Consider the following 57,671-nt stretch of genomic DNA (forward strand, 5'->3'; position numbering starts at 1 on the left):
TAGTAAGATGCTTGCCGCCTAAAACAATATAGGTGCTTTACCAAAAAACATTTATTCAATTCCCAGATTATGTTATCACACCCAGTCACCCCTCCTCTGCAACAGATGGCGGACGTCGCCAACGACCAACAACTCATCGACTTGTGGCTACATGACAAAAGTAGCAAAACTCAGAGGGCTTACAGTAACGATATTGAGTGCTTCCTTGAGTTTATCGAACTCAAATCTCTGCAGACGGTAACGCTCAATGATGTCCAAGCCTTCGCCACGGCTTTATCAAAGCAGGGAAAAGCTCTTGCCACTCAAAACCGACGGCTATCGGCTCTCAAGTCCCTGTTGAGTTTTGGCTATGAATTGGGTTATCTGACTTTTAATGTGGGAAACCGGCTCAAGACGCCTAAAGTCAAAAACACTTTGGCTGAGCGAATCATGAACGAAATGGAGACCATGACGCTCATCGCTCTAGAACCAAATTTTCGTAACAAGCTACTACTGAGCTTTCTCTATTACTCTGCTGCTAGGGTCTCAGAAGTAGGGGGTTTAACTTGGCGAGATTTGAAAGCAGTTGGCTCTCGCGGCCAAGTTACCCTCCACGGCAAAGGTCAAGAAACACGAGTAGTTGGATTGCCTACAGACCTTTACCAACAACTACTCAAGCTTCGGGGGAGCGCTCGTGCTGACGAGCCAGTGTTCGTCAGCCGGAAGCAGGGCAAAGGGTTGCAAGTAAGACAGATTAGGAAAATAGTCAAAGACGCCGGGAACAGAGCTGGGATTGAAAATGTTAGTCCTCACTGGTTCCGCCACTCTCACGCTTCCCATGCTTTGAATCGTGGGGCAGCACCGCAGCTTGTACAGGTAACACTGGGGCATGCCTCCCTGGTCACAACTTCGAGGTATGCCCACGCCATACCTTCCGACAGTAGCGCTCTGTACCTACCAGGGTCTAGCTGAAATAGGTTACTTACATCTAAGCTACTAAGGGATTAACGCCCATGTCTGTAACCAGTTGGCAGACAACCGCCATCTGCTGCTCTAAGTCTAATGAGGCAAAGTGTTTCAATAGTTTTGCTGCAAAGTCCGATAGCTGATAGGCAGTTGCTACAGTAACAAACTCGCCTGTATACATCCACTCAAACAACTGATACCAAAAAACCAGCTTGGTGCTATCACTCAATATTCCGTACTGACGAGTGATAGGAGTATCCACCCCTGTCACCAGGTCGCGCATCACTCGCAACTGCTCAGTATTAGACATTTGCTTAATGCGATACAGCAACCCTTGAGTTAAAAAAAGTCTTGCTGTGCCAGTAGAAACCGAATTGATGGAGCTGCCCAAGTTTTGATGAATCATCCACAACAGACCCAGTTGCTCATCAACCGCAAGGCATTTGAATGCAGCTACGGCTTCCTGCACGGCTGGCGTTAGGTCAACTGTTGAAGTGGTAGCTTTGTCAGTGGTGAAATTCATGTTTTGTTAACCTGAACACAGTTTACAAGATGTAGAGTTTTTTAGAATGGAGGGATTTTAGTATTTTCTGTTAATGGCTTCAGGAAAATTAGCAATGTTGAGCATAGTCAGAGCTAAATATACCACCTAGTTACTCTCCTCTAACATCATGTAAGTTTTACCTCTCTTAAATAATCCACCTATTGGCCGAAATTCTAACTTAGTTGCTCGTTGTTCACACAAAATTGTACAAGCATCATTATTTATACAAGATTTATACAAGCTATAAAAAAAGGAACCAAATTTGCTCCAGTTTTACCGGATAAAGTAAGTCCAAGAGCTTCTTATTCAGGCAAGAAGCCAGCCACTGGTTGTGACTATTACTAATGCCAACATGGTTGTTTTTCCTTGAAATTACCTGAATTTAAATTAGCAAAGAAACCTCCTGACATTCAAGAGATTTTAATCAGAAAATCAAATACCTATTATTAATGCTTATACTAGGGAGTTATACTTAGGGTAAAAGAAGCCGGATTTAATTCGAATTGTTGCTTTGTAGCTTTAAGTCGCAGTTAGTGGAGGGAGTGAACCTCCCCTCAGTCCCCACTCATCACAATGGTGTAAACATTACTAGAGTGAATCTCATACTCTAATCAGCATTGGTTGGCCCCAGTCTTCCTTCGGGGCTTTTTTATGCTCAAATGCAAGTTGAGTCCAGTTTGTTGACATCCCCACGGCTAGGATATAAGGGGTTCAGTTCGTCCAGGGTTCAGGATCCTCCTGAACTGATGTGTTCTTCGTGTTGACAACCGCTGCCAAGGTTAGTGAGGGAAGATGTCTAGTTAATCGTCTCAAGCACCTCAAAGGATGATTGGCTTCGTCACTGCCCTTGGGCAATCCCATTAAAAAACCCTCAGCTGGAAGCCGAGGGCAAGAATCAGGGTGCATCTACCTTTTCCTTTTACAGCAATTCAGAGACTGCATCCGGAAAAATCGAGAATTGTCATTTTGACGTTCTCCTTTTCCCTGTGCAACGAATTGATTTCTGTTTCTCAAGTAAAAATCACCCCCTTTGGGTACTTCCTCAACCCGGAATGTTCTCAGCTGCATTTGAATACATCATCAGGACATTCAATACAGGAAGCAAACCATGCCCACAGTCAATCCAATCAAAAAGCAAACACTTCTAACTCTCGTGGGAATTGCTCTAGTGAGCGCGTCTTCATTACTCGCTCCTCAAGTGGGGGCCCTCGAAGCAACAAAGAACACTTTAAAGTTTGAAGCGGCTGAATATAAGAGTACACAAACGATTAATCAGCCATCTCGCTCGATTGCTATGGCTCAGAGCCGAAATTATTGCCGACCAACAGAAAGCTTATTTGTTGTTGCAGAAACGCAAGACTTTTGGCTCAACATCTGTGGTGGTGATTTGCCCAACACCTACGTGGGTACAAACAAACGCACCGGAGATTCAATTCGCTTGCCCCTTTACAGCTATGAAGCCGACGGCAGTGCCTTTGAAGCCAGAAATGGCAATGTGAGATACTTACTCACTCGTGGTACTACCAAAGGAGATGTTTTGGTAGTGCTTCAGGGGGGACGAGAAATCCTCAGGCAGTTCGTCACTAACTGGGAGTGACAGAGCATAACCCGCCCAGCAGTGGGTCATTTTTTCCTGGAAAAACTTCCTTTTAAAAAAAGAGGGAGTTAGATAGCATAATAACTCAACTTAATTCAAGCTAGTGATTCCGTAATTCCACTGAAGTACCTAAACTTTATTACAGGTTAACTTAGTAACGTAACCAATTAATAAATCCACCAGCAGCCTTACTATAATAGTTGCAAAGACATAATTTACCTATTCAATAAGCAGTTTTTTTAGCTACATCATGAATACAGGTAATTTAAATCGGTAAATTGTGTCTACGCCAATTGATAGTAGATAGCTGGTGGTATTTTTTTCTCTAGGTGACCTAATATCCCCAGAATTATGCCATCAAATACCCGCCTTTACTTGAGATGCTCTTGTTACTGTCAACTGCCAAAGGTTGCTGTTAACTCCTAAATGACGGTACAAGTCGTTTCGCTGGCTCTCACTGAGGGTATTTAAATGTTCACGAGTTAAAGTGTAAGTGATACCACGAATTTGGCACTGTAAAGCAATATCTCTGTCAGACAGCATTATTTTTCCCTGTCTCGCTTCCTCAACTCTGAAGCTCAGCAGCTTACTTGATGTGTAAGGAAGGGAGATAATATTCGGTTTATGGTAGATATTTTTCATGTTTTTCCTTTTCCTATGACAGAAAATGCTCAGCGATTTGGGAAAATTTTCTTATTATAGTTGCCAAAGTTTTAAGAAAAGCAAACGTCTACCAAGTAGGTAGACAAAATAGCTAAACATAAAGATGTGAGGTTTTTGTGAAGTAGGTCTCAACCTAGGCTCAGTAGTCAATTGAGGATTTTTATATTTGTTTACCTAGCTGTATTGAGCTGCGCCTATCTCCTAGAAATGTAATACTAGAAATGTAACAAATTACTAATTCATCTACGTCAAGCTTAATCAGAGAAAGTAAAAAACTTGGCAAGATCTTAGTAGTTAATTATTTTACCGATACGAAATACCTATAACTCAACGAAATGGGTAGGGTTTGAGAATTTCTAGCTCATTGACATACTTCTCTCGCTATGACGTATTACCGCGAGTTGCATAGCCAGCTTAACTCTCGCTAGAGAAAACAGTTTCTTACTCCCAAATTCTCCCAACTGCTATTTAGCGCTGGGAACTGCTGTTTTGTACTCAACCAAGTTGCTACGTTGTCCTAAAAATCTGGTGAAGTGAAACTGCATTTGACCCTGTAACTGAGGAAATTTACCCACCACACAAGACAGTGCATAAAGCCAAGCCTCTTTGGAGACAAGACCTTGCTGCCGTAAATAACTAGAGATACGATAGGTCATTAAAAGATAGCCAAGCAAAAGTAACAGACTCCAGCCTCTAGTAGGCCATGCCATTCCCAACGCCAACAGTGGTATGACTAACCCCCAAAGCCAGATACTTCGGCTCTCTTTTACCCAATGCCGTTCCGGACTGCGACCATGTAACCAGGAACCCTCAGCATAAGCATGACCAGATCTTAAAAATCGCTTCCACCACTGACCAAACTTGGTCATTTGGGCATCGTGCAGCGTCATCTCTGCATCGAGGCGTAGAATCTTCCAACTCTGCTGACGTAGTCTGACGCACAATTCTGGTTCTTCACCAGCAATCAGTGTCGGATTGAATCCCTCAACTTGCTGGAAGGCTGCTACGCGCATCATCGAGTCACCACCACAAGCTGTTGCTTCTCCGACTGGTGTATCCCACTCGATATCGCACAATTTGTTGTAGATAGATTGTTCAGGGAAGCGCTCTCGTCGGCGACCACAGACTACAGCAACGCTGGGACTGGTTGCGAGTTCCCGTTGCGCATGTTCCAGCCATCCCTCAACTACCTCGCAGTCACCGTCAACAAATTGTACAAATTCAATCTGAGCATTCGTTTGCAGCAGCTGGGCAAATCCTTCGTTCCTAGCGCGAGCTGCTGTAAAGGGTATAGATAGGTCAAGTTCAACCACCTCTACCCCCAGCGACCGAGCCATCTCTACACTGCCATCTGTTGAGCCCGAGTCTACGTATACAATATGGGCTACCTTGCCAATTACTGAAAGCAGACATTGGCGCAGGCGTTGACCTTCATTTCGTCCGATGACAACCAATCCAACTTGCTTCAAACTTTACCTCTTGAATTCAACAACTGAGAGAATTTTTCTGACTGGAATGTCTTTACTGGTTTAACAGACTCACTCTTGAATGTGACTCTGGTTGAACTTACCCACGCTCAAGCATTTTTCAGCTCAGGCATTTTTGTCAATGAAGTCTATTAAGGCATCATATCTAGGGGAACCGTCTTGCTCCACATGTTCTAATGCACCCCAACTTCCCCATTTACTGGGTTTACCGATGTCTGTGAAATGCATGAATAAAGTACGCGTTCCTTGAGAACTTTTCCAAGCCTCTAACATCTCGGTATAGATATCGTAAAGTTCTGGCTTTCTATGTAATTTTATAAAAAATTCGGTAAGTTTCTCATTATTTTCCACTCCTCCTCTACCCACAACATGGGTGCCACCTTCGTAAACTACTAATTCTAAACCTTTGTCTTGAGCTATTTTTGAATAATCTTCAAAAAGTGGTTTTAAACCTTTGACACTGTACTCTTCTTTACCAAATACACTGCCATTTTTTAGTTGGGTTATGCCTTGTTCAAATTCATCAACTTTGGGATTATTTAGCCAGGAATCTATAGCACTTTCATATTCTGGTCTACCTAGTCCTCCAGCAAAGTAGCTGGCTATTGCTAGAGCGTCAATACCGTGCTTATAGCAAGGAGATTCTTGCCATTGATCACAATTTAAAGCTTGCTGGGCTACCCAAGGGTTAACTGTCTGAGTTCCCATAACGCACTTGATTCGTTTACTTTCCTGCTCAAATACGCTTTTCCAACTGTCGCATATTTGAGCAGTTCTTACACCGTAGGATTGGTAGGGTGAAGCTTTAGAAATAAGACCGTTTTCTTTAAGCCAATGGAATTGCTTAAACTGAGGATTCCAGACTTCATTGGAGTACTCTAAGTAGATAGTTAAATTTGGATCTAACTTCTCTTTTACTAGCCGAGCAAAGTTAGTTATATATTCATCAGTTGCCCTGTGCGGTATATTAAACCAAGGGTCAACCTTGAGACGATTGGCTAGTGCCACCATAATTTCTATGGGTACGCCTTTTTCGTAACCATAGGAGGCATCTTCTACTTTTGGTCTATTTGCCCATTCACTTTGTAAAGAGTTATTTGTGTCCATCCAGTCCATGAAGCGAACAGCACTAAATTTTTTGATTTTGTCGATAAATTTAGGATTAAATATTTGGGATTGGTAACTATCTTCATTTTTGGCTAGAACAACACGAATATTGCGAAGATAATTACCAGTTTTATTCGGGTCAGTAGAGGCAATAATTAGATGTATACCATTGGGCGAGGGATTGACATTAATTACATCCCTCCCCGGCTGCGACGCTGCTTCGTCTTTTTGAGCATCAAATTTATATTCTATTGTGCCTTCTCCCTCATAGAGAACCACATACTTCCCTGAAGGATAAGGATCTACTCCTCTAAGTAGTAGTGTACCGACACGAGTGTACTCAAGAGAGTTTTCCGGAGCTGGCAAAGACTTAACCCAACCAGATTCGTCCAAGTCTAATTTGTCTTCTTCATGAGTATCCCAAGAACTATTACATCCTGGTTCTTCAGAGGCGCATTGAGTAATCCATTTTCTAGAAGATTTAAAGGCATCTAAAAATGGCATTTCTGTTGACCAGTCTCTAACACCACTTAGATTAGTGCCTAAAGCAGAAGATTTAGTATTATTAGATTGTGCTGTATTAGTATTATTCTCAGTTAATGTAGTGGCTTCTGTTTTTAAACTTGTGGATTGATTATTTGGCGATGTTGAACCACAAGCTATCAAAACTAAGGTTAAGCCGATACAGAAAAGAGTAGCTAAATTAAATAAATTTGAGCTTTTTTGATTTTTGAATTTCCAAAATCGGAGTTTCATAAACTTCATCTAATAAAGTCAATCATCTTCAGGCAAATTGATTGATATGTTTATTTATCAGTTTGATTTGGCTAGCTCTCAGATATTTTCTTAAAAATTGTTATGACAAGCTTACTTTATTTAAGATATCTTGATTTTTCTAAATAAAGTAAGCTGACCCCTCGTTAAATCGTCAGCTTAATCCTCTTGCGTCACTTTGGGGAAAAATCTGGAATCTTCGTGGGCTGTATCCTCGAAAAATCGTCAATTTATCCGAGAGTGATCAAAGAGGACTAAGGTTGTATTAACTCAATCTAAGTAATCAATATTAGCTTTTCTCTGTTGAGATCTCAAGGGAGCATCCAGTTTTGAAAGAAACATAATTGTTGGCGACGGAAAGCCAATAGTATTGTTTGTCTAAAAAAAATATATCCGCCGAAACTGGATGCTCCCGATCTCCAGCAAGTTCTTTTGGGAGTGAGAGCATTACCCATTAAGAACTAAAAACTCAAGTATTCTCCTCTAGATTTTCTTCGAGGGGATAGAGAAAGAGATAGAGTTGCTATTGGGGCTAAACTGCAAAAAACAAAAGGCTGAGAATATTTACCTCTGCTTTTTGGCACTATAACCGACTCTGTCTAGGCATTTGCGTAGACTTTATTGTAGTAAGCTTGATACTCATCCGATAGCAAGGGTTGCCACCAATCACGGTGAGTCAAATACCACTCAATTGTACGACGGAGTCCTCCTTCTACCGTTTCTGCTGGAACCCAACCCAGTTCAGTTCTGATTTTGGTAGCATCAATAGCATAGCGGCGGTCATGTCCAGGTCGGTCTTTGACAAAAGTAATTAGTTCTTCAGCCGGACGCACAGGTAAATCCGGTGCTAACTCATTCATTAGTTCGCAAATTTGGTGCACGAGGTCGATATTTTTGACTTCGTTATTGCCACCAATGTTGTAGGTTTCGCCTGGTTGGCCTTTGTTAATCACTACATCTAGAGCATGGCAATGATCTCCAACATACAGCCAATCCCGAATGTTTTGTCCATCCCCATATACTGGTAGTGGTTTGCCCAGCAAGATGTTGATACACATCAGGGGAATCAATTTTTCCGGGAAGTGGTATGGCCCGTAGTTATTAGAGCAATTAGTGATTATGGTAGGCAAGCCATAGGTATGATAGTAAGCTCGTGCTAGATGATCGCTGCCAGCTTTAGAAGCCGAGTAAGGACTATTAGGAGCGTAGGGCGTAGTTTCGGTAAAGGGGTGATCAAGAGAGCTAAGACTACCATAGACTTCATCTGTGGAAACATGGAGAAAGCGATAATTGGAACGATTTTCCGAGGAGTTATCGCCATCTAGTTGCCCCTGATTCTCCCAGTGATGCCGAAAGCTATCCAAGAGTGTGAAGGTACCGACAACATTGGTACTGATGAACGCATCAGGTCCCAAAATCGAGCGGTCAACGTGGGATTCCGCAGCAAAGTGAGCCACTGTGTTAATCGCTTCTTCCCGGAGTAAAGCATCTATCAAGGGACGATTGCAGATATCTCCCTGGACAAACCGGAAATTTTCTCGTTCTGCTAAATCTGCCAAATTTTGACGGTTACCGGCATAGGTGAGAGCATCGAGTACGACTACGCGGTCATCAGGGTAGTTTTCACACCAGTGATGGACAAAATTTGAGCCAATAAATCCGGCACCACCCGTAATCAGTAAACGGCGCGGTTCTCTTGATATTTGCTGTTCTTGTTGAGAAAATGTCATGTTTTTACCGCTAAAACTAGTTCAATTTAATAGTTGACATCAAAAATTTTCCTAAGCCAAGAGTCAATAAACTGAGTTTAGTGGACTAATGAACTAGATCATTTGCCTGTACCTTATCTAAACAACCCTTAATTTTTTCTGCCAGGAATTGCACATGGGGTGCTTGTAAGATGCCCAGGTGGTCACCTGGAATATCAAAGACATCTAATCCTCCAACAGCTAATCTCTCCCAGCCCAATTTAGGATCAAGAAATTTGTAATAGTTTAAATTGTCAGGATGGTCTAGAGACCTGAAAATACTCAGTCTGCCTGAATAGGGTTGCACGACATAGTTTCTCTTTGCCTCTTGGTTTTCCTTTAAAATTTCTAAGCGACGTTGGTCGTTAGATGAGAGGGAATGATTCTCTAAGTTAGACTTACCGTAATTCGCTTCGAGTATTTTTTGAGGATTATGGGCAGGATTTTTTAGCTTATCAAGAAAGTAGGAAGGTCCCCGAAATAAAAAGTTAATTAAGTGACCAAAAAACCGTTCGGGGATTGATAATGATTTGCTAAAATCTGGTCCTGGTGTATCAAATAAGCACAGGAGAGCAACTTTGTGACCTTGCGCTGAGAGCTGCTGAGCCATCTCATAGGCTACTAAACCCCCAAAAGATACGCCAGCTAGACAATAAGGACCTTCAGGTTTGAAGCTGCGCATGTCTTTGATGTATTGAGCCGCCATATCCTCAATTCGATTGAAGAAAGGCTGTGTTAATCCCATGCTCTGTGATGCTAGTCCGTAGACAGGTTGCTCTGGACCTAAATGACTGATCAGGGGTCGGTAGAAGTGAAAGCCATCGCCAAGCACATGGACGGCGAACAGAGGCACTCTGGAACCGCCTCGTTGAATCTGCAACAGAGTAGAGGCTGGTGCTAAATCTTCTTCCTGAGCTAGGAGGCTGGCTAATTGACTAATCGTTGGTGCTTGTGAGAGGGCAGCCAGAGACAATTTTTTGCCAGATATTTGCTCAACTTCACTGAAAAGTTGCGCGGCTAGGAGAGAGTGTCCTCCTAATTCAAAGAAATTGTCTTGGACGCTAACGGAATGCATGCCTAAGAGCTTTTCCCAAATCTGCGTCAATTGAACTTCCAAACCGTCCTGGGGAGCTACAGATGCTCGCTTTTCCTCAGAATGTTTCTGGTGAGGTTCTGGTAAAGAGAGGCGATCTAATTTACCATTCGGCGTTAGGGGTAAGGTATCCAGGAGCACGAAGGCAGAAGGTATCATGTAGTCTGGCAGCTTCTCGGCTAGGAAGTTGCGAAGTTTCTTAGATAATGTGGTTTGCTTGATTTCATCGGAAGGTAACCGAGGCACTAGATAAGCTACAAGGCGCTTCTCCCCAGGTATGCTCTCTCTGGCTGTGACGACAGCTTGCTTAACACTGGGGTATTGTTCTAGAAAAGACTCGATTTCCCCAAGTTCAACTCGCATCCCCCGGATCTTTACTTGGAAGTCAACACGACTGAGGATTTCTAGGCTGCCATCTGGCAAGTAACGAGCTAAGTCGCCAGTTTTGAAGAGTCGTTGAGTTGACTCGGATTCAAGAGAGCCTTCCTCGATAAAAGGATTGGCAATAAACTTTTCGGCATTGAGTTCAGGAAGGTTGAGATAGCCACGAGCCAGACAACCACCCGTCATATGCAGTTCCCCTACTTCTCCTGCTGGTACTGGTTGGAGATGCTCGTCGAGAATATAGGCTTGGTTATGGGGATAGGGATAGCCTACGGGTAGATATCCCTTTTCCTGGTTAAACTCTTCTGGCACAGCATAGGCACAGTTGCCAATGGTTTCTGTTTGACCGTAGACATTAAAAAAGCGCACTTTGCCTTGAAACAGGTGGCGCAGTTTTTGGTGCAGTTGACAGGGTGTGATTTCACCAGACAAAACGATAAATCGCAGTTTCGACTGGAGTAGAGCATCGGTACGTGCTTTATCCAAATTGTCTAAAGCTTGAAGTCCATAGCGCCAAACTGAAGAAACCCCATCAGAAACAGTGACCCCCTGAGTTTGGATCTGCTCGAACAGACTCAGGGGATTTTTGGTTTGTTCGCTACTGGCAATCAGTACTTGCGCTCCCCGGGACAGAGGCAGCATTAACTGCCTCACTGAGGAAGAAAATGAGAAAGAAGCTGTGTGGAGATAGACATCATCAGCCTGAATTGGTAAAACTTGGCTGAGTGCCTCAATATAGCACTTGACATTGGCACGGGGCATTTGCACCCCTTTTGGTCTGCCGGTCGAACCAGAGGTATACATTACGTAGGCGAGGTTGTCTGGTCTCACTTCGCTTTTGGGGGGTTCTTCGCTCTCTTGAGCAATAGTTTCCCAATCTGTATCTAGGCAGAGTAGGGGTATCTCCTGTTGGGGAAGTTCTTTGACAAGATGGCTCTGAGTTAACAGGAGTGGTACTTGGGTTTCTTCGAGAATGTAAGCAAGACGCTCTTGGGGATAGGTTGGATCTAGGGGAACGTAGGCTCCACCTGCCTTGAGGATGCCCAAAATTCCCACCACCATCTCTAGGGAGCGTTCGGCGCAGATTCCTATCAATACCTCAGAGTCTACGCCGCGCTTTTTGAGATAGTTAGCTAGCTGGTTCGCCTTAGCGTTGAGTTTTTGATAAGTTAACTGCTGATTTTCAAATACTAATGCGACCGCGTCTGGGGTAACCTCGGCCTGCAACTCAAAAAGCTGATGCATATAGGCAATATCCAATAGGAAATTCTGAATATTTTTGGTAGATCCATCGTTTTTAATTGTTTCTGTAGATCTGTTATCCTGAGCAAAAACTAGTAAATCGGTCACGCCAGCTCAATTTGCGAATCATCACCGATGAGGAAACGTAAAGCTTTAGGACGTTGGGGAGCTACTTTCAGCTCAGCACGTTGTCCCACCACGCTGTCAACAATTCGCTGCTGAATGCCGATAATTTTTGCACCTTGTAAAATCACACTATGCTCAAGGTCGGCATCAATTAGAGTTACTTGGTTCGCCACGCTACTGTAAGGACCAATAAAGCAGTTTTCTAGGTAGCAGTCGTTGCCAATAGTGACTGGACCTCGAATTGTACAATTGACAATCCGAGACCCAGGACCAATTTGTACCCGTCCAATTACCTGACTTTTAGAGTCAACTTCACCCTCAACTGCGGCTGCTAGACGAGTATCTAGAATAATCCGGTTGGCTTCTAAAAGGTCGTCTTTTTTACCAGTGTCTAACCACCAACCTTCGAGTTGACGAGCTTCAACTTTTTTGGGTTGATCAATTAGGAACTGAATCGCATCAGTAATTTCTAGTTCGCCTCGAGGAGAAGGTTGAATATTAGCAATGGCGTGATGGACATGATTAGAAAATAGGTAAATTCCCACTAGTGCCAGATTAGAAGGGGGAATTTTGGGTTTTTCTAATAGCTGCAATACTCGCCCATCTTCGTCAATCTTAGCAACTCCAAAAGCACTGGGATTGGGAACTGCGCACAGTAGTGTCAAGGCATCTAGGGAGCGTTCTTTAAATTGTTCGATAAATAGACGCAGGTCACTCTCAACCAGGTTATCTCCCAGATACATCAAAAACGGTGCATCTTCCAGAAATGGCTGAGCCACTTTTACTGCGTGAGCTAGTCCTGCTGGTTTGTCTTGAAGAATGTAGGTGATTTTGGCACCAAAGCGATCGCCGTTGCCGGTTTTGGCTTTGATTTCTTCCCCAGTTTCTGGACTGATGATAATACCGATATCTGTGATGCCAGCGGCAACAATTGCTTCAATTCCGTACCAGAGAATTGGCTTGTTGGCAACAGGAACCAATTGCTTGGCACCCGTATAGGTCAAGGGTCGCAGACGTGTTCCTTTGCCACCCGAGAGGATAAGTGCTTTCATAATTATTTTTGAGAGTAAAGTTGTCTAAGCATTTGCCGGAGTCCGGAACGCCAATGGGGAGGATGGTTTCCCAAAGCTGTTGATATCTTCTGGCGCGAGAGTACTGAATAGGCTGGACGTGGTGCTGGTGTGGGATATTCAAGCGTCGTAATTGGTACAACACGGCGCACTTTCAAAGGGAAGCCTAGTTGTTGGGCTTCCTCAAAGATAGCCACGGCGAAATCATACCAACTAATTGCGCCACTATTGGTAAAGTGATAGATACCTCTCAGAGGCAATCTCCCCGGTTCTGGGTTGATTTGGGGCAACAGTTGGATGATCGCTTGGGCCAGATCTCCAGTCCAGGAAGGGGTTCCCACCTGGTCAACCACGACACGCAGCTCTTCGCGCTCAGCTCCAACGCGCAGCATGGTTTTGACGAAGTTACCCTTACCGTAAACGCCATAAACCCAGGCAGTTCTAAGAATCAGGTGGCGCTCACAGCTTCTCTGAATCCCCTCCTCTCCTAGTAGCTTGGATTGGCCATAGGTATTAATTGGATTGGGGGTATCTTCCTCTGTGTAGGGGGTGTTTTTCTGACCATCAAATACATAGTCTGTGGAAATATGTATCAAGGCAGCTCCCAGCCGCTGAGTTTCTTCTGCCATGATCGTGGGAGCTGTGGCGTTAATTGATTTTGCCAGTTCAGTTTCCGTTTCTGCTTTGTCAACCGCTGTATAAGCAGCCGCATTAACTATTAGATCTGGTTTGACTTCGCCGATGACTTGACGAATTTTGTCGGGTTGGGCTAAATCTAAAGTCCGGCGGTCAACACTAGTTACCTCCCCCAGAGGAGTTAGAGTTTCTTGCAGTTCCTGACCTAGTTGTCCAGCAGCACCAGTTAGTAAGATGCGCTTCATGAGTAGACCTCAGCTGTCTTGAGTGACTGAGCAGCTTGATCTTTAGTAGACAATATGGGCTCTGTGGTCAGGGGCCAAGCGATCGCTAAATCTGGGTCATTCCAGAGTAAGCTTCGCTCATGCTGGGGAGCATAGTAATCGGTGGCTTTGTAAAGTACTTCTGCCACTTCCGAAACAACTAAAAAGCCGTGGGCAAATCCTGGTGGTACCCAAAACATTCGCTTATTCTCAGCACTGAGGAGGCAGCCAACTGATTGACCAAAGGTGGGAGAACTTTTTCTGATGTCTACAGCAACATCAAATACAGTCCCAACAATTGCCCGTACTAACTTACCTTGAGGTTGCTGAATCTGATAATGCAAACCCCGCAGGACATTTTGCACTGAACGGGAGTGATTATCTTGGACAAAATCATTAGCTACACCGGCTTTTTCAGTAAAAGCTTTTTGGTTGTAGCTTTCGTAGAAAAAACCACGGTCATCCCCAAAAACTCGGGGTTCAATAATCAAAACTTCAGGAATTTCACTCTGAATAATATTCATTAGACTCTCTCATTTACCACCGCTCATGCTAAGAAATATATTTATCTAGTTAGTCAGGCTCTAAAACTTTACAAACTAGCGGCAATGTAAAAATTTAGTAAAGATGCCAAAGTTTTGCTGCTTTCCTAAAAAGATAGAAATAACTGCGTGTTATGTTAAATAACACCCATTAATAAATAATGAATAGCATCGTAGATCTACTGATGATTTTTTGTTCATCAGAAGATAAATATATACGATCAAGATGCATTGGATTAGAAAGAAACATACTACTAAATAGCCAAAGCATCATGAGCCTCAGCAATGCCCCTGATTGGGTTGTAGGTTATTTCTCCAAAGTTAACACTAAAAAGATATAAATGAAAACTCCTGTTATTGCAATTGGACTGGATGCAGCTGAGCCATCTGTACTCGAAAAATGGATGTCTCAAGGATACCTAAAAAATATGTGCCGCCTGCGTGAGCAGGGAACTTATGGACGCCTGAAAAACTTTGAAGCTTTCAGTGCAGAAACACCCTGGACAACGTTTGCCACTGGCTGCCAACCGCAAAAAACTGGTTATTGGTCACCACTAAAGTTGCGCGAAGGTTCTTATCAGGTTGAAACGCGTGCCGCCTATGAGTACGCTGAATACCCTCCGTTTTATGCGCTGGGTGAAGGGTATCGGGTGGCAGCTTTTGACCTACCTCAAGTTCGACTCACCCCAAAAGTAAATGGGCCGCAGGTTGCGGCTTGGGGAGCTCATTCTCCACAAGTTCCCAGCGAATCTTTACCAGCCTCTCTCTTTCAAGAACTAGTTGACAAGCATGGAGTACATCCAGGTCTACACAAGGACTATGCAGTGTGCCTGGATTTGAAAACAACCTGTCACCTACAGCAAGTTCTGGAAACAGGTATCTCCCGTCGTTCTGCCATCTGTCAAGATCTACTAACAAGGGAGCCATGGGACTTATTTTTGACGGTATTTGGTGAAGCCCATGCAGCTGGTCACAACTTTTGGCAATTGAGTCAGGCAGATCATCCTCTTTATGAGATGTTAAGTCCTCAGGTCTCAAGTGATCCAATGCTGGCAGTCTTCCAAGCAATTGATCAAGCTATTGGTGAGATTTTGGCGAAGGCACCAAAGGATGCCCGTGTTGTCATCTTTTCGGCTCACGGTATGGGGCCAAACACCATGGATTTGCCTAGTACTACCTTCCTACCTGAATTTCTTTACCGTCTTAGTTTTCCAGGAAAATTTGGACTGGCTAATGGTGAGTTGGGAACTCCCCTGGAACCGCCAATAACCAAAATGAAATGGAACTACTGGGAGCGACATCTTTGGGGTACTAAGTATGACCCTAATCCCATCAGAAGATTTTTAAGACGAGAAACTCCTACTAGACTTTTCCAACTAATAGAGCCATTTTTAGAGTCCTCCCAAAAACCTGATTTAATCTCTCCCTTTAAACTAAGCAAGCAAACAGATGTGGTGCCTTTTCAGCCAGCTAATTGGTACACACCGCTTTGGCCCTACATGAAAGCATTTGCTCTACCTTCTTTTGCGGAAGGTTATATCCGGATTAATCTCCAGGGACGAGAACCTCAAGGAATTGTGCCGCAATCTGAATACAATGCCTTTTGTGATGAGCTGATTGAGAAGCTTCGCGCTCTTAAAGATGCACGCACAGGTATACCTATGGCTAAGGACATCATACGGACACGGCAGTTCCCAACTGATAATGATCCCAAGCTGCCTGATGCAGACTTAGTCATTGTCTGGCAAGAAGAGTATGCGACAGATGTAGTTGAAAGTCCAGAGTTAGGACGTATTGGTCCTGTACCCCATTATCGTTCCGGGAGCCATCGTCCTGAAGGATTTCTCATCGCCTCAGGTTTAGGTGTTGCCAGCAATGTCAACTTACCCACGGGTCATGCTCTTGATATTCCGCCCACGATTTTGAAATTGATGGATGTACCAATTCCTAAACACTTAGAGGGTAAACCACTGCGAATTTTAGAGACAGAGCTTGCACATCTTTGATTTCTATTCAACAACTCCAGAAAGCAGGGAACTGCAAACTTTGTAATCGGTTAGATTCTCTTCCGGATACCCCACCAGAACGAAGACTCCGGTGGGGTTAACTAACTCGTCTAGATAAGTGAACCAAAGTTTAGCTGTAGATCTGTAAGATTGCTGGAGCTGCTATCAGTTAAACATGCTGATCATGACTTGGTGTAAGCTTTTTGCCCACTTATTCCAGTTGAGACGTGTCTCGTATTCCTCTCTAGAAGAGAGTATTAATTGTTGATAAGAGGTTTGATCATATAAGTTTTTTACTATTAAACTAGCATAATCATCGCCTGAAGCAGACATGGGTAACATATAGCCATTTTTTCCGTTATTAATAATTGTAGGAATTCCACCTGTTTCAGTTGCGATGACAGGTAAACCAAAAGCATTCGCTTCACAAATTGCAATGGGAGAACAATCAGCACGAGTGGGGAATAAGAGAAAATGCGACTGTAAAAATGACTTATTTAGCTCATCTTGTTGCTGAGGAATATTCTTATTTAAAAAAGGAATAACTGTTAATCTCTCATGTTTAATCTCATCTGGTGGTACACAGCCTACTACAAATAATTCAGCATCAATTCCTTGGTTGAGTAGAGAAATAAGCGTTTCCAAGGCAATAATTCCACCTTTGCGATGCCAATCTACACCAACAAACAGTAAACGACAGTGAGACTCATTAAATTTTGAGGATATCTCATCAATCAAAGGAACACTGTCTAAGTTAGCTCCGAAGGGAATTACTTCAATTTTGTCCGGTTCTGCTTGATAGTCATGAATAGCAGAATTAGCTGCCCAGTTTGAGGAATAAACTAATTTTTGGGCTTTTTTTATAGCGGTCAATTCCTGTTTCTTATGAATAGCAAATTCTTCTGAATCAGAGTAATTTTTGTAACACTCATTGATTAAGCTAGGAGTGGCATCTGATAGATAAACAATAGGAATGTTGGTTTCTAGGAAACTCAATTCCCCTGAAGCCACAGGGGCAAAAATTACATCACAAGTTGTTTTTTTAAGTTGTTTTTGTACTTGCTCAGCAAAAGTTTTATATTTTTCAGTAGGACTTGGTGATTTGAATCCTAATGAAGAAATTTTTGACTGAGCTTTCTTGGAAATCTTTTGTAAAAGAGAAGGTTTCTTGGGAAATCCGAGATTAATTAACTGAATATCCCTTGATTGCAAAGCTTTGTGCATGTAATAGGGAGTGCCAGAAAATGCGGTTTTATCTAAATAGTTATGAAAAGAGAAAAATCCAATGCGTAAACCCTGCATATATTTTCTTCTCAGGTAAAGTTGGTAGTGCTCTTATGCTGGTTCAGAAATGTCTAAAAATGCGCAAATAGCGATTCTCGACAAAATTAACCGATAGGTTCACTATTAGCTAACTAAATTGTAGATGCCTGATGTCAAAATTCATTCAAGTTACGGCAGCTCAGTAGAAGAGCTGCTTCACTGGCAATACTTCTGAATCGATGTGTTATCGCTTTACCAGCACTTAAAAAGACACCAGGTAATTTTAACCTTTATCTGTTATTTTTGATACCCACAAAGAAAATAGACATCTCCGAAAAAGAACCTGAGACTCTTGTGCTACTTGAGCTAAGATCTAATTTATGGAGAGGTCTAATGGATCACTGAACACTTTTTCCAACCAGCAGCAATACCTCTCACGGTGTTAGATAAGAGTCGTAAGAGGCAAGCATGAAACAATTATTAATTTAATTAAGATTTGTCTTGAGAATTTTTTGACTCAATAATCTTAGCGGGAATGCCAACAGCAGTTTTACCAGGAGGAATATCTGATAGAACTACAGCATTAGCACCAATGTTTGCGTCGTCTCCAATGGAGATATTGCCGAAAATTTTCGCCCCAGCACCAACATTGACACGGGAACCCAATTTAGGAGCATCGAACGGACGTTCTAGATAACGATTGCCCAGCGTCACACCTTGACGAATAATACTATCATCGCCAATTAAGCAATTGCCATGAATAACGATCGCTCCTTGGTGTTCAATAACCACGCGGCGACCAAGCTCAACCGTGTAAGGTAATTCAATTCCGTAGGTATTACGGATTTTTCGGTACAGTGACCGGTAGAGTATGCTGAAAGGAGCCCGCAGTAATTTGGGTTCAACCTTCATTCTCCAGACCCCAAAGCGATGAACTGCGACTGCCCGAAATCCAGGCTTAGTCCAATCACGCCCGTGAGCAGTCCAGTCTTCTTTAATCTGTTGCCAGAGTCCTAAAGTAGTAGACTCTGATCTATTGGCATCTAATGCTAGATCTGGCTGTGTGACCATAATTTCTCTATTACGGCTTCAATATTTTTGCTAAGAATATCAAGTCTCTTGTCCAGTTTTAGCTTGATTAAGAGACTTTATGAGTTTTTAAGGCAGTGCCTTTGAGAAAAAAGCTGTTACGGAGAAAATCAGCAAATAATTTGGGCGGATCATTACTAGACTTGCCTTGAATCACTCGGCGTAAACTCCACAAAGCAAAAGCAGAAGCCCAAGCATGATCTGCTAAAGCTGCATACAACCAACCATAGTTTTTGAGAAAGTACCTTCGCCTTGAATCAAAAACATATTGTGGTCGGCGTTTTGGTTGCTGCTTGGTGTTGGTTACACCGGAACTTTGCCCAACTAAGTGAACAACCCGACTTTGAGGTACATACCAACAACTCCAACCAGCCCGCTTAGCTTGTAGGCAAAAGTCCATTTCTTCGTAATACATGAAATAGGCTTCGTCCATCAAGCCAGCAGTCTCAAATACCTCGCGGCGAACAATCATGCTGGCCCCAGCCACCCAATCGGTTTGACAGATTTCTTCAGAAATTGGCGGCGCGATTACCCATCTGGTCAATAACTTGGATACTATGCCAAGACGCAAACCAGAATCGAACTCACTCAACATTGTATGGAAACGAAAAGCGGAATACTGCGGCGTGGCATCAGGATCTTCGAGGCGGCTGCCAGCAATTCCGGCTTTTGGGTTTTCGTTCATAAAGTCCACCAGTAGCTTTAAGGCACCAGGGCGAACAATTGTGTCTGGGTTGAGCAAGAGAATATAGGGAGGTGGATTGGTAGAGTTCAGTGCCGGACGGATCACAGCGTTGTTACCGAAAGCAAAACCACCGTTGCACTCTAGGGGCATGACTGAAGCCCAGTCACTCCAGCCCTCAGTATCAATCGCGCTTTTAATTTTTTCAACTGACTGATCACCGGAATCATTGTCAGAAACTACTACACGAGTGCCGGGTAAAGATTGCACTTCAGGCACTAAAGAGTGCAGGCAGTCGATTGTCAGACCAGGTGTTCGGTAGTTAACAATTACTACCAGCAAGAGAGTTGGGTTATCTGACTCAACTGTATTAGACATAAGGCTAGTTCTATTTTTGATAATAAGATAGATACCATTTAACAAACTGAGCAATGCCCGTCTCAATTGAGGTTGTGGGTTTAAAACCAGTTTCTAATTCCAGCTCAGTAATATCGGCATAGGTAATAGGTACATCCCCTGGCTGCATCGGTAATAGGTTCTTTTGAGCCTCTTTACCAAGGCATTTCTCTAAGACTTCGATAAATTCCAGCAAAGGCACTGGCTGATTATTACCGATGTTGTAAATTTTGTAAGGAGCTTTGGTGGTGTTAGAGTTAGCTTCCGGTGAGTTGGGAGGCGAGTCGGGATTGGAAGTAGGAATACGGTCTAGCACCCGCACCACACCCTCAACAATGTCGTCAATATAAGTAAAGTCACGCTGCATCTTACCGTGGTTGAAGACCTGAATTGGCTGGCCTGCTAGAATTGCCCGCGTAAATAAAAAATATGCCATATCAGGTCTCCCCCAAGGTCCGTAGACCGTAAAGAAACGTAGACCTGTTGTTGGCAGGTTGTACAAATGGCTGTAGGCATGAGCCATTAGTTCATTCGCCTTCTTTGTGGCAGCGTACAGACTGACTGGGTGATCTACAAAATCTTCTACCGAGAAGGGAATTTTGGTATTTGCCCCGTAGACAGAGCTGGAAGAGGCAAACACTAAATGTTTGACTCCGGAATGACGACAACCTTCTAAAATATTAACAAAACCTATCAAGTTGCTGTCAGAGTAGGCGTAGGGGTTTTTGAGCGAGTACCGTACACCTGCCTGGGCTGCCAAGTGAGCTACTTTTTCTGGTTGATGCTCGGCAAATAAAGATGCCATCCCGTCGCGATTTGCCAGGTCTAGCTTCGCGAACTCAAAATTAGACTGGTTTTCTAGTTGGGCTAACCGTGCTTGCTTTAGATTCACGTCGTAATAGTCGTTCAGGTTATCGATACCAACGACTGATTCTCCTCTAGCCAAAAGTTTTTGGCATAGATGAAACCCGATAAAACCCGCTGCTCCCGTAACTAAAATAATTCCCATGTCTAAACCATGATGCCTTATTTTACTATTTCACTCGCTCTTAACTTTAAGCTAAAATCCCTCTCCCATCAGCTTAAAAATGCAGTTGCACTCAATCCCAGGGCTATCTTTTAACAAGAATCCTCAAGGAAAACACTGCTTGTCTCAGTGGCAAATGCTGGGTTTTTTCGAGATAGCCACGAGGAGCGATTCGGACTTGACTGGTGTTAACTTTTTGCACTCTGTGAAAGGCTTTTGTTGCTCTGGATAAAAAAACAAATGCCGAGCCTTCTTTTCTATAGTGTTCGTCCTTTAACTCAAAGGCTTTGTTACTAAGGCTCGGCATTTTTATAGAACTGAGTTTCCCGCCCATAGAGATACACACCTTACTGTAGATGGTATCTCTGGCATAAAAAGGTTCCTTGAAGTTGCACTAGCTAACGGAGACTGGCATTTCCACCAGCGGTTTGCCTTCAAAGTGTTCAGGGATTGGTGCCCCCATTAAATTGAGAATTGTGGGTGCTAAATCTAGTGAATGACCAGCAGGCAAGTCAGACCCAGCCTCAATATTGGGACCACTAGCTAGAATGAATCCATCAGAACGATGGCTTCCTGTCCGCAGAAAAGGAATAGGGCCGATACGCCCCATATCAGGACTATCAACAATGTCAGTAACGCATTGCTCTTGCCAAGTAACTACTAAATCTGCATCGGGTAGCTTGGGGTCACGGTCGGTTGCTTCTTGGCGCATCCGAATAATATCCTTAACCATGGGCTGACCTGTGCGAGCATCTTTGAGACGATAGAGCTTTTCAATCAGTTCGTCGCAAACAGCGTTGTATTCAGAAGGAGGGACAATTCCCTGTGACTCTCGTCCTTGCAGATTGATGCGAATATATCCTTCTGAAAAGCTTGGTAGGGCAAACGCTTTCATCTGCGGCCACAGATGCTTATACCAAACTGCTGGTTGGAAGCATTCTGGCTGCGACTGCTCATAGAGCTTGAAAGGAGACATCAGGTCGGGTTGTGGAGAACTACCCAAAAATGGCTCTAGGCGATCAAAATATCTCGGTGGGAGATGACGGCGCAAAAATCCTTTAATCGGATTTGATTCGTGCTTTGAGTTCCAAAGTGCTCTAACCCAACCCAGTTTTTTGGTAAGTTCCACTAAGGGTGGCTTGAGAGTGCTACCCAATTTATGGGGGGCTAATCCCAATTTGTCTGGGAAACTAAATCGGTAGAGAAACTCCGGTAAGAACACCATGCTAGGAATGTCCATAACATTGGTGCCCATACCATGAGCAGCAAAAACTATAACATGAGCATTTTCTGGGGCTTTAGTCAGAATTCCACCAATGGCTTGGTCTATTGCCTCGAAAACTTCTAAAAGAGGATCGGCAGATAAATTTTTGCCCATTGATTCGTACAGGGGATGATCTGGCTGACTCAGGTGCCAGAAGTAATGACCTGCGGAATGGGTTTCTCCAAAAATTGTCAAGAACAAATCCCACGGCTCTTGCTGCAAGAGATCTTGACAAATAGTCGAGCGGCGCGAGATACCAGTCTCAAGCTTTTTCTGAAGACGTTCCATAGACTCCAGATTGAGAATATTGGCACCGTCGTTGCGCAAAGCTGGATGCTCGCCGTGCTTATTAACTATTTCTTGAAATAGGGATGCGGGCTGAGAATGACTAGGAGTTTGAGGAGAATGAGCTCCCCAAGCTAGGACTTGCAAACCCTTTACTTGGTCAGAGAGCGGAGCCTGAGGCATATCAAATACTGCTACTCTACGCTCCTCACCTAGAGCATAAAACGGTTGATGCTCAGCAAAATTGTAGGCTTCAACTACTTCTATAGAATAGTTATTTTCATAATATTTTATCGGTGACCAGTACCCTGTTTTTTGAGGTGAGCAACCAGTCAGGAAAGTTGTCCATGGTGTCTCTGCCCGGTAAGCCTCAAAGGTTTTCAGGCGTCCGTAAGCTCCTTGCTCTCGCAAGCGGCGCAAATTTTTCAGATGTCCTTGAGACATCCATTTTTCAATTAAGGCGGGGTCAGCTGCATCTAGCCCAATCGCAATGACGGGGTTTTTCATCTCTCTTATTTAGTCCTTACTCTGATGGTTATAATAAATTTTGTAGAGATTAGAAATAGCCTAAAATAAAGTCATTCTCTTCTAAGCTGATCAAGGTACTTAATTTAGCAGAATTTATTTTGTCTTCTTCTGGTTAATAGATTTTCCTAAATCCAGATTAACATTTCCCTTAGTCAAGTAGGTAAAAAGCTGTTAAAGCTACGTAAAACTATCATAAAATTTTGCTCACTTTTCATGATAATTATCCAAAACTAGAGTTTATACTGTATGACTTGTTGAACCTAAATAACCTGATTTCGATTGGGGTAATCTTTTCTTCGTCCGATTAGATTCTGGTTCTTTGAGAATAACCCCTGCAATTGCTCCATTAGCAACGACGTAAATCGGGTTGACCATCGCATTTAAGAGACAGTCAATCATGAATAAAATTAAAACCATTGCCAGTACAGCTGCTGGTGCAACTTTGCGATTAGACCACAAACTGGCTGGATAGCGAAACCAAAACAAGCTCACTACAGGAAGTAACATTGAGGCTGTTAAGCTGGCTATTCCAACAGTGCCATGGTGACCAAAAGCAATAATCCACAAGCTATCTTGGATGGTTAGCTGTTTGCCATCTTCGTCGAAGATGAGAGCTCTTCCCCATCCCCCCCAGCCAAACATTTTTCTCTCCCGCGCTTTATCTGTGAGTAGCTCTTCATTGTTAAACCTAAATTCTAAGGATTGGACACGTTCTTCAGGCATTCCAGCTCCCTTTAAAGAAGTGATAATTTGATCAGTAAAATAGGTTTCGGTTTCTGCGTTGATATATAAATAGGAACAAATAGATAAAACGACAAGAAATGCTGGGATAGCAGTGCGAAAATACTTGCCAATAAATAAGATGACTAGTCCTAATCCTAGATAGATATACGCACCTGTAGATTTGCACAAGACAAATGTAACTAACAGTGCTGCTACTAACCAAGTAACGGGAATGTTCCAGATTTGCTTAACGACCCCAGTTCTCCATAACCAAATACCAATCAGCGTAGCTGTCATCATCCACATGCCCACTGCTAGACCGTGCCGCATAAACACTGTCGGTCTAAATCCCCCTAAACGGATTGACATGCCAAAACCACTAGGATGACCGCCGTAAAGTATATTGTGGAGCTGCGGACTCAGACGGATTTCATACAAGCACAAAGGAACATAAACTAGCCCACCAACAAAAATACCAACCGCCAGTTTGCGTAGTCCGGCTAAGTCATTGAGATAGATCCGACCCAAAAAATAGGGCACTCCCCAGCTCATAGTTTGCGTAACAGCAGTTGTTACTCCATCGTACAAACCCAGACCGTTGGTCATTGATGAAGCAATAGGACATAGACACCAAATCAGCATTGGTATGTCAATCCAACCAAAGCGAAATAAACTAAAACGCCCAAAATCAAAGATAAAAGTAGCTAGTAGAACACCATAGGAAGTTGCCGACGCCTTGTCGTAGTCTGGGAGTGCCGGTAGTTCCAAGCCTGCTTCTGGCAGGAATAGCCATGCCCCAATAAAACTGATAACTATTGCCCGTTGAGCCGGAAACCTCATAAATATATAGAGGACGACCGGAATCCAGGCAAACATGACAAGGGGTACTAGTAAACTTGGAGGGGAAAATGGGTTACTGAGAAACTTAAATCCCATGGTTGTCTGACTTGAACCTCTTGCTAAGCAATAGCAGTGACTTTAAATAGAAGTCGGCTATTGGCTGACATTTTTTGATAGATTGGCGCTGGAAAAATCACCCCTTTGTGTACGCTCAACGGTGGTGTGTAATGCTGCCTCGAACAGGTCGGTGGCATCATCCCAGGTATAGCGAGTAGCTGTAGCATATGCTGCATTGGACATTGCTTGCCACTCAGCATCACTAAGACTCAACACTTTAACTAAGTGCTTGGCGAGGGCATTGTGATCTTCAATAGGCACGAGATAGCCGTTAACACCATTTTCAATAATATCTACAGGACCACCAACCTGGGTTGACAATACAGGGCAGCGACAAGCCATCGCTTCTAAAGGTGGCAAGTGAAACCCTTCGCTGCGACTACCACATAACCAAACATCACAACTGGCGTAAATATCTTTGATACGGTTTTGTTGGGGCTGTTGGACATACTCCGTACCCTTGGGCAGTGGTAAATCTGGTGATGGGCTATTATTGCCAAATGCTACCAAGCGTAAATTGGGAATTTCCTGTGCAGCTAGGGCAAAAGCTTTAAGACTGATGTCGCATCCTTTCCAATAAATGGGAGAATACAACATGCCAACAGTAGGCATAGATTGTTTGCCACGGGGTGGTGCGTAAAACTGCTTGGTATCTACACTGTTTGGGATCAAGGAAACATGACTATCGCCATATCTATTTTGCATCAAATCAAGCAACCACTTTGAGATGGTGATTTTGTGCAAGGGCAGAGAATAAGTAGCCTCTACTCTGTCTTTAGGCAAGTAGTCGAAAACTTCGTGATGCTGAATGAAATAAGCTTTTGCTCCCTTAGCCTCCGATAGACTCGCTACCCACTCGGCAGTTGTCCACCAGGTTGCTACAACTAGATCAGCATCAGGTAGATCATTCTCAACTACTGGCGGTAGGTGATCAATAATTTTATGGGGGACATCTACATTATCCAGATGTGAAGGGCCTGGTTTGGGATCAGTCGGCCAACCATTGCCTTTAAGCAATGATTTGAACTTCTCTTTAACCTTCAAAGGTGTACGAGGTGTTGAAACTACGCAAACTTCATGACCACGGCGCTTCAAGTGTTCTGCATAAATAGCCACGACACGAACACCTCCAGCCATGCTAGCGTGTGGAAGAACGAATGTGATTTTCACGGATTTAAAAACCTGCTTTTTGAACTAGAGTTACCGCACATAGCAAAGGCAAGCACTTTCCAAGATTCCAGAGAGATCGGGTTTTTCTTGACTGCCAACAGAGCGTGCTTTCTGGCGGTTGCTAGGTAACCAGCATTTAATGACCACCAAGCCCATTTCCGATGGAGTGCGTCTATCGGGTACTGCTGTTGTTCGTTACTATTCAGAGTGGTTGGTAGTGCAATAGCTCTGCGGCAATGAGCTTCTTGGACGGCTAAATCCCTGGTTTGCGTTTGCTCAAGGCGATGACTGTTACCAATACTATTCGGATGCATCCTGTACTGCAACAGTATGTCTGAAAGATTGGCGAGTCTGCCAATTTCTGCTAATCGTAGAAATAGATCAAGATCTTCGGAGTGTTTCATCTGTTGACGATAACCACCAATGTTTTTTAACGCATCACGGCGTAGCATAACTGCCGGATGACAAATGGCTCCTCCCTTACCCTTCATATGAGCATCATCAATTTCTTCATGACTGGTTTGTTGGGAAAATAGACTAATTGGCCAACCTTCTGGATCAATTAATAAAACCTGCGAACCAACTGCTACATAGTCAGGATTTTCTTCAAGGAAAGCAACTTGTTTAGCAAATCTTTCTGGCAAGGCAATATCATCAGCATCCATGCGAGCAATATAGCGCTCATTTGCATAATCAAGCCCTTCATTAAGCGTGGCTATCAATCCTTTATTACTGCGGCTGATAATTTTAATACGCTTATCCTGCTTCTGAAACTCTTGCAATATCGCTTCAGATTGATCGGTAGAGCCATCATTGATAATGAGAAATTTAAAGTCACTGAAAGTTTGGTTCAGAATACTTTCAACAGCTTCACGAAGGTAAATCTCCGCATTATAGACGGGCATCAATACCGATATACAGGACATTTTATTATCTTTTCCTCTCTTGTTTTTTAATTAACTGGGTTGTTGGAACATAAAAGTCACTTTTTACAAAACATGATTGTATTTAACCCTACTATCAAAAATCTTGAAATATCATCCAGCAAACATATTCATTAGCCACAGACCGCCTGCAATAACAGCTACTGAACCCAGAACTCCTAGAGCATCTAATTCTGGTATCCAGAGGGAATATCTTCTGTAAACTAAGACTTGAAATGGGTATAAAAGGACTTGGGAAAAAGCAATACCACAAATTAATCCCGTATTGCCAGCAAGAGTACCACCAACAATCATTCCACCCAATAGTAAAGTGGATCTGATAGCTAGTATTTGCATCATCAAAAATGAATTTCCATATGCCAGATAAAAAGGACCAATGTCCGTAGCCATGGGAACAATCCATCCTGCTGCAAGAATCTGGAGCATCCAACCCGCATCTTTATATCGGGGATCAAAGAGAAAATCAATAATATTTGGACCAAGAATAACTAAAAACCAGAGTATCGGAAGTAAAGCAGCCATCAGAGTGAGCCTGACTTTTTTGACTCTACCCCGTAATTCTTTAGGATGAAGATAATTTAGCTTTGAGTAGATAGGGAAAAGTACCTGTTGTTTAATTCTTTGGTAAATTTGTTCAACAACTTGTGCAATTTGGTAAGCATAGCTATAGACACCAAGAGTGCTTAGACTCATAAATTTACCAAGGATCAGTCGATCTGACTGGTTTATGAAAAAAGTCATCATGGTGCTGATGAAGATCCATCTACCAAAGCGAAACAGAGACTGTGCCGATTTTTGATCCCAAGTTAAGCGGTGTTTGATGCCAGTAAGCCAGAAGTGACTCGACAACATCTTGATCGAAGAAGCAGTCATGCCACCTGCAACGAGTGCCCAAACACTTGGGGTAATCAACGCCCAAGTCACCATAACTGTGGTACTTCCTGTTTGTGCTGCTATTTCGATTACTGTCAGCCGTCCGAGTTCTAGGTTACGGTTAGCAGTGAATAGGGAAGTAGAGTTAAACCCTGCTACAACAGCACTTAAGCTGGCTACGGGAATTACCCAAACTAACTTGGGTTCATTATAAAACTGAGCGAATGGCCAGGCAGCAATACATGCACATAGCCATAGGGTGATACCTCGAAATACCTGGATTGTCCAGGCAGTGTTGAGAAAAGTGGGGTCGTCTCCGCGCTTACTTTGAATAATACTTGGTCCGATGCCGATGTCCGAGAATAAGGCAAGACCAATAATCAAGACATTGATTAAGGCCATAAGACCAAAATACTCTGGGACGAGCAAGCGACTCAGGACTAAATTACTTCCGAATCGGATGACCTGACTCGCCCCATAGCCAAGAAAAGACCAAGCTGCACCACGGATGGCAAGTTTTTTAAGTGATGACATGATTGCTTTTGCGAGTGGAAAAACCAGATACAGGGAAAATCACTTGATATTTGAGCATTAGCTATTCCTAGTAAGGGGAATACTGGCAGAGTTTGCACCTGGAAGTGGTGCGTTGACTACGAATTGACCTGGCAATGACTGATTAATCTCAGACCGGAATAGTACTGCCAACTTACTGGCTTCTACAGCTACATCATGCTGCCTTACGACTCGCTCAGCACCAACTTTTCCCATTTGCTCTAGTACTTCCACTGGTGAGAGCAATACGGCACGCATTGCTGCCGTTAAAGCTTCAACTGAGCCTGCTGGCACGAGCCAACCACAAGTGCCAGGATCCACCAGTTCTGGTATACCAGCCACATAGGTACTGATGACTGGACGGCCCAAAGCTAAGGATTCCATAATCACTACGGGCAAACCTTCAGCAAAACTGGGCTGCACCATTGCCCGTGCCGCCAAAATCTGTTCTTGAACCTCGTTACCACTTGCCCAGCCAGTAATTTCAATATGGTCTTGCAGACCAAGCCGTGCCATCTGGGCTTCAATCTGGGATCTTAGAGGTCCATCACCAACGAATACCAACTTAAACTGCAAACCTTCAGCGGCTAGTTGACCAGCAGCTTCAATTAACAGCAAGTGACCTTTTTGTTCACTCAACCGACCAACACAAACCAAGCGTGGTTGTTCCGGTATGGGGGTGTAATCTTCAGTTAAAAACATCTTATCCACCCCACAACGTATCACATGAATTTTTGACCACTGTTGGTGGTCGCACCAGCGATAAAGTTGACTCTTGCCATAGGAACTAATTGCCACAACAAAAGCAGCCCACTTAATTTTCTCTTCTAAGGCAAGAGTTTGACATTTATCAAACTCTTCCGGGCCGTGGACAGTGAAGCTGTAGGGGGGACCGCCCAGCAGATGACACAACATTGCTACAGTTGTTGAGTTTGTCCCGAAGTGGGCATGAACTTGTGTTATGTCCACTTCTGAAAACCAACCCAGAAGAACGCAGGCTTCAGCTAAGTAGGCTAGATGATTGACAACACCTCGATCTGAACCCCAGCCAATTTTGAGCGTTAACCACAAAACTCTCAGAAAACGTACAGGTCTGGTTAGGAAAACACGGAGCAGACTAAGTAACAAGCCTACTATCCCAATTTCTAAAACAAATCGAGTTTTCTCCTGCTCTAACTTGTCGGCTTCGTCAACTAGCTCAGCAGCACAAGAACGGAGTGAAAAACGGACAACTGTAACACCACAGGCTTCTAGGCTGGCAATTTCTCGCCGGATAAAGCTGTGACTTACTTTAGGATATTGATTAACTAAATAAGCAATTTTCATTCTCAACTCAGAGAAACAATATTTATTTGAGTTGGATATAGAAATCTGGATAACCAGACAGTATAGAACACACACCCTTGGATAAACATAAATAGGATAGCTAAAGATTTTTATCCTGATGCTGAACCCATTTTTTCGTATTCTTTGACTTCTTTGCTTATTTTCCTCGCCTGAGGTGAGGTAGTAAGCGATGAAGGTTTGACACGATTGGCAACTACACCAAGAATTGGCAAACCAAAAGTATTTAATTGTTCTAGGGTTTTCTGGACTAAAGATTGCTTGGTTTTGTGAATTGCCACAACCATTAATATCCCGTCTATATGATCTGCTAAAAAGCTAGCGTCTGTATAGTCAAGAAAATTGGGTGTGTCATAGATAACCAAGTCAAACTTTTCTTGAAATTTCTCCTTTAAATACTGCATCTTGTCAGATGCCAGAAGTTTGGGAGAATCTGGTAAGTATTGACCAGAGGTTAACACAAAAAGATTATCTGTATGGGGAGATCGCTCAATGAGATCGTTGAGAGCTAGTTTGTTGTCCAGAAGGTCGCTTAGTCCCTCAAAGTTTTGTAAGTCTAACCTGGTGTGGAGCTGAGGTGAACGCAAGTTGGCGTCCACTAGTAGGACTCGTTGACCCATAGCTGCTGCTGTTTTAGCCAAGTGCAAAGCTACAGTAGACTTACCATCCTCAGGTGTAGGTGAGCCAACAACTAAGGAACGAATTGGTGAAGTTGAAAAACGAAAACGGATATTGGTATAAAGAGAGTCGAAGGCTTCCAGAAACAGAGGGCTTTTCTGAGGTGGAATCATCCCCAGCAAAGGCAATTTGGTGGCATCTTCTAGATCTTCGGTACTGTAGAAGATATTGCGAGACTTCTCATAGACTAAAGCTACTCCCATACCCAAAAATAGACCCCCCATTACGCCCATCAACAGCAGCTTACTAGCACTACCAGCTTGTGGTATCGGATTACCTGTAGCATCGCGGGAGATACTGGGATCGGAGACTAGTTCCCAAGGTACTTCGGTTTGAGCTGCCTCAACCCGTAAGCTTTCTCGTTGAGTTAACAAGTCATTGAGTGTCTTGGTAGCAAGATCGAGCTGCCGCTGTAACCTATTGTACTGATTAGCAATCGCCGGGAATTGATTGGCTTGTTGCTCAAAAGCATTTTTGGCCTTGGCAAGCTCTTGATTGCGAACTTCTAGTACCTCAATTTGGTTTCTGGTATCAACCAGTCTCTGAATCAGGGTGATGCGAGTCGGATTTTGGAAAGATAGCACTTGGGGATTAGTCGTTGCTGTTAGATTCTGCCCTAAAATCCGCTGTGATTCCTTGCTTAGTAAATTTTGTAAGTTCTGTCTTTGCTCCTGTAGAGCCTGAATTTCCGGGCTACCAGGCTGGAAGCGAGCAGACTCTGCCGCAATCTGACTTTCTACATCCTTAAGCTTTGCTAATAGGTTATTATAGCTAGGATCTTCACTCAAAGCTGAAGCGGCAATTGCTTCCTCAGGACTTAGGCTTAATTGTTTTTGTAAGTTGACGTATAGTGTCTTTTGCTCTTGTAGCTCTCTTTGGGTAGCTAACTGTTCGTTAGTGATTTCACGAACTCGGGTGTACAAATCTTCACCCTGCACTGTTGGGTCAATCAAGTTGTACTGCTGTTGTACTTTTTGGAGATCTGCTTGCAGCCCATCTACTCGTTTTTGTCTCTCAGGTAGTTGCTCTTCAATGAACTCAATACCTTGACCAATGCTGGTCTTGCGCTCCTCAAGACTGTACTTTAAATATTTATCGGCAGTTTTCTCTATAACCAACTGAACTAAGTCTGGGTCTAAACCTTCATAGCTCACTTGCATGATCTTGGTTTTTCCGCCAAACTTTGCTGAATCAAGGCGTTCGACTGTTAATAAACCCGTGAGCTGACCTATATTAAAATCGGGATACTGAGTTTGAACTTCCTTGACTATGTCAGATAAAGTTCCAGGACCCGTTAAGATTTCAAATGTGGTAGAGTAATCTAGTTCAAAAGCTCGATCATCGACTCTTCCTTGATTACGAGCTAGTGTACTTGGGTCGGCTAGTTTTTGTTCAGATGTTACCGGTTCGGCGAGAAGCTGAAAGCTCCCTTTATATGAAGACGGGGATCTCGAACTCATCAACGCCGCTGCTGCGGTAGCTAGTGCTGTAATCCCAGCAATCAAGAGGACTCTCCTCTGGACTATCCTTAATAACGGGGCCAGATTTAGTCCCTTTTGAGGCGGGGCGCTTAACTCAACTTCATCATCTAATGGTAGTTGCTGCTGCAACTGTCTGCCCTGTTTGCTAATTGATAAGATTTGAGAGTCTTGTTCTTGGTTCATTTTGGCATACACCATTTTAGCTAAATCGCGGAATCCCCCGTGATCTGAACGCGGTTAATAACAAACATATTGTTGTGCTTGTGGCTGCAAGCTCTCGTGATTTAATGAGGAGTTGCAACCACTATAACCTTTTAAGATTGACCACTCAGAGTTGTCAAATTTTGTATAGTTCGTTCCCTTGCACCTTCTAAAAAAATATGCTAGTCATTAGCAGCCATACTTTTATCTAGCCAAAACCTTTGACTAGATAAAATGTTCAAGTTTCCGGGACACAAAAAAACATCTCCTTAAAGTTTGCTCCTCAACTAACCACAAAGATAAACCTTATAATCAATATTCTGCCTTACAAGTGTTACACCCGGATAGTTTACCTGGCTATTTAGCTAATAACTTTACTATATCTATAATTAGTCAGTAAAAAACGCACAGTATAGTATAGAAAAATATTAATTTTAGACTGCTGTATTTATTCCAAAAAATTATTTCTCCCCTAGCTAACTGAAAAATATTCGGTAATATCTCGGCTGACGTAGTTCGAGTTGCCTTAGTTTCTGGGTAACTAAGTGAAGTAAGATAACCAATAAGTTACTCGGGAGAAGTCAAGATTGAAAAAAGTCTAGCTTCAATTTAACTGAACAGCTTGCTCAGTTAAATTGATTGATAGCCACAGACTTAAACTTGCTGACATTTTCACAGCCGCTAAATCTTCACGATATCTTCAAAAATTTCTCAGCTACAGAACTCTACAAAATTGACCTAGTTTCAGATTTTACCGGGCTTCCCAATTGGTGAGCGACGATTCCCCCTCTAGACAGTTATGACTTTTACTACCGAATGATAAATCACTGGTAACTCGAAACAACATTCGAGGATTTCTGATTATTTTTTCGAGTTAAGTAGGACAGTAAGACATTTTCTAGATTGAATACATCTGTCATTTATCCTCGATCTGCCTCAACAGTTAAGTTGTTACAGTAATTTAGCTGATAACCCTAGAACAATTGCACGGTATTTTCTGAGCAGAGAACTACTACCTAGGTTATTGACAAAGCTTGCAGTCAGCTTATCTGAAGGACGCAATATATCCTTTAACTTTGTTAAGGCTAATCCACAGACAGTTTTGTTTGACTGCAGTACTTTGGCTAAAACTCGTACTTACCAGTGTTAAACTAACATATGTTAGTTGCTTATTTAAAAATTCTTAACATTTAGTATGCTGCGCTAATAAGAATAAGCCTTAATATGACTTAAGGTATCTTGGTAGGATAAAGAGAGATGGCAAAAGTGGTTATCTCAGTGTTTATAGAGGAAGAAGTCAGAAAAGGATTGAGGCAATTAGCCGAGTCCGAAGAAAGATCCCTATCCCAGAAAGCTGCAATGATCCTCAAGGAAGCAGTAGAAAGGGCAAGAGAAAAAGGGAAGCTTCCATCGGAAGAGTCTTGAAGCATTCTTGTTCAGGGTGATAGCTTAACTATGAGAGGAAGAAAAAGCGTCTCCCAGCAGAGCCACAGAAAAGGTCAACTCCCCATCTTCATCGAATCTCTTCTCTGATCGGTAACCATTAACGATGAGGAGAGAATTGTTATTCAAAGTTAAAAAATAGAAAACCACCTTAGGAAACATAGGTGAAAAAACCCGCATTCTTTAATTGCGTGGTAAGTAACAGCTCTTTCAATGTGCCATGTCTCATAAGGAACTTTAAGTGTAAGTAAAGACTGTACTATAACAGCAATGCAGTAAGTAATGCAGTACTGCTATAGTGCAGTAAGTAATGCAGTATTTAGAACTGAGAGAAATGGAAGATATCTATCGAGTTCATGTGATCTTGTCTTTCTTAAGTCAAGTCTTTTGACGTTACTAATCTTACAAGACAACCCATATCACTGAATTTTTAGTGGAAACCTTGATTGCTACTGAATAAATTTGATTCAAAGGTCGGGGATCTCCGGAAAATCATAGCCTTATCAACAACACCACTTTTTCAGCCAAGACGAGTCAAAACAATTCTTTGCGCTAGAGAGGGTTTCTTTAACCGTGGGTAAGATTATTGGATTTATCAATCAAAAGGGAGGCTGTGGTAAATCAACTACGGCAGTACATTTCGCTTACTGGCTAGCCATCAACAAGAAAAAGAAAGCACTACTAGTAGACGCCGATGCCCAGTGCTCAAGTTCAGAGTGGTTGTCAGGTATGGAATTGTCAATTATCTATCAGGTAGTGCAGACACCAGATGATCTGCTTGATCAAATACCAGAGCTAGCTTCCCAGTGTGACTTACTGGTAGTTGATGGTCCTGCCAGTTTAGCGGAAGCAACTAGAGCTATTTTATTTCGTGCTGACTTAGCCATAGTTCCAGTACAGCCTACCGGAGTGGATTTGCGCTCGGCTTCTGATGCAGTGAGATTAATTAAACAAGCACAGTCGGTTAGAAGTGGTTCCCCGAAGGCAGCAGTGTTTGTCAGTCGAGCGGTAAAAGGCACCAAGCTCAAAGATGAAGCGTACGCACTCCTGAGCAAAACTCCAGAAGTAACTTTGCTCAAGACAGTGATTCATCAAAGGCAAGCGATCGCAGACACTTCTGGTCAGTCAGCAACAGTTTGGGATTTGCCTAGTCGCCCAGCTAAGGAGTCAGCGCAGGAATACGAGCGATTATTTAAAGAAATCTTGGCTTTATTATGAATCCCCGAAAAAATCGAAAGTCTCTAGATGATGCTCTGGCACGACAGTTTATTTATGGAGAGCAAGAGCATCAGACAACAGGCAAAGCAGCACCAGAGGAAAAAGTAGCCGACGAACTGCGACCAATGCCTGCACTTGCTGATACCGTTAGTGAAGTGAATGCACCTAACACTGAAGATAAACCAAAAACACAACGCATCACAAAAAAAACATCAACAACGTCAAAGCTGATGGATAAATTCCAAACCCCACCTAAAGAAGCCACAGTGCGTTTTACGGTAGATTTGTCAGTGTCAATGCATCAGAAGTTATCTATTTTGGCTGCAAAAACAGGTAAAAAGAAGGCGCAAATCGTCAGAGTTTTGTTAGATGAAACTTTAAAGGATGTAGAAGTTTAATTATAAAAATCACTCATTTTTTATTAGTCAAATTACTTCTTAATTTTGGGATTTGTGTTTTCGTTGAAGTATTTGCAAGCATCAGCAAATACTTAGAGAGTAGCCTGTATTTTGACAACTTGTTTAGGGGTATGTTGGAGTTTTACAACTATCCCTCATTTGTCACTTAGGGAGATAAGATGAGGAAAAAGTAACCCCACGCCCTTACGCCTTGGGAAATTGTTCCTTCAACTACTGCCCTTGTGTTGTAGATTTTTTTCCAATCGTCTGTTTCTTGTTGAACTCTGATGGATTGAAGCAGTTTATGCTCTTGTTTTGGGCGCAGAGTTAGTCTTCTAGGTTGAGAATCTGAGCGAGTACAGAGAGAACGACTGGGACAAAGTTGACACTTCCGTCTAGGAAACGCAACACGAATTACCTGATTGCCCGACTGATCCTGATAAGGAGTCCATTTTTTGGTACTCTTTTTGCCCATTGGACAGGTGACGCGCTTGGTGTTCCAATTGACCTTGAACTGGCTAATGTCGTAACCTCCTGGAATTTTAGACTGCCAACTGACATTGGGACGTACTGAACCGACCACTGCTACGCCATACTGCTTGCGACTGGTCACGAGTAGAGTGGCATCAACATAGCCAGCATCTACGATATGGTCGTCCGGGAGCAAAGCAATGGAAGCCAAAGACTCATGAATTGGTTCGGTCTGGTCTACATCGCTGAGGTGTGCTTGAGTGGTCTCGACATTATTAATCAGATGAACTTCATGATAAAAACCTCACAGTGGGAAACTAAGTACTTTAGTGCTGAGAAGAACACAAGTTAGCGGTTTTAACCGCCGACAAACTGATATAATTGCTATTAGCAATGAACCAATCACTGCGCCGTTAACCAGTCGGTAGGCACTTGGGCGTGAGATACTTCGCCATAAGGTTTGCAGTAACGTCAGGGGTCTGAAATGAACGCCAACTGGGGAGCTATAAAACGAACCTAGACAAAGAAATAGAAGTAAGGGGTTCCAGTCTTGAATCCTAGACTGGGTAAAACTTCTATGGTGTGTGTGAATATAGGTAAGCTCAAGGGAGTAATCCGGAGAGTCTAGAGGCAATTGACACCGTCTTGATGCAGAAAGCTCTCGTCTAACTGTTGATATCGGGATGAAGTATTGCATAAACACTTAACGAATTGAATGGTGAAAATAATGAGGGTGAGTACGGTTCAAGAACTGACTATAGAGTCTTTTCTTCTTCTTAAGAATCTGCGCGTTTTTAGACCGCAGAGTGTCAACGACAGTCCGACTATGTCGCTCAAACCACTCCGGGGGAACCCAGGAGCGTAACCATTCTGGGGCAACCGTAGCAATGGCATTGAGCGCAGCTCACAGCGTTTCCCCATTGCCTTCGAGTCGATTCAGGGTACGAATCGCCGCTAAAATATGGGTTGAATCGGTTTGCTGTTTACCCCTCTTCTTCAACCACCCACGCTCTTTGAATTGCTTGAGGAGAAGCTCTAAAAGTTGTTGCTCCGCTTTACCTGTAATCAGCCGTGTTCTGAATTCAGACAGCACACTGAAGTCAAAGCCAGGGTCAGTCAACTCTAACGATAAAGCATATTTCCAGTCGATGCGACTGCGAAGCGCCTCGGTCGCTTGTCGGTCTGACAACCCTTCGATAGATTGCATCACACAAATTAATGCTAATCGCCAAGGACAAATAGCAGGTTGACCATCCATCCGAAACAGAGTGGCAAAGTCCCAGTCACTGTAGAGTGTGCCAATTTCGTCCCGCATCGTTAGATATAAGTTCCCTTTGGGAAAAGCAGCTTGAGCAACTTGGCGGGTTGTGAGGGGAACTGGCTTGATGGGACACGGATGTAGAGACATAGCTGCCCTCCAAGGACAAAACTTGGGAGAAGAGGTTTTATTGCTATTGTCAGCATAGCTTTCTCCATGTATTACTCGGTAAATCAAGCTAAGGTTAAACCATGTATCACATGGAAGGCTCCAGTTGTGAAGCGAGACATTCAGGGAAAATTTACTCTCAAAAATGATGACTATCGTCAAGTTCGCACGCTCAGACTAACAGATGCCACATGGATGGCGTTAGGCATGGCAGCAGAATGCCTCGGTATAACCAGGGCTGATTTACTTGAACAGGTAGTCAGGGAGAATAATTTGACATTTCCTGTTGTGACAGGTCGAAACCCTTCTGTTTCTTCAAGTCAAAGCGTTAAACAATTGACAGCTTTAGCCGAACAGGTTCTAAGAGAGCTAAGACTTGGCAAACAAGCTCCAAGCTATAAGTCGGCTCAAAAAGCTTTAAGACGATTAATCGAATTGGCTACTACTACAACTACAGCAACAACCTCTTCCGAGTAATACAGGGATAACTCCCCTTACCCATGTATTACTTGGGTAAGGATTTTTTGTGAGCGAAGTCAATGCTTGTTTCATTCCCTTGCGCTGCTCATCGGAGGCAGTCAATTGTGAAGTTCGCCAACAGTATCAGTTGCTACTCAAACCACTACACCTAACGTCCTAACCGCCCTTGCGGTTGCTATAAAATATTTTCCCCAAGTCAGACCAGATGTTTCCGGATCTAGTACCCACATGACTGTAGAAGGGAATGGTAGATGCACCCTGATTCTTAACCTTCGGCTTCTCGCTGAGGGTTTTTTTTTGCACTTTCACCGTGCAAAAATGATTAAAGTTTGGGGTTGTTCTCTAAACTAGTCTAGAAGTTTGCGTTTCGCGCACGCTTCGTTAACGAAAATGTTGTCTTGTGCAATAGAACTAGGGTTACCCTCGGAAATGGATCTAAAGCCCCGTCCCTTCACTTCATTCGAGGGCAAGCCTTGCAAGAGGTCTATTGTCTTTGAATCAACTCAAGTTATGGAAAGTGCGAAGCACCTTCGACAACGAACGGTGCAGGGCGATCACACAATTCGAGTAAGTTTGTATTTGATAGGCAGTATCTTGGGTTATTGTACCGGAGAATGTAAAGATACCAAATGGGTTCTATAGGGTTTGTGCAACCAGGTGCAGCCTAGTACGACGTCACAAAAGTCAACCCCATTTGTGCCCTTCATTGATAAGTAATACAAATGATAACTTTGCCAAGTTTGTCTCCTTTTAGGCAAAGTATGATGGAAATATATACGCCAGAATGAGGTGTTGACCCATGCTTCCCTCAACTACTCCAAGTCCAAAATCGGCAAAGTTTTTTAATTCTCCTCCCATCAAGCACGCTTATTCGGGAGAAAGGGAGTAAGTAAATGGGTCTAATTAAACGTTAAAAATACGATCACATTATTTCTCGATATTTAGAGAAGTTGAGTTAAGATTAACTTGCTGAAGATGACAACCTACTTTCTCACTTCTGTTGTTAAGACTTTCCTTAACTGCCAAGGCAAGCTCATACTCATCTTCAAACATTCTGCCCGATATTTCATGGGCTTTAATTTGATTCCATTCTCCCTCTATTAGATTCAGTTCTGGGCTATAAGTTGGCAGAAAAAATAAATACAAACCTTTGTCTTGCCACTCTTTTTCTTTAGCTTTAACTTGATGGCTTTTGTGGACTGAGTAATTATGTGCGATTCGTTTAGCGGCAAATAAATAACCGCTACAACTCTTTCCCCACAAGGGGTTAGCAGTTGAACTCTTGGTCGGATGGAGGTGTAAGTCCTCCTCATCAGACTCAGATGTGACTCCCAATCTGCCCACAGTGACCAAGCTCGATTCTTGGAGGCTGAAGCTGGGAACAGGGCGCAATCAGATATTCGGTATGGAATGACACTGGCGCTAATGGGGGTTCTCACGGAGAAACAGAGCCTAGAAAAGCGACTTACACAGACGCAGGGCATATCACTCAACCCTGACGTTACCGGAGCTAATTCCCGCCACATTTTATGATTGATAGTGGCAAGAGTCTAGGGAATTCGGTAGTTGAGCGCGACCTGAACTGGTCGCTTAGTACGGGAAGCCCACTTCCCTAGAGGATTCACACCCTCTACCCCTACGTAAAAGACTCTTCTGGAGTCCGGTCACGTACCAAGTAAGCAATGAAAGGACGGAGTGCAGACCACGAAAGTAGCCGAAGCTGGCAGCCCAAAATGGTTAGGAGCAAAGGGGAGTTCTCGAATGGTAAACGAAAGTGAACTATCACTTAAACTGCGTTACCGGATAAGAAGCCAAATAAGGCTGACAGGCTTTGACCAAAAAGGTAAGTGAGTAGATTTATGATTTCGACTTTCATGAATCGTGTGAATATAACCCTCACCGCAGAATAGATAGTACCTAAACGAGAACAGACAACTAAGCGATACAACAGGGTAAACCCTACTAAGTCTATTGGAGGTCGATACCGATAGTAAGCCAAGGGCAACCGAAGCAGAACTCTTAGGAGGGTAGAGGATGGAAGAAAAAGCGAACGCTGGCTTGTAATGAGCCAGATAGGGTTGAAACATTATTCCTGACCGAAAGGAAAGCTGACTTCTTCTGGGTCTTATACGAAAGTAAAAACCCGACAAAGGAATCAAATCTGAGGACAAGTTAGATGGTGTCATCACTGACAACAAACGGACTAAAGAGACAGCTTGAAGACTGGAATCAGGTCAACTGGAAGAAGGTTAACAAGCTCGTTAGAAACCTACGTCAGAGAATCTTTCGTGCGAGAAGACTTGGCGATTTTCGTAAGCTAAGAAGCTTGCAGAAGTTGATGTTACGAAGCCACGCAAATTTACTGTTGTCTGTTCGACGTATCACTCAGACCAATCAAGGTAAAGCAACGGCAGGAATTGACAAAGAAGTTATCAATACCCCGTCGCAACGGGTGACTCTGGTAAACAACTGGAATGGGGGAAACCTCAAACCGACTCGGAGGGTGGAGATACCGAAGCCTAACGGGAAGAAACGACCGCTCGGTATCCCGACTGTGCGCGACAGAATCGAACAAGCAATAGTGAAGAATTCACTAGAACCAGAATGGGAAGCCATATTCGAGCAACACTCTTATGGTTTTCGACCGGGAAGAAGTTGTCAAGATGCCATAGAACAAAGCTTCATACGAACTTGTATGAGCAAAACAGGCAGAGACACTTGGGTTCTAGAAGCTGACATCAAGGGATTCTTTGACAATATTGCCCATGAATCCATCCTGTCCATGATGAGTAATTTTCCAAAAAGAGAACTTGTCAAAGGGTGGTTAAAAGCGGGTTTTGTGTTCCAAGGGAAACTAAATCCTACGGAGCAAGGCACACCACAAGGCGGGGTTATTTCACCCCTCTTAGCCAATATTGGATTGCATGGCTTAGAAACTTACATAAAAGCCACCAACTCAAAACTTGGTGTGGTGCGATATGCCGATGACTTTATTAGACCTCTTGCAAAAGTAGCGGCAGCTAACTAATTTGAGTTCAAACGAAGTTCGTAATTATAGATGCCTGCAATTAAATTAAAGCGTAAACCAAACCTTTTTCTTCTGTTGCGATATCGCTCGGATAAAATTCTAAATATTTTGAGGCGACGGTAAACATGTTCAATCACTATCCTCTCTGAAGCTAATTTATGATTCTCTTTTTTTGTTCTTTTGATAGTTTGCTCTTCTTGGGTTTTTTATGGGGTATCCGACTTTGTTTGTGGATTTTCGCTATTCCCTGATATCCTCGATCTCCGAGACACTGTATCTCTGTCTTTAGATTGGTTTTACTCCGTTTAAACAACTTAAAGTCGTGTTCTTTACCCTTGCCGCATGCAATACAGATAATCTCTTTGCTGTTTTTTTCAACGATAAGTTGAGATTTTAAAGTGTGCTTTTTCTTCTTGCCACTGTAGAACTTTTTCTGTTTTTTTGAGGACGCTCCAGGGGAGTTTCAGTTACATCGATAACTGCTATCTCTATTGGGTTTCCCGATTTCAATAGTTGTTTCTTTCCCGGAATCCTTAATTCCTTTGACTTGATTAAAATATCTTCTGTTTTACGAATTATTCGATATACTGTTGATTCATTAAGTCCCCAATGTTGACCGATATGAAAGTAAGTTCTGTACTCTCGTAAGTATTCGAGCGTCATCAATACTTGATTTTCTGGACTTAATTTGGACGGTCTTCCGGTTTTTATCTTCTGTTTTTCATTTGTTTCCACTAACTCAACCATCTTAGCAAACGTCTCTTTTCTAACTCCACAAAGGCGTTTGAACTCTTGGGGTTTTAGGTCTTTCACCTTTTCATAGGTCATTATTTTCCCTCATACTGACCTATTTATCTCTTTTTTACTGGACTTTTGCAAGAGGTCTATAAAACTATCTTTCCTAAAAGTTCCCAAAGCTAAGGCATAATTGAAACTTTTGTTGGCTTCGTATATTCCCAGAATATTCAGCCGCTTTCCTCGCTTTTTACTCTGAGGAATTGATTTCTGTTTTCCCACTTTTATATAACTGTAACCTACGGGACTCCAAAGGCTAAAACCTGCTTCATCTAGATATTTCAGCCGTAAAGCACCTCTCGCTTCTTCATGACGTAACATTTCTAAATCCGCTTTCTTGGCTGCTTTATGCTTGGGGTTCGGGTGAAGTCTTGGACTTACTTTTGTTCGTTTCCATTTTCTGCCCTTTTTTTGAGAATCTTGCGGATTCTCTCAGGACTCAATTCTACTTGACGCTCATTTTTAAGAATTACAGATAATTGCTTGCTGTTATAAGTTATTGGTTGGTTATCACAACAATCTTCGAGATATTCTATATCCTCTTGTGTCCAAGTTTTTTTTCTTCCTGAGCGCCGAATATCTTCTAACCCTTGATAACCTTGAAATATCCACCTTTGAATTGTTCTCCTGACTGTATTCGGTGCACAATCTATCCATGAAGCAATTTGATTGACACTCCAACCTTTGGCATTTAAGCGTACTACTTCTGCCCTTTTTCGAGTTCTTTCTGGGATGTTGGGATTGTGAGTTAACTTTGAGAGTTCTTCCTCTTCCGGCTCAGTTAGCCGGATTTTTAAGCGAGCTGGCATAAAGTGATCACACCTAAATAGCTACTTTTTTATTTTACACTTAATTAAGTCTACCTACTTACTTCAGGACAGGATACAAGAGCAGTTCAGGATTATTTGGGACATCGGAATATTCAGCATACCGTTCGTTACACTCAGCTAGATCCCTCTAGATTTGAGAGTTTCTGGACTGATTAACGTGAGTATTCAAGGTAAAAAACTGAATCCTGAAACCTAGGCAGAGCAATGGTTTAGGAGATATCTTGCACTATTTTACACGTATCTCGGCTCAACGTCTTCATCCTCTTTTTCTGAGAGAGTTTTCTCGTTCCTTGAGGGAGCATAGGTGAAAAGGTGATCGTGCTGGTCAGAAATTTAGCAAAAACTCAGATTTGGCAGTTTTTGTCAAACACTCCTAACTAAATAAATTGGTAAAACTTATTAATCACTCAAAACAGTGGTTGGAAGAGAAGTGTTCGGAGGCTAGAAGCTATATATAAAATTGATTTCAGCGATAGGTTACACTTGGTTACACGAACCCTATACTTCTGCCAAAGACTGGTTTAAGTCTCATAGCTGTCGGATTAACGCTTGCCCCCTCCGGTCTGATACATCATCCCAGCCGAAGCTAAGCGATTTATCACAGGTACTGAAACAGACTCTGAAGCGTCTAGAGATTGCTTTTGTCAGTATGTGGGAGCAGTCTCACGGCTTCCCCAGATTCAAGAAAGGGGGTCAAATACGCTCATTTGTCTTTCCTTGGTTAGGAGTAAGTCCCGTCAGACAAGGTGGCGTTAAGCTACCTAACATTGGTTGGGTGAAGTTCAGGCTGTCGCGCCCAATTTTTGATGATGCCAAGGTCAACCAGGCTCGTAATGGTGAAGGTATCGATATTGATGTGCCAATTAAACACTTTGCCGCACCTCCGGTTAACTGTTTTGCAAAAAGTTCGGTATAATATGGCACATGACAGAACCCGCTTACCGATACCGTTTTTACCATACCGCCGAACAAGAAAATCTCTTGCGACGGACACTCGGTTGTGTGCGCCTTGTCTACAACAAAGCTCTGGGAATTAGAACCGAGGCTTGGTATGAACGACAGGAGAGAATAGATTGCAAGCAAAGTTCGGCACTCCTAACTGAATGGAAAAAACAGGAAGACCTAGACTTTCTCAACCAAGTTAGCTGTGTGCCATTGCAACAGTGTCTGAGACATTTACAAAAAACATTTGCCAACTTCTGGGGTAAACTTACCAAGTATCCAAGGTTCAAGGAAAAGCGTAATGGTGGCTCTGCTGAGTTCACTAAGTCTGCTTTCAAGTGGAAAGATGGTGAACTGTATTTAGCTAAAAGTCCTGAGCCGTTACCTATTCGTTACAGTCGAGCCCTGCCTCTTGGGGCAACATCTTCGACTGTAACAGTTAGGCTAGATGCTTCAGGAAGATGGTTTGTCTCCTTATTGGTAGATGACCAAACCATTGAGGTACTGCCACCAACAGACAAACAAGTTGGCATTGATGTTGGCGTTTCCAGCCTGATTAGTACTAGTGATGGAGATAAAGTAAGCAATCCCAAACATTTCCATCGGCTGTACAAAAAGCTACGTAGAGTACAAAAGGCATTGAGCCGGAAAACCAAAGGCTCGAACAACCGATATAAAGCATCTCTTAAGGTAGCTAGGGTACATGCCAAAATCCAAGATGCTCGTACGACTTTTTACCAAAATAATGGGTCTAAAGCCCCGTGCTTTTAGCGCGGCTTTGTTTAACTGCGCTATACTTACCCTAAGTAAGTCAGCGTAATCATGTGGGTATTTGAAGCAAAACTTCAGGGAACAAACGGGCAGTATGAGCGGCTTAATCAAGCCATTCGTACTGCTAGGTTTGTTGGTAACAGTTGCCTCAGATACTGGATGGACAACAAGGGAATTGGGAAATACGAGTTGAGTGCTTATTGCGCTGTTCTCGCCAAAGAGTTTCCCTTCGCTTTTCAGCTCAACTCTCAAGCTAGACAAGCCTCCGCTCAAAGAGCTTGGTCTGCTATCACCCGCTTCTACAACAATTGCCAAAAAGGCAAGCCAGGAAAAAAGGGTTTTCCACGCTTCAAAAAGCACCAAACTCACGGTTCTGTTGAGTACAAAACAACGGGATGGAAGCTGTCGGAAGATAGAAGAACCATCACCTTCACCGATGGTTTCAAAGCTGGAAGCTTCAAGCTGTGGGGAACCCGTGACTTGCATTTCTATCAGTTGAGTCAAATCAAGCGGGTTCGAGTTGTTCGTCGTGCTGATGGGTACTACGTTCAGTTTTGTCTTGATGTTGAGCGGGTTGAGAAACGAGAACCGACTGGTAAGACCATTGGGTTAGATGTTGGCTTGACTCACTTTTATACCGATTCCGATGGACAGACTGTTGAGAATCCCAGACATCTGAGGAAGTCCGAGAAAGCTCTTAAGCGATTGAGTAAGAAGCTTTCTCGCACCCAAAAAGGCTCGAAAAATAGAGCCAAAGCTCGAAACCGTTTGAGCAGAAAACACCTCAAGGTAAGTAGGCAGCGTCAAGATTTTGCCGTGAAGTTGGCAAGATGCGTAGTCCAGTCTAACGACTTGGTTGCTTATGAAGACTTGATGGTACGAAATATGGTCAAGAATAGAAAGCTCTCTAAGTCGATATCGGATGCTGCTTGGTCGACTTTCCGTAACTGGTTGGAATATTTCGGCAAGGTGTTTGGTGTAGCTACGGTGGCTGTGCCACCTTACTACACCAGCCAAAATTGCTCTAACTGTCGGAAAGTCGTCAAAAAGTCTTTGAGTCAAAGAACACATCGCTGTCACCATTGTGGGTTTGTTTTAGACCGAGACTGGAATGCATCCCGGAACATTTTGGAACTAGCACTACGTACCGTGGGGCACACGGGAACGCCAGCCCTGAGCTTTGTCGAAGGGTTAAACGCCTCTGGAGACATCGACCTCTGCATTGGTGGGGAAACTCCTCAATGTAAGCCGAGTCGTGGAAAGAGGAAACCCAAAGAGTGATCTTTGGAATCCTCGTACCTAAAGGTCGAGGAGGATGTCAAAAATCGCCAATAGAAACTTGGCACACTTCTCTAACTATCTATTTACAAACAGAAGATTACTATGACCGCTGCATTTGCTAGGATTACCGAGCTTCATGACGAACAGCTCTGGCTGACTAACCCTTGTGCCAGAATGATCTATCGCTGGTTACTACGTCGTTGCCCAGCCGGCAAAGAACAAGAATTTGAACTGAAAGATTTCCAAGATTGGTCAGAATTCAACCGTCGCCGTCCCCGTCCATACTGCCTACCATGGATCTGGCAAGGACTAAATGAACTGGTTCAAATTGGTTTACTTTCCATCACAAAAAGATACTCGCGTCGCTGTGTCAAATTAGTGGCTTACCACCCAGATGCTTATCAAGAAAAACAAAATAAAACTTTTAAAAACAAAAATAAGACTTTTGAAAAATTGAGTAAAAGTTTCAAAAAAGAGACCCCTAAGCCTTATTCTATAAGGCACTCTTATAGAGAAAATAGAGAACAAACAGACACAAATAAAAAAAAGACCCACCCAACCCACCCTGTTGTTGTAAAAAAAAGTGAATGTAATCAAGAAGAAGAGGATACTAGTAAAATAAAGAAATTAGGAGAAAGCGCTAAAACAAATGAAAAAACAATAAAAGGTAATGACTACTCAAATAAAGAAAATATATTAAATTTAAGCGGAGTTGATAATTATTCTCAAGAAGCTCAAGGAATTCTTAAAGAAGCGAAGGGTACTGGAATCCACCTGCATCCTAAGCTGGAACAGTTTATACTTCAGTCAACTCTCGATGTAGTCAAAGACGCAATCGCTGTAGTTAACGAAGCTAAAGCCAGAGGAAGTCTGAAAAATCCAGCCGGTTTGCTTATTGAAGCTATTAAGAACCAATGGAAGCCATCTGCGGTAGTAGAACAGGATTTATCAGACAATTACCTACCTGTATTCCTTAAGTGGTATGAAGAAGCGATCGCTTCAGGCCTTGTTGAAGATATGCCAGTTAGCTACCTTAGCAAAGACCATCACGGTGATTTTCTTGTGCGCTTGCGTAAGCCAGGTGCGTTTGGAGCACCTTACACATTGGTGCCATGGCGAGAGTTATTGTAAAAACTCTGAAGGTGAAAGTGGAGCATCGGTGCGACGTTCACTTGGCTGTTTAAGCCGGTTAATATTCGGTGGTTCTGGTAAAAGTAGATATCGAGGTCCCCAGCCGCCATTGATATCTTCTGGTCGTTGTTGAGGAGGTGTAGTTTGACCGGTTGGTAAAGGAATAGGCAAAATTTGGCTTGCCTGAATGTACCTTTGTCCATCAGGTGTATTGTAAACAAGGTTACTTTCTACCTTAATTCCCTGCTTTTTTAATTGCTGTTCTATTCCTGCTAAGGGATCGGTCGGAGCAAAGGTAGCAAGGAAAGTGACCTCATTTACTGGATCCAGTGAGAGTCCAAGCTTAGCCTCATCTAGCTGCCAGCTTTCTTGAAACTGACCGTTTGGTGCAATTTTCCAGAGGTTGAGTTGAATTTCCCATTGCCCCTTATTTACCTTGACATCTTTATAGTCCAAAATTGAATAAGTAGGCTCAGAGCTAAGGCTAGGAGATAGCTCATTGGTAGGGCGCAGATACCGAACTGCCGCTACAGTAATGCGGCTTTTATCTGGCAGATTAGTTTTTCCTTCCAATATGTATCTACCTTTATTGTTTGACGGTTTGACGTTGACCTGAAACTTTGCTTGGGAAAATATACCTGGCAATAGAGAAGGTAATTGCTGTATTGGTGACTGCAGCTGAGAGCATCCAGTACTCAAAATTAGTAGTAAGATGAGACTAAATAAACTTTTTAGAGTAGATAAAGTTTGCTTATTTAGTAATTTTTGCTTAGAAAAATAACAAGACATAGTAAACATAGAAAATAGCTGAATTATTTGACAAATTGAGCAACAATCGGTGTATCAGGACTACCTAAAAACTTGGAGCAAGTATTTGAATACTTTTATTTGCTCCTTAAGCGTCCTGTTAAGGTAGCATTCAATCCCTAATAACCATAAACAGAAAAAATTCAAAAATAGTTTTAGTGTCCTGCTTGATCGAACAGTTAACTCTTCCGTATTTCTTAGCACTGACATCATAGTTGAAACTAGTTTTTGGCTTCCATGTTCAACTTAGGAGACAAAGAAGCTTTTGTTTATCTTATCTACTATACTCTGACATTTTTACTGAATCTATGCCGCTACTACACCCAAAATTTTATGATTAACTTCTAGTAGTGTATGAGGTGAATAACTCCAGTTGTTCTTCGTCGTCTAATTATTCATGATTCATGTGGCTTACAGTGATCGCTTTGGGTAGTGGTCTTAATAGTAGATCTATCAGCAAATATAAATTTTCCATTTTAATTAATAAAAATCTTTAAAGAGAAACAAAAATATCTGAAACACGTCTTCCTTAAAAGGTTAAGCTCTTGATACACGGTGAAATGTGTATTTATATTTACCTGCTCAGTGTATCTAATAAAAATATTCTTTGTAGATAAATAACACTCTACTCAGATTTGGCTAAACAAATTTAGATACTTGTTTTAATTTTAATGGGTTTGAATGAGTATCAAAAATCATAAAAATTTCCGGAGAGACTTTTCAGCCTTCGGAAAGGGAATAATTGACACTTTTATTAATCAAATATGCCGAGTGGCGGCGTGTTCCTCATGAGAGATGTAAATCAAAAATCTAGTAGTACTGACCAGCAAATAAGGTTTACCTTGCTGCAATCTGATTGGCTGAGTTATCTGCTATCGATTGGTTCTACTTCAGCGGTAGTTTTATCAATCTTTACAGTAGCTGCCATTTTAGATACAGAACCAGTTCAAGCTAACTCTTCAGAACCATCTGCTGCTGTTCTGGATAAGACAGCCGAAGAAGAACAAATTAGTCAAACCATCGCTAAGTCTACTGAGCAATTATGCTTAGTAGACTTCTCTCAAGATTTGATTAATGAAGAATTTTTTCAAGGGGGAGAGGTAGATGTACCAAATATTGTAGATATTAGTTATGACAAGCAGCAGTCAAATGCACTGAACTTCAAAGAAGTTTCAGATACATCAGCGGTTTTGGCTGCTAACACTGTTGATTCTTCAGTTGTCAAGCAAACACAATCAGAATGTACAGCAGCGATTAATCCTATCTCTCAAGAGGAATTGCTCTCTGAAGACGAACTAGCTTCCATCCAATCTCGATTGGAATTACAGCTGCCTACTGTCGCAGTAAAGTCTAACTCAGCTGAGCAAAACCTCCCAGAGCAATCGACTTTGCCAGAAGAGGTAACTACACTTAATCCTTTTGACTCAATTGAGTACAATCCACCAGAACAATTAGAAATAATAGAGGAACCAGCGGTGGCTCAGTTGGCAACAGACGTACCTGTGCCTACTGTCGGACAACAGCTACAGGCTCAATCTTCCGTGGAGGAGGAAGCAGAGGAACCTTTAATTCCACAGAACTCTCTGCCAAAAAATGATGCATTGTCTCCCACACTTACTTTACAGGGAGTTTTCCTGAATCAGGAAGACTCGTCAGCGCGGGCGCGGTTAACTGGAGTCTATCCAATTTCCCCCAATGCTTTATTTGGTGCCACTGTTGACTTAACAACAGGAGATGACTTTGCTGATTCGCGCTCTGAAGGGCTAAATATTAACGAACTCTACTTTACAGGTTCTCTTCCTGAACTCCCAGAACTTCGCTTGACAGTCGGTCTCATGGATTTAACTTCTTATTTTGACCGCAATAGCTTTGCTAAAGACGGGGCGACTCATTTCTTCAATCCTGTATTTCAAACTAATCCAGCTCTAGCCGCGACGGGGATTGGTTCTCGTCCAGGAGCGCTCTTGAACTGGAATGTAACAGACAATATAGAGGCTAAAGCTGCCGTTTTTTCTTCAGACCGGAGTTTGGGAGACTTTAATTTAGATGCTTTTGCGGGTGAGATTGGTTTTCGAGCTGGCACGGCAATTCTTCGGGGTACTTTTGCTTCAGATCGAGATACTGGAAGGGATGGAATCGAAGGATTTCCGATTGCTCTAGAACCTTTTTTTGTGTCAGGAACTGAGCCAGGTGACCGCGAGAATGCTTTTGGTATCAATGTGGAAGTCTTTATTCCAGAGATCAGCATGGGATTGTTTGCTCGCTATGGTTGGCACAAAAATCTTGAGCTGGATGAAAACTCAAATACCTTTAGCTTAGGTATCAGTTTCTTGGATCTATTTATGGAGGATGACCGGTTAGGACTTGGTTACGGTCAAAATTTATCAAATGAAGAACGACGCCGCTCTAATGATCAAAAGATCCCCGATGTCTGGGAGTTGTTCTATGACTTCCGAATTTCGTCTAACCTGCGAGCGGGTGTCACCTTTCAAGGACGAGATGAGTTTTCCGAGAAAATTCTTGGTGTCCGGGTTAAAACTGAATTTGATTTGATTGGTCCACGGCGTTGAGCGCATGGGCTTTGTATATACTCGCTCACCGTTTCTTTGGCAATTTGATCAACTATGAAAAATACTAAAACGGAAATTCAGGTTTTATTCTCTCCTGCTAACAATTCTGGCAGAGGCAAGTTCCCTTGGTCACGTTGGTTGACTAGTTTCCTATTCTTAGGTTTAGTAGGGGGACTAACTCTAAGTCCGATTGATTTCTTAGTACCGGCAGTGCAAGCGCAAGTCCCAGCTACAGTACGCCGGGGCTATACTCTTTTAGAGAAAGGATGGGTTGATGATGCGATCGCTGCCTTTCAACAAGCTTTGCGCAGTAACCCTCAATCTTTAGAAGCGAAGTTAGGGTTAGCTATTGCTTATCAGCGAGCAGGTCGTAATGCTGAGGCTTGGACTGCTTATAACCAAGTCCTTGACAAGGAACCCAACAATCAAACTGCCCTCAAAGCTGTTGGAGAGATGGGTGTTTACCGTTCTGAGTGGCAAACTCGCGGTATTGAAGCGTTAACTACTCTATTAGAACTGACTCCAAACGATAACCAAGCTCGTTCTCAGCGAGCTTTGCTTTTGGGTTACCAAGGGCGTTTCACCGAGTCATTAGCAGATTACCAAATTCTTTTGCCAGGTAATCCTACACCAGAGACACTCCTGGGTGCTGCCCAAATTTATACTTATAGTGGTGACTACCAGCAAGGGCTAGAACTATTTGAGCGCTACCAAGCCACGGGTAAATCTATTCCTAACAATGTAGTCACGGCTTATGCCCAGGCGCTGGTCGAAACTGGCAATTCTGCACGGGCAATTCAAATACTAGAGACTGAGCTGCGGCAAGCTCAGAAATTAGATGCTCAGGCAATTCAGATGCGGGCAGAACTGGCTAAAGCCTATCAAGCTTCAGGGCAACTGGAGCAAGCTTTGGCTGTACTAGAGCCACTCAGAGGCAGAGAAGATGCAGCTTTAGCCTTAGCGCGAAGTCTTTCGTCAATTGGTCGCCTGGAGCGCCGAGCTGACCTTTACCGGGAAGCTACGGCTCTGTATCGCCAGGTACTTAACTCAATGCCTGAGCCATCATTGCCTTTGGTTAGAGAAGTAGCTGATGTTCTTAGTGAGTTGCCTTCTGAATGGTCAACGGCGCTTGAGCTTTATCAACAGCTAAGGCAGCAACAGCCGAACAACCTTAGCCTTTTGGTAAGGCAGTTAATTTTAGAAGGTCAACTGGGTCGCTTATCCCAAACTGAACGACAGCAGCGTTTGCTAGAGGCACTCCAACCACTACCAACAGAACCTGCTGAACTGAGAGCGATCGCTAAAGCTTTAGTACCTCTAGACCCTCCAGATCCAGCTCTGCTGCCGATTTACCAGAATCTGCTCTCAACTGGTGTGGATGAGCCATTTTTGTATTTTCGTTTAGCTCAGATCTTAATTCAAGAGAATCAGCTAACACAAGCCAAAGAGGCGATTGCTGCCTACCGCGCTACTTCTGCTGGAGCATCTGACCTCACACCGGAATTATTACTAGCAGAGATTGACCGTCGTGAGGGCAACTACGAAGCTAGTGCACAGCGCTATCAGGCACTTACTAACCAAACCTCTAACCAAGACCTAGTCACTAGTGCTCTGCGTGGTTTAGCAGGAATCCGTCTGGCTCAAGGTCGTCCCGATGAGGCTCTTGACCTTTACGACCAGTTGCTGCGTAGCAATCCTGATGATTTGCTAGTGCAGTTAGGGCGTGCTAGCATTGCCTACCAAACTGACCGCATTTCCGAAGCTGAGGCTGAAGCTGTCCTCAATCGGTGGCTACAGAGCCAACCTGCAACTGATGCTCCACCGGAGTTATTTAGTATTGTTGGCGCTTTGCCTCCCACCGCAGAACGGGAAACACTCTACAATACCCTGTTGAGTGTTAACCCAGATAACATTCCCATACAACTGAGACGGCTTCAAGTAATTGCCGAGCGAGACCCAGAATTGGCAAAGTCAGAAGTAGAGAAGTTGATTGAGCGCGATCCAGATAACCTGGGAGCCTACTTTGTGCAAGGAGAATTAGCTCTAGCTTTGGATGATTTAAAATTAGCTAGCCAAGCTTACCAGGAAGTTTTGGCACGGGATCCCGATAATATCGGTGCCTTATTAGCTATGGGAGGAATCCGTTTTACTCAAAGGCAGTTGGCGGCAGCGACTAAGTTTTATGAGCAAGTACTTGCCATTAATCCCCGACATCCGCAAGCACGCCGTAATTTGGCAGAATTAAGTGTTGCTAAAGACCAACCCTTTACGGCACTAGACCAGTTTCAAGCTTTGAACTCAGAACAAGAAGTGGAAACGGGAACTCCTAACCCTGAGTTGGTTAACCGGATACAGCGACTAGAAGTAGACATCCTGAAACGTCGAGGCTTTCAACCTTACTGGGAGCGTTACTAAGGTCAACTTGCGACTGACACCAGTAAATATTTACCTCCGATAATTTCCGAACCCCCGTGAAACGTTATCAGCGCTAACGGGGGTTTTTTCAACTTGTTAAGATAAAGTTTCTAAATCTTCTTTACGTCGATTATCTTTCCAGGCTAGTTTGCCCATTTCCGAGAGATTAGTCGGATTCTCGATATCATTAATGTGCTGACCACCCCCATTTTTACTGGTTGTTAGGTCATTATCATCTCCACCCCACCAGGCCCAGGCAACACGACCAATTTCTCTGGGGGCAACCACCTCAAACATATCGCGGGTCGCGCTGGTCCATGCGTTGCCGCCACCATACTCACCGACAATAATCGCTTGGTCTTTAGCCAAGACTCGGTCGAAGTAGTCTTCCATTTTGCCCTTGCCGTATTTCCAATTGTTGTACAAATGGACATCGAAAATTATGTTTTCGTAAGTTTTGCCATCAAATTGCTCTAGCTCGTCGCCGTACTCAAGAATTGAACTTTCTTTTTCTTTGACTGGGCCAGAACCCCATTCAATGCCATCTTGTCCCCAATGAATAGCATTCACAACGATAGGATTACTAGCTCCTACTTCATCACGAATCACTTTAATAATTTCTTGGTGCTGGTTGACCCACTTATCAAACGATAGGTCACCATTACCACCGGGCTCATTTATGCTGAACCAGACGTAGGGATTATCTTTGTAGCGTTCTGCTAAGTCTTTAAATTTAGCTTTAAGTTTCTCTAAATCTCCTTTGGGCCAGAAGCCTCCTAAGTGGTCGTGAGCTTCCACTAAAACTACCGCGCTGCGGTCTGTGTATTCTTCGATGATGGCATCTATGTTGTTGTTGTTGTCAAATTGGGGATACTTGGCTTTGGTGAAGAAATAGTTGTTTAAACGAACGAAATTAAATCCCCAATGCTCTGTGATTAAGTCAGCGTCTCCTATGGTGTCCGCAGGCCAGGTATATCTGTAACCGGGAACATTAACTCCTTTAGCAATGAATTCTACTCCCTTTGGATCGTAGATTTTGCTGCCTATTGGGACTTAGACAGATTTCAAGCCCAAACAAAGCCCAAAGCAGCTTTGTGAGCAAAGAATACGTCCCGATTGTGGTTCAACCACTCCATAAAACGGAAAGACATCGCTGTCCGAAACGCCTCTAATGCTTCAGTAAAGGTGTTTAAAGGTTTCGATGCCCAACGCCGTCTTAATCCTCCGGTTAAAGTGTGCCATAAAATAAATGTATAGGCACAAAACACAAGCATGAAATGTCTTATCAGGCTTCTATAATCTCTGACTTGATATTCAGATAAACCCAACCAGCCTTTGGCTTCCCGATAGAAAACTTCTACCCAATTTCTTTGAGAGTAGGTAGTTACTATCCAATCGGCTGTGGCTTTTGTTGATTCAACATTGGTAATAAAATAGTCAACATCACTAGCTTGGTCGAAGGTTGAGGCATTCATGACGATAGCAATTGTTCTCTTTCCTTCAAGCTGTGAGAGTTCAACTTCTACAGGAGCCACCCAAACGGTTTTCAGTTTATCTAGATTGATTTGAACAGGGGTAAAATCTTTTGGCGACAAGGATTCGGCTAACTTATCTAGGCGAATCTCTTCTCGTTGACTTATCCCTATTTCAATTATCACCTTACGGTTTTTGGCTAATCCTCCTATATACTTGAGTTTCCTTTTTTCCAGTTCCAGCAAAAACGTTGTGTTATTTCCATACCCAGCATCAATTAATACGATACCCGGTCGATATCCTCTGTTCATGCTGCGGTCAATTAATGCTAAGCCTAACTCCGGCTTTTTCTGGAATTCAATATCTTTTTTTCCTTCAGCTAAAGAACTAGCGTGTTGAGATAACTCTATATCTAACGGTAGGCTTTTTTTCCCATCATATAGATGAGTTGTTACCACTACTATTCCGTTGTCTGTCTTCCCGATTTCTCCAATGTACTGTCGTCCTACTCCCGCCGTGAAATTGCCACTTTTCCTATGTCCTGAGTCATCTACAATTAACGTGAATCCTCTACTTATTCGGGTTGGGCTACACTGATTCATCACCAGTAGACGCCGCTCATTTACCTGTTGAGCATTCCAGGGGGCTTCCGTTAAAAAATGATGTAATCGGTGGTAAGTCACTCCCACCGCGTTATCCGCCATTTGAGACAGGTTTTTTCCTTCACTTTCCCCTAATAATCCCCCAATATAGTTCCTAAACTCCCTTTTTTGCGCTTGATGTCTCCAGACATCATCAAAGCGTTTGCACCATCTATCGAAGCAAGGAGGCATGGCGGCGGGGGTTGTCTCTTTCATGTCTTACACTCTAATGTCAAATGGCTGCCATGCCTAAATTATACTTTTATTAACTCTTTATTTTCGTTTAAGTCCCGTTAGTTCACCCACAAGATTTTCAGTGCTGTCAGTACCTGTGAGAATGTCTGTTGTCTTGTTTGACGGCTCTTTTGTAGCCATTCCGTTATTTTTAGTACCGAAAAGAGAAAGTTCAGCAGGTAAATTAATGCCGCTCAAATTATCTAAAGTTTCTCCACTTTCAAGCAGAGCGGGCAGAGAGTAAGCTTCTTGAGTACTTAATCCGCTGTCTGTTTTAATTTTTTCTCCCTCAAGTTCCAGGTTTAGATAAGGTGATTCAAGTGCTGAAGATAGGATGGATTGTTGTAAGTTTCCTTCAATAATTTCCACAGTAGTTTCTCTCCAAAAAGAACGAATGATGAAGACAGCACTCTGATTTTTGGTGAATTATATCTAGAGAAATGCAAGTTAAAAATTAACTATTAACTAACTATTGAGTAATTTTAATTACCCGCATTAGCTAAAGTTTTGCTGACTCTTATAGTTATTTAATAACTATAATAAATTTAGATTATGTAACAGGATTATCAATCTTTATAATCTTTCTATTTTGCATAAATGCTCTTCAGTAATTAACTAGAAAGTATTAACAAAGAGTTATTTTACTAACTGCTAAGAAATAACTAAATTGACAAAACTGATGCAAAATCAATGTCAGCGCTTTTGGGGAAGATTTTTCTAGAAAATTGTCACTACGAGCTTTTTCAGTTGGCTTAAGATCAGGCAAAATCCAAAAAGATAAATGATTTTATGGATTTGCTTTTTTGCTTATTTGTAAACTAATTGACTATTAGTAGATGCTGAATTCTAGAGGTTTTTAACGATTGCCTTTACTGAATTCTCACTGAAGCTTTATTGATTAATTGCAATCATCAGTTTTAATGTAGCCGGAAAATGTAAAAAAGTCGATATCTTTTCTTGATTAACTTATGTGCTGCGAAGGTAAATTTTATTTGAAAATTAATTCTTAATTTAGGTATTTGTAAACTTATTGAAAATGATGAAATATTTAATAGGCTTCTTACAAAATTTTACTTTCTAATCCGTTAAATTCTCGTTTTATCTAAGTCCTGACAATCATAATACTAAACCAGCCAAACTTTGATAACTAGGTAGTTTTATCGTGACTCCACAAAAAGTCTAATGATGAATAATAAAAAAATGTTTACCATTATCAAACTTTTGTGGCAAACATTTTTAGGTTTTGTAAATTATGATTTTGGCTTCTAGACTGCTAAAAAGTTGATGCAGAATAAAAAAATAATGCGTAATATTTACACACGCAGATAATTTTTTTCCATGTGTTCTAGCACTTGTAACTGCCTTGAGGTAAAGCAAGTGTGCCTTCGTAAAAAATCAAAAGTGGCTTTGTCAATTGGGTCTAATTCACACTTACTTAGTCTGGCTAAGCGAGAGTTGATAGCTTTGATATCACTCCAGCGTTCGGGTTCGACTGCTTCTAAGAACTGCGGTTTCACTACTCGGTTTTTATCTAATGCAACACTTACAGTGTATTCATTGACAGCAACAACTACCGCCCAGTTACCATCAAATTTTTTTAATTCTGTTTCGCATTTTGAGCGAATTATGACCACATCTCCAGTTGAGTAGGAAATACTGCTAATTGGGGTAGAGTCTTTTTTCTGGAGCCGTTGTACAATACTTTTAACAAGACGACCGGATGGGACTTTACCTCCAGCTTTTTCTACTGCTTCTTCCCAGACAAAACGCTGTTGTAAAGGTTCGAGGTAAGTTAGATCTCGTACTTGGCGTTCGCTGGTAGGTAAGATTTGGGAACCATTGGTTCCCAGGCGTAAGTTATCTACTACTTGGGAACCGGCAATTAAGTAATTAACATGGCGACGAGTAAAGTTAAAGCGATCCTGACAGTAATCTTCAAAAGTTTTATGGGTATTACGATATAAACGGCGATCACGTAGTTTTCCCAAGGCGTGTCCAGCTTCATAGAACGCTCGTTCTATTTTTAGCTCTAGTAAGTGACGCTCTGATGCCTCTTCTTCCGTGAGTTTTTGAGATTTAACTATAGCTGATGAGGTAATCTGTGTTGGTATTTGTAATGACAAATTAGTCTGCTGTTTTTGTGCAGTAACACTTTGGCAATCACTGCTAAAAAAGCTGATATTCATTTCCTGCCCTTTAGATAAATAATTGAGTAAGCGGCATTAAGCTAAGAAAATTCTTGCTTTTAGAGGTGTTTGTGCCGTTTCTGGATATTTGGTTGATTCAAGCCAAGAAACTAATTAATCAAAAAAGTTGTTTTGTTGGAACTGGCAGTTTTTCTTAGGTGTAGCCAGCTAAGTTGAAGATAGATAAGAAATAGGTAGTCAATGATTGCTAATAACTGCAAGAATTTAATATTCTTTGGGCAGTGAAAATTAAGAATAGCTAGGGCAGCTAAAAATGTACTTTTTCTGTCAATCCAGTTGGGGATCATAATCTTGTTGTTTTGGTTTCAGCGGCAGTTTTATATACTCTGAACTTTTGAGTTAGTTCATTTAAAGTTACACACCATGACCAACGTTCAAGGAACTGGAATATCTGTCCAAGACAGCTAATAATTCATTTCCAATTCTTCACATACTCCAACAGACTGATGAATTTTTCATGAATTTTACTGTGAACTCAAGACATATCTTATGTGTATTTGCTAATAAACTTCTCTATCTAAATTGGTATTTCTTCGGTATGTTGCAATTATTTTCTTTTACGAGACGAAGCCTATTAGTTTGTTTATAATGACCTTTTGTTTGAGTAAATAATTATCTCTTTAGAGATATTAAGAATTTTTTTAAGAGAATGTTTGAAAAGTCACAAGGACGCCTCCGACTCTTTCTCCTCAGTTACCTCTGCGAGAGTAGTTTGGGTTGAGTGCTAATTAAGCTTTAGGAGTCTGTGCCAGAGTTGAAGCTAATTGGAAGACAGCCAGCTTGAAATGTAAACTCGTTGAAGGATTCAAGCCCACCGGTGCCGACTATGACGCCAGAATCTTCTCTTTCCCAGAGAAAGATCGGAAGGTTAACCTGACTATATCCACATTCAAGTTAAAAACGATAATGCTCTTGATTCCATCAAGACTAAAAATGTTATCAGTTTCGATTTTGGAAGGCCCGACATTTTTATAGCCAGTGATTGTGATAGCTGGGATGGTTCTGGAATAACCCAAGCTAGAGAGAAGTTTTTTTGGTCAGGGCTTCTCTCCAATCCCAAGTATTGAAAGGCACAAGAACAACTCGGAGAAGAGTTAGAAATATCTGGAAACGGCTGTCGGAACGAGAGAGAAGATATCAAATGTGGTTGAAAGCCCCTTGCCTGTAAACCGGGGAAGTTTACTCAAAGGAACAAGCTCTATATAAGGAACAAGCTCTATATATAGAGTAATTACTCTGTGATTAGGCAAACTTATCAAGAGCATCAGAAAATCTGACCTTCATATTACTTTACAAACTTTTACAAATACCTTAATGTAGTTGTTATAGATAAATTTTCGACTTCACAAGTCAACCGCAATTATTCCAACCATGACAACTACACTGCAACAGCGCGAAAGCGCCTCTCTGTGGCAGCAATTCTGCA

At 42.6% G+C, this 57,671-nt stretch carries 44 protein-coding genes and 4 pseudogenes (1 of these 48 running past the window's edge); 16 read left to right on the forward strand and 32 right to left on the reverse strand.

What is annotated here, in order from left to right:
* Positions 1-69: 69 nt before the first annotated feature.
* The gene (locus ACT7WV_RS25425; protein ID WP_445105744.1) at positions 70-951 is read left to right on the forward strand and encodes a tyrosine-type recombinase/integrase; all 882 of its coding nucleotides are present in this window, start codon (positions 70-72) and stop codon (positions 949-951) included.
* 16 nt (positions 952-967) lie between these two features.
* Here ACT7WV_RS25425 and ACT7WV_RS25430 read toward each other — a convergent pair whose 3' ends face one another.
* Together ACT7WV_RS25430 and ACT7WV_RS25435 are read right to left on the reverse strand one after the other, a co-directional pair.
* Positions 968-1,468, reverse strand: coding sequence for an orange carotenoid protein N-terminal domain-containing protein (locus tag ACT7WV_RS25430; RefSeq protein ID WP_445105745.1), 501 nt, complete (start codon positions 1,466-1,468; stop codon positions 968-970).
* 732 nt (positions 1,469-2,200) lie between these two features.
* Positions 2,201-2,350, reverse strand: coding sequence for a hypothetical protein (locus ACT7WV_RS25435; RefSeq protein WP_445105746.1), 150 nt, complete (start codon positions 2,348-2,350; stop codon positions 2,201-2,203).
* Positions 2,351-2,597: 247 nt separating this feature from the next.
* Here ACT7WV_RS25435 and ACT7WV_RS25440 point away from each other — a divergent pair, with 247 nt between their 5' ends.
* A complete protein-coding gene (locus ACT7WV_RS25440) occupies positions 2,598-3,086 on the forward strand; it encodes a hypothetical protein (protein WP_445105747.1) in 489 nt (162 codons plus the stop codon).
* Between the two features lie 357 nt (positions 3,087-3,443).
* Here ACT7WV_RS25440 and ACT7WV_RS25445 read toward each other — a convergent pair whose 3' ends face one another.
* The 8 genes from ACT7WV_RS25445 to rfbC form a co-directional block, all read right to left on the reverse strand.
* Positions 3,444-3,728, reverse strand: a complete 285-nt coding sequence (locus tag ACT7WV_RS25445; RefSeq protein WP_445105748.1) for a hypothetical protein — start codon at positions 3,726-3,728, stop codon at positions 3,444-3,446.
* A gap of 485 nt (positions 3,729-4,213) precedes the next feature.
* Entirely contained in the window at positions 4,214-5,218 is a 1,005-nt protein-coding gene (locus tag ACT7WV_RS25450; protein ID WP_445105749.1) for a glycosyltransferase family 2 protein, read from the reverse strand.
* 123 nt (positions 5,219-5,341) lie between these two features.
* Entirely contained in the window at positions 5,342-7,099 is a 1,758-nt protein-coding gene (locus tag ACT7WV_RS25455) for a cellulose-binding protein (protein WP_445105750.1), read from the reverse strand.
* A 617-nt stretch (positions 7,100-7,716) separates the two neighbouring features.
* Positions 7,717-8,847, reverse strand: coding sequence for a dTDP-glucose 4,6-dehydratase (rfbB, locus tag ACT7WV_RS25460; RefSeq protein WP_445105751.1), 1,131 nt, complete (start codon positions 8,845-8,847; stop codon positions 7,717-7,719).
* 85 nt (positions 8,848-8,932) lie between these two features.
* Positions 8,933-11,692, reverse strand: a complete 2,760-nt coding sequence (locus ACT7WV_RS25465) for a non-ribosomal peptide synthetase (protein WP_445105752.1) — start codon at positions 11,690-11,692, stop codon at positions 8,933-8,935.
* The gene (locus ACT7WV_RS25470) at positions 11,689-12,762 is read right to left on the reverse strand and encodes a glucose-1-phosphate thymidylyltransferase (protein ID WP_445105753.1); all 1,074 of its coding nucleotides are present in this window, start codon (positions 12,760-12,762) and stop codon (positions 11,689-11,691) included. Before ACT7WV_RS25470 ends, ACT7WV_RS25465 begins: the two co-directional genes overlap by 4 nt.
* Before the next feature lie 2 nt (positions 12,763-12,764).
* Entirely contained in the window at positions 12,765-13,661 is an 897-nt protein-coding gene (gene rfbD / locus ACT7WV_RS25475; RefSeq protein WP_445105754.1) for a dTDP-4-dehydrorhamnose reductase, read from the reverse strand.
* Positions 13,658-14,203 carry a dTDP-4-dehydrorhamnose 3,5-epimerase gene (gene rfbC / locus ACT7WV_RS25480; RefSeq protein WP_445105755.1) on the reverse strand — a complete coding sequence of 182 codons (546 nt, stop codon included), beginning with the start codon at positions 14,201-14,203 and terminating at the stop codon, positions 13,658-13,660. Before rfbC ends, rfbD begins: the two co-directional genes overlap by 4 nt.
* A 359-nt stretch (positions 14,204-14,562) precedes the next feature.
* On the opposite strand from rfbC, the gene ACT7WV_RS25485 reads away from it, so the two are divergent.
* Entirely contained in the window at positions 14,563-16,227 is a 1,665-nt protein-coding gene (locus ACT7WV_RS25485) for an alkaline phosphatase family protein (RefSeq protein WP_445105756.1), read from the forward strand.
* A 165-nt stretch (positions 16,228-16,392) separates the two neighbouring features.
* Here ACT7WV_RS25485 and ACT7WV_RS25490 read toward each other — a convergent pair whose 3' ends face one another.
* From ACT7WV_RS25490 to ACT7WV_RS25540, 11 genes are all read right to left on the reverse strand, one after another.
* Positions 16,393-17,529, reverse strand: coding sequence for a glycosyltransferase family 4 protein (locus ACT7WV_RS25490; protein WP_445105757.1), 1,137 nt, complete (start codon positions 17,527-17,529; stop codon positions 16,393-16,395).
* 450 nt (positions 17,530-17,979) lie between these two features.
* Positions 17,980-18,561, reverse strand: a complete 582-nt coding sequence (locus ACT7WV_RS25495; RefSeq protein WP_445105758.1) for a serine O-acetyltransferase — start codon at positions 18,559-18,561, stop codon at positions 17,980-17,982.
* A gap of 67 nt (positions 18,562-18,628) precedes the next feature.
* Positions 18,629-19,639 (reverse strand): glycosyltransferase family 2 protein, encoded by a 1,011-nt coding sequence (locus ACT7WV_RS25500; RefSeq protein ID WP_445105759.1) that lies wholly within the window; start codon positions 19,637-19,639, stop codon positions 18,629-18,631.
* Positions 19,640-19,649: 10 nt separating this feature from the next.
* Positions 19,650-20,666 (reverse strand): NAD-dependent epimerase, encoded by a 1,017-nt coding sequence (locus ACT7WV_RS25505; protein ID WP_445105760.1) that lies wholly within the window; start codon positions 20,664-20,666, stop codon positions 19,650-19,652.
* 412 nt (positions 20,667-21,078) lie between these two features.
* Positions 21,079-22,740, reverse strand: a complete 1,662-nt coding sequence (locus ACT7WV_RS25510) for an alkaline phosphatase family protein (protein WP_445105761.1) — start codon at positions 22,738-22,740, stop codon at positions 21,079-21,081.
* A gap of 258 nt (positions 22,741-22,998) precedes the next feature.
* Entirely contained in the window at positions 22,999-24,420 is a 1,422-nt protein-coding gene (locus ACT7WV_RS25515; protein WP_445105762.1) for an O-antigen ligase domain-containing protein, read from the reverse strand.
* Positions 24,421-24,477: 57 nt separating this feature from the next.
* Positions 24,478-25,611 (reverse strand): glycosyltransferase family 4 protein, encoded by a 1,134-nt coding sequence (locus tag ACT7WV_RS25520; protein ID WP_445105763.1) that lies wholly within the window; start codon positions 25,609-25,611, stop codon positions 24,478-24,480.
* Positions 25,608-26,537 carry a glycosyltransferase gene (locus ACT7WV_RS25525; RefSeq protein WP_445105764.1) on the reverse strand — a complete coding sequence of 310 codons (930 nt, stop codon included), beginning with the start codon at positions 26,535-26,537 and terminating at the stop codon, positions 25,608-25,610. The genes ACT7WV_RS25520 and ACT7WV_RS25525 overlap by 4 nt, the downstream gene beginning before the upstream one ends.
* Before the next feature lie 111 nt (positions 26,538-26,648).
* Entirely contained in the window at positions 26,649-27,962 is a 1,314-nt protein-coding gene (locus tag ACT7WV_RS25530; protein WP_445105765.1) for an oligosaccharide flippase family protein, read from the reverse strand.
* 57 nt (positions 27,963-28,019) lie between these two features.
* On the reverse strand, positions 28,020-29,306 hold the full coding sequence (locus tag ACT7WV_RS25535; RefSeq protein ID WP_445105766.1) for a glycosyltransferase family 4 protein: 1,287 nt from the start codon (positions 29,304-29,306) through the stop codon (positions 28,020-28,022).
* 110 nt (positions 29,307-29,416) lie between these two features.
* Positions 29,417-31,681 (reverse strand): GumC family protein, encoded by a 2,265-nt coding sequence (locus ACT7WV_RS25540; protein WP_445105767.1) that lies wholly within the window; start codon positions 31,679-31,681, stop codon positions 29,417-29,419.
* 1,260 nt (positions 31,682-32,941) lie between these two features.
* On the opposite strand from ACT7WV_RS25540, the gene ACT7WV_RS25545 reads away from it, so the two are divergent.
* The 3 genes from ACT7WV_RS25545 to ACT7WV_RS25555 all read left to right on the forward strand — a co-directional run bounded on the left by ACT7WV_RS25545 (position 32,942) and on the right by ACT7WV_RS25555 (position 34,743).
* Positions 32,942-33,109, forward strand: a complete 168-nt coding sequence (locus tag ACT7WV_RS25545; RefSeq protein ID WP_445105768.1) for a ribbon-helix-helix domain-containing protein — start codon at positions 32,942-32,944, stop codon at positions 33,107-33,109.
* 591 nt (positions 33,110-33,700) lie between these two features.
* Complete coding sequence (locus tag ACT7WV_RS25550; protein ID WP_445105769.1) at positions 33,701-34,345, forward strand: AAA family ATPase; 645 nt, start codon at positions 33,701-33,703, stop codon at positions 34,343-34,345.
* Positions 34,342-34,743, forward strand: coding sequence for a hypothetical protein (locus ACT7WV_RS25555; RefSeq protein WP_445105770.1), 402 nt, complete (start codon positions 34,342-34,344; stop codon positions 34,741-34,743). The genes ACT7WV_RS25550 and ACT7WV_RS25555 overlap by 4 nt, the downstream gene beginning before the upstream one ends.
* A gap of 166 nt (positions 34,744-34,909) precedes the next feature.
* Here the strand turns inward: ACT7WV_RS25555 and ACT7WV_RS25560 are convergent, their stop codons facing one another.
* Both ACT7WV_RS25560 and ACT7WV_RS25565 read right to left on the reverse strand, forming a co-directional pair.
* A complete protein-coding gene (locus ACT7WV_RS25560; RefSeq protein WP_445105771.1) occupies positions 34,910-35,425 on the reverse strand; it encodes a transposase in 516 nt (171 codons plus the stop codon).
* A gap of 612 nt (positions 35,426-36,037) precedes the next feature.
* A pseudogene (locus ACT7WV_RS25565) lies at positions 36,038-36,622 on the reverse strand (transposase); the annotation flags it as partial.
* Between the two features lie 66 nt (positions 36,623-36,688).
* Between ACT7WV_RS25565 and ACT7WV_RS25570 the strand changes: the two are divergent.
* On the forward strand, positions 36,689-37,117 hold the full coding sequence (locus ACT7WV_RS25570; RefSeq protein ID WP_463424299.1) for a hypothetical protein: 429 nt from the start codon (positions 36,689-36,691) through the stop codon (positions 37,115-37,117).
* A gap of 930 nt (positions 37,118-38,047) precedes the next feature.
* Here ACT7WV_RS25570 and ACT7WV_RS25575 read toward each other — a convergent pair.
* The gene (locus ACT7WV_RS25575; RefSeq protein WP_445105773.1) at positions 38,048-38,464 is read right to left on the reverse strand and encodes a transposase; all 417 of its coding nucleotides are present in this window, start codon (positions 38,462-38,464) and stop codon (positions 38,048-38,050) included.
* An 832-nt stretch (positions 38,465-39,296) separates the two neighbouring features.
* Here ACT7WV_RS25575 and ACT7WV_RS25580 point away from each other — a divergent pair.
* Positions 39,297-40,148: a reverse transcriptase domain-containing protein gene (locus ACT7WV_RS25580; protein ID WP_445105774.1), complete on the forward strand. Its 852-nt coding sequence runs from the start codon at positions 39,297-39,299 to the stop codon at positions 40,146-40,148.
* On the opposite strand, the pseudogene ACT7WV_RS25585 reads toward ACT7WV_RS25580, so the two are convergent.
* The 3 genes and pseudogenes from ACT7WV_RS25585 to ACT7WV_RS25595 form a co-directional block, all read right to left on the reverse strand.
* A pseudogene (locus ACT7WV_RS25585) lies at positions 40,145-40,976 on the reverse strand (IS5 family transposase). The gene ACT7WV_RS25580 and the pseudogene ACT7WV_RS25585 sit on opposite strands and share 4 nt — an antisense overlap.
* Before the next feature lie 9 nt (positions 40,977-40,985).
* Positions 40,986-41,264 (reverse strand): transposase, encoded by a 279-nt coding sequence (locus ACT7WV_RS25590; protein WP_445105775.1) that lies wholly within the window; start codon positions 41,262-41,264, stop codon positions 40,986-40,988.
* Positions 41,265-41,320: 56 nt separating this feature from the next.
* Entirely contained in the window at positions 41,321-41,752 is a 432-nt protein-coding gene (locus ACT7WV_RS25595) for a helix-turn-helix domain-containing protein (protein WP_445105776.1), read from the reverse strand.
* A 51-nt stretch (positions 41,753-41,803) separates the two neighbouring features.
* Here ACT7WV_RS25595 and ACT7WV_RS25600 point away from each other — a divergent pair.
* The 5 genes and pseudogenes from ACT7WV_RS25600 to ACT7WV_RS25620 all read left to right on the forward strand — a co-directional run.
* Positions 41,804-41,929 (forward strand): annotated as a pseudogene (locus ACT7WV_RS25600) (tyrosine-type recombinase/integrase); the annotation flags it as partial.
* A 304-nt stretch (positions 41,930-42,233) separates the two neighbouring features.
* A complete protein-coding gene (locus tag ACT7WV_RS25605; protein ID WP_445105777.1) occupies positions 42,234-42,689 on the forward strand; it encodes a hypothetical protein in 456 nt (151 codons plus the stop codon).
* Positions 42,690-42,697: 8 nt separating this feature from the next.
* Positions 42,698-43,450, forward strand: a pseudogene (locus ACT7WV_RS25610) (RNA-guided endonuclease InsQ/TnpB family protein); the annotation flags it as partial.
* Positions 43,451-43,537: 87 nt separating this feature from the next.
* Positions 43,538-44,767, forward strand: coding sequence for an RNA-guided endonuclease InsQ/TnpB family protein (locus ACT7WV_RS25615; protein ID WP_445101398.1), 1,230 nt, complete (start codon positions 43,538-43,540; stop codon positions 44,765-44,767).
* 102 nt (positions 44,768-44,869) lie between these two features.
* Complete coding sequence (locus tag ACT7WV_RS25620; RefSeq protein WP_445105778.1) at positions 44,870-45,898, forward strand: hypothetical protein; 1,029 nt, start codon at positions 44,870-44,872, stop codon at positions 45,896-45,898.
* Here the strand turns inward: ACT7WV_RS25620 and ACT7WV_RS25625 are convergent.
* Positions 45,890-46,471 (reverse strand): hypothetical protein, encoded by a 582-nt coding sequence (locus ACT7WV_RS25625; RefSeq protein ID WP_445105779.1) that lies wholly within the window; start codon positions 46,469-46,471, stop codon positions 45,890-45,892. The genes ACT7WV_RS25620 and ACT7WV_RS25625 overlap by 9 nt on opposite strands.
* 1,022 nt (positions 46,472-47,493) lie before the next feature.
* Here ACT7WV_RS25625 and ACT7WV_RS25630 point away from each other — a divergent pair.
* Positions 47,494-49,275 (forward strand): hypothetical protein, encoded by a 1,782-nt coding sequence (locus ACT7WV_RS25630; protein ID WP_445105780.1) that lies wholly within the window; start codon positions 47,494-47,496, stop codon positions 49,273-49,275.
* A gap of 54 nt (positions 49,276-49,329) precedes the next feature.
* Positions 49,330-51,690: a tetratricopeptide repeat protein gene (locus ACT7WV_RS25635; protein WP_445105781.1), complete on the forward strand. Its 2,361-nt coding sequence runs from the start codon at positions 49,330-49,332 to the stop codon at positions 51,688-51,690.
* 96 nt (positions 51,691-51,786) lie between these two features.
* On the opposite strand, the gene ACT7WV_RS25640 is transcribed toward ACT7WV_RS25635, so the two are convergent.
* From ACT7WV_RS25640 to ACT7WV_RS25655, 4 genes are all read right to left on the reverse strand, one after another.
* Positions 51,787-52,737 carry a cellulase family glycosylhydrolase gene (locus ACT7WV_RS25640; RefSeq protein ID WP_445105806.1) on the reverse strand — a complete coding sequence of 317 codons (951 nt, stop codon included), beginning with the start codon at positions 52,735-52,737 and terminating at the stop codon, positions 51,787-51,789.
* 17 nt (positions 52,738-52,754) lie between these two features.
* Positions 52,755-54,020: an IS701 family transposase gene (locus ACT7WV_RS25645; RefSeq protein ID WP_445101297.1), complete on the reverse strand. Its 1,266-nt coding sequence runs from the start codon at positions 54,018-54,020 to the stop codon at positions 52,755-52,757.
* 57 nt (positions 54,021-54,077) lie between these two features.
* Entirely contained in the window at positions 54,078-54,407 is a 330-nt protein-coding gene (locus ACT7WV_RS25650; RefSeq protein WP_445105782.1) for a hypothetical protein, read from the reverse strand.
* A 944-nt stretch (positions 54,408-55,351) separates the two neighbouring features.
* Positions 55,352-56,224: a hypothetical protein gene (locus ACT7WV_RS25655; protein WP_445105783.1), complete on the reverse strand. Its 873-nt coding sequence runs from the start codon at positions 56,222-56,224 to the stop codon at positions 55,352-55,354.
* Positions 56,225-57,616: 1,392 nt separating this feature from the next.
* On the opposite strand from ACT7WV_RS25655, the gene psbA reads away from it, so the two are divergent.
* On the forward strand, positions 57,617-57,671 hold the 5' end (the start) of the coding sequence (psbA, locus tag ACT7WV_RS25660; RefSeq protein ID WP_445105784.1) for a photosystem II q(b) protein. Its footprint extends 1,028 nt past the window's final position; only the first 55 of its 1,083 coding nucleotides appear in the window; it begins with the start codon at positions 57,617-57,619; the stop codon falls past the right edge of the window.

It is taken from the genome of Symploca atlantica LB2515, from assembly GCF_052546295.1.

Excerpts from the sequence above, each read along its gene's own strand:
- ACT7WV_RS25635 (WP_445105781.1), top strand. The coding sequence starts at position 49,330 with ATGAAAAATACTAAAACGGAAATTCAGGTTTTATTCTCTCCTGCTAAC.
- ACT7WV_RS25540 (WP_445105767.1), bottom strand. The coding sequence starts at position 31,681 with ATGGTGTATGCCAAAATGAACCAAGAACAAGACTCTCAAATCTTATCA.
- ACT7WV_RS25505 (WP_445105760.1), bottom strand. The coding sequence starts at position 20,666 with ATGGGAATTATTTTAGTTACGGGAGCAGCGGGTTTTATCGGGTTTCAT.
- ACT7WV_RS25525 (WP_445105764.1), bottom strand. The coding sequence starts at position 26,537 with ATGTCCTGTATATCGGTATTGATGCCCGTCTATAATGCGGAGATTTAC.
- ACT7WV_RS25555 (WP_445105770.1), top strand. The coding sequence starts at position 34,342 with ATGAATCCCCGAAAAAATCGAAAGTCTCTAGATGATGCTCTGGCACGA.
- ACT7WV_RS25580 (WP_445105774.1), top strand. The coding sequence starts at position 39,297 with ATGGTGTCATCACTGACAACAAACGGACTAAAGAGACAGCTTGAAGAC.
- ACT7WV_RS25630 (WP_445105780.1), top strand. The coding sequence starts at position 47,494 with ATGAGAGATGTAAATCAAAAATCTAGTAGTACTGACCAGCAAATAAGG.
- rfbB (WP_445105751.1), bottom strand. The coding sequence starts at position 8,847 with ATGACATTTTCTCAACAAGAACAGCAAATATCAAGAGAACCGCGCCGT.
- rfbC (WP_445105755.1), bottom strand. The coding sequence starts at position 14,203 with ATGAATATTATTCAGAGTGAAATTCCTGAAGTTTTGATTATTGAACCC.
- ACT7WV_RS25510 (WP_445105761.1), bottom strand. The coding sequence starts at position 22,740 with ATGAAAAACCCCGTCATTGCGATTGGGCTAGATGCAGCTGACCCCGCC.
- ACT7WV_RS25425 (WP_445105744.1), top strand. The coding sequence starts at position 70 with ATGTTATCACACCCAGTCACCCCTCCTCTGCAACAGATGGCGGACGTC.
- ACT7WV_RS25545 (WP_445105768.1), top strand. The coding sequence starts at position 32,942 with ATGGCAAAAGTGGTTATCTCAGTGTTTATAGAGGAAGAAGTCAGAAAA.
- ACT7WV_RS25590 (WP_445105775.1), bottom strand. The coding sequence starts at position 41,264 with ATGTTACGTCATGAAGAAGCGAGAGGTGCTTTACGGCTGAAATATCTA.
- ACT7WV_RS25595 (WP_445105776.1), bottom strand. The coding sequence starts at position 41,752 with ATGCCAGCTCGCTTAAAAATCCGGCTAACTGAGCCGGAAGAGGAAGAA.
- ACT7WV_RS25620 (WP_445105778.1), top strand. The coding sequence starts at position 44,870 with ATGACCGCTGCATTTGCTAGGATTACCGAGCTTCATGACGAACAGCTC.
- ACT7WV_RS25455 (WP_445105750.1), bottom strand. The coding sequence starts at position 7,099 with ATGAAACTCCGATTTTGGAAATTCAAAAATCAAAAAAGCTCAAATTTA.
- ACT7WV_RS25485 (WP_445105756.1), top strand. The coding sequence starts at position 14,563 with ATGAAAACTCCTGTTATTGCAATTGGACTGGATGCAGCTGAGCCATCT.
- ACT7WV_RS25445 (WP_445105748.1), bottom strand. The coding sequence starts at position 3,728 with ATGAAAAATATCTACCATAAACCGAATATTATCTCCCTTCCTTACACA.
- ACT7WV_RS25490 (WP_445105757.1), bottom strand. The coding sequence starts at position 17,529 with ATGCAGGGTTTACGCATTGGATTTTTCTCTTTTCATAACTATTTAGAT.
- ACT7WV_RS25440 (WP_445105747.1), top strand. The coding sequence starts at position 2,598 with ATGCCCACAGTCAATCCAATCAAAAAGCAAACACTTCTAACTCTCGTG.
- ACT7WV_RS25430 (WP_445105745.1), bottom strand. The coding sequence starts at position 1,468 with ATGAATTTCACCACTGACAAAGCTACCACTTCAACAGTTGACCTAACG.
- ACT7WV_RS25615 (WP_445101398.1), top strand. The coding sequence starts at position 43,538 with ATGTGGGTATTTGAAGCAAAACTTCAGGGAACAAACGGGCAGTATGAG.
- ACT7WV_RS25655 (WP_445105783.1), bottom strand. The coding sequence starts at position 56,224 with ATGAATATCAGCTTTTTTAGCAGTGATTGCCAAAGTGTTACTGCACAA.
- ACT7WV_RS25645 (WP_445101297.1), bottom strand. The coding sequence starts at position 54,020 with ATGAAAGAGACAACCCCCGCCGCCATGCCTCCTTGCTTCGATAGATGG.
- ACT7WV_RS25570 (WP_463424299.1), top strand. The coding sequence starts at position 36,689 with ATGTATTACTCGGTAAATCAAGCTAAGGTTAAACCATGTATCACATGG.
- ACT7WV_RS25495 (WP_445105758.1), bottom strand. The coding sequence starts at position 18,561 with ATGGTCACACAGCCAGATCTAGCATTAGATGCCAATAGATCAGAGTCT.
- rfbD (WP_445105754.1), bottom strand. The coding sequence starts at position 13,661 with ATGAAGCGCATCTTACTAACTGGTGCTGCTGGACAACTAGGTCAGGAA.
- ACT7WV_RS25435 (WP_445105746.1), bottom strand. The coding sequence starts at position 2,350 with ATGGGATTGCCCAAGGGCAGTGACGAAGCCAATCATCCTTTGAGGTGC.
- ACT7WV_RS25515 (WP_445105762.1), bottom strand. The coding sequence starts at position 24,420 with ATGGGATTTAAGTTTCTCAGTAACCCATTTTCCCCTCCAAGTTTACTA.
- ACT7WV_RS25500 (WP_445105759.1), bottom strand. The coding sequence starts at position 19,639 with ATGTCTAATACAGTTGAGTCAGATAACCCAACTCTCTTGCTGGTAGTA.
- ACT7WV_RS25530 (WP_445105765.1), bottom strand. The coding sequence starts at position 27,962 with ATGTCATCACTTAAAAAACTTGCCATCCGTGGTGCAGCTTGGTCTTTT.
- ACT7WV_RS25535 (WP_445105766.1), bottom strand. The coding sequence starts at position 29,306 with ATGAAAATTGCTTATTTAGTTAATCAATATCCTAAAGTAAGTCACAGC.
- ACT7WV_RS25470 (WP_445105753.1), bottom strand. The coding sequence starts at position 12,762 with ATGAAAGCACTTATCCTCTCGGGTGGCAAAGGAACACGTCTGCGACCC.